Genomic DNA, 51,746 nt, shown 5'->3' with positions numbered 1-51,746 from the left:
ATCTACTTTCGCCAGTAGAGTATGAAAAACGACATCAAGAACGGCTAGGAAGTGTCTAGATTATTGGTGTCGATTCAGATGTCCGTCAGCTCACGAGCTAGAGTGTTTTGGTTATAGAATCCCATCTCTTTCATTTGCTGGATTTTATGGCCAATACGCTTATGTCTCTCCTGCCAACGTAACGCTTCATTCTGATTAATGTTGAGGTTTTCACAATCTCGCCCGACACAGCTTGATGGCTCAAATAAGTGATTCATACTGCACTTAAAACCCGCAAAGCATCGACCAAAGCCCGTTGACTTATTTGCACCTTGGGTATCCTTGGCAAGCTGCTCAAATTGTTCATCGGTAAATACTTTTGGGTCACCCTCAAACGCCTTCATGAACCCACCTGATTGCTCTTCTGGGTGGTCAATCATGTCTCGCAAATAAGCCTTATGACTTTCCATTTCTGCGTCTTCCACGGATTTTTTTATATTGCCAGGGTTCTCTATACCCAATAACGTTAATACCTCGGCATGACTGGCATATATCGCAGTCATGGCTAGACTGATATGCTTAAACTGATGCTTCAATGCAGCGAGTGTAACCAAACCATTACCCACCATAAAGTGGGCAAAGGTACGTCTTAATGAGTGCGTTGAGAAACGCCAATAAAACAAGCCATCTTCTCGTAACTCAATCGGATTGTAATGGGCAGGTACGAAAGGATTAAGTAGCCGGTATGCATCATCCATCTGGTCGGGGAGGTATCTAATATCAAGCTGATTTGAGTAGTAATATAGGAGGTGACGAAGTTTATTGGTGTTTAACACAGAACTGTCAATTTGCTTGGAAATGTTATCAGTCCAACCACCAAAACCATAGAAGCTAAAACGTGGCGTCATTTTTATATCACCTTTTTCAGAGCGATAGTCATCATTTAATGCCGTTAAAACTTCGAGTGCTAGTTTACAGATAGGGGCACAGGCCCACGTGTCTTCTCTTGGCAGCTTTTCTAATTTGCTTGTCCATGAGCGAAGAGTACATAACGTCACGCCATCAAGGTCAACCTCCTTATACGAGGACGAATTAATTTGTGTTAACTCGCTGATACGCATTCCAGTAAAGGCCGCTAAGGTCATAAAACAACCCCCCTGTATTACCCTGAACTCATCGATAGCTTGTCGCTCTGTTATTTTGTGCTTTCTAGCATAAGTCTTTACATTGCTAAGGTCTTTTAACTTATGGTGAGCCGTTTCTATATCTTTCACCAATCGCCCCATTAGTTGTTCATAAATCACGGGAATAATGGTGGGATAATGGCCTGTACCTGCGCTGGAATACTGCTTGGCAATTTGTGGGACGCTTTTTCTTTCGGGTAATCCCAGGCTAAAGCGCCTATTATTTGGGAAGTGTTGGTTGGTTTGCGTAAGTACGCTCAGTGATTCTAATCGCATTCTTACTGTATGTTCACTGAGATTCTTTGATTCATGAAGCAGTTGATTGAATACCAGTTCATTACTTAATAATGCAAAGCTTCCCACAGAGGTGCTTTTATATACTCTCAAAGCAGAGCCTGCCGTCCAAGCAATTACTTGACATTGCCTGAATTTTCGGAAGGTGTCGCCTTCCATACAAAGTAAATTACCCTTTGCACCCCAAATCAAAAAATAGATGCGCTGCTTCAATTCAATGAGCAGTGTAGGTTGATGTTTTTCGGGGGTAAAATTTATCTGATACAGGCTTTTTCTGTCCCTGGTGAGATTAAAAAACGCATTGAAATCCCATATATCTTCACTAAAATAAGAAACGGGATTGCCGTCCTTATCAATACTCACCACGGTATTGTCACCCGGCATGACGAACTTGCTTGATGTGCTTGGCGTAGGTAGAGCGTACTGTTCAAATTTATCTGTATCGAGACTGACGTTATACATTACTTACCCTCTGAATAAATCCATAATTGAGTTTTCATCCCATAACGGGTGACACTCCCGCTCTAACAGCTTCATTGCCGCCTTTAGATGGGATTTCTTGAATCGAGCTTTGAGCGCATTTATATCTGCTTTGACTTCACCAAAATTGGTAATGAAATGCTCAATGTTCTGATGCGCCAACATCGCTTCATTAAGTCGCATCTCGAAGCTCAATAAGCGCCAAATATCATGCGGGTCATCAACTACCCCAAAGTTTGTGCAAGCAAAGCACTTCACAACAAAGCCGCACCCTAAGCCACCCTTATCTTCATCAGAAAGTACGCCGCTTTTCTCTACGCTTTTTTGAAATTCCTTTTTCTGTGGGGTATCTTCACCCTTACAAAACCCACCGTTTAAATTTTTAACAACCGCCTGCTCTGCGTCATGCTCTTTTAATGCTTTCCAACTGGCCTGAGAAATAACTTCTCCTGTTGCTAACTTAGCTCTAGCTACAGCGACAATCGTTCCGCCAGTGGGGTTATTGCCCATATGATGCAGAGCAGTTAAACCAAGCGCTAGTTGACTTCTGGCTTCACCTTTAGAGACTTTGCCATACTTGGAACTGTCATATGTTCCAGGAGCGTTACGAGTATTCGTAGCCGCTTTGTCTCGCCCCAATTTTTGCTCTGCATACTGTTTTATAGAGGACTTCAAAAGATTGGTATTCAGACTAAAATCAGGGTTATCCCTCAACAACTCCTTAATACGCTTAGAGTTTTTCGGTAAATAGTCTTTAGCATAAGTTTGCAGGTTTGCTGCCGATGGCGCATTTCCATTTGCCTTTCTAAACAGGTAGTGCATATCCAATCCCAGTGATAGGGAATGTGATTTTGAGAGCTTGAGGTGCGAGTCAAAAAAGTGCTTACAGGACGCTCTTGGTGTAAATAAGCGTAAATTAACGCTAGTTCCGCGGGTCTTGAATCCTTCGATACTGAGTCGGCCTGCTGTGGTTTTTTTGCACACCCACTCATCGTCCAGAAACATGCTCAGGGTTTCGGTTTGACCTGTCCCTAAGTAGTAAATGGTCAAATACACCGCATTATTAATTAGTCTATCAAACGCGAGATTTCTTTGAGCTGCCGACAGTGATTCATCATTGTAACGCTTTAGCAAGGTTTCTCTGTCAGTCAATAATGCAAAGGCGATCGATCGTAGTTGCTTAGCGGTATAATTGTCCGAGTCCAATGCGGCTGAATTTGTTTTGAGGTTGCGAGCTTGCTTCGGGATACTACCAAAACCAAACTTTTTGCAGATGGAACTAAGATTCGAACCTAAGTGACCTAACGTTGTAGGACTAATGGGGGCGGCGTATAACCCCTCTCTCTTACTTGCCATTGAAAGGTAAGTTGCATGGATGTATGTGGTGCAAGTCTCTGGTGAAAATTCAACCTTAGATTTACCACCTTGTGCATTAAACGCATGTCTTAAAACCTTGCGGACGCACTTAAAATGTGCCACCTTCGATGATTCACGCCACCCAGACTGCTCAAATTTAGAAATAAGTAACCGAATATGATCTTTTGCGGCATACGTTATAAGCTGTTTAAAGTCACAGGTTGAATTGCCACCACAGCTGTTATTCCAAACATATTTCCACTTTGTTATAGTGGTTAGTGTGTTATCCGTAACCATTTCATTTGTGGGTATTGAGCGGTAAGCACGAGCGTTTTGCTTGCTGTCTTCTGGAGTAATGTCTGTCACGATAGTGCTTCATCCTCTAGCAAGTTCATGGTGATTTCAGGCACTTGATTCTTTTCAGGGTTGCCCTCGTAGTGTTTTAAATACAACATTGTTGTATTTAAATCTTTGTGCCCCATTTCGTTCTTAAGCATGGTTAGCGCTTGCATCATCGTCAGTCCGTCAATGTTTGCCAACGACTCGAGTTTGTAGGCCCCAAACGTTGCTCTACAGTCGTGCTCCTTGTGTTTGAAATGTGGATTGCTGCTTTCCTGTATGGCCGCTCTCAGCTTCGCCCACTGAGTATTGATGCTCTGAGTGGTGAACATGTCACCATCTTTATTGATAAATCCAGGAGCATCCACATCTCCGGTATTCATGAAGTACAACCGCTTCCTTTTAAGATAACGAGCGCTTAGATGGTACTCATTCATCTTTTCTATCAACCAGACTGGCATGGATATTTGTCGGTTAATGTCGTACTTAGTCTTGCATTCATGATCAGGCCCAATCCAAATCCCCGTCAGGGTTTTACCTGTAAACCCTTTTGGAATGGCAAAATGCTTTGGTTTTAAATGGGTTATTTCAATAGAACGAAGGCCGGAGCAAAGGGCTACGGATATCATCAAGCGAAACTCTAACGACAAACCATTACTGTGCCAATTATCACGAACGTGTTTAAGGTCTAGGTCGTTTAATGGCTGTAAATTAGTGTCTCTTGACTGACTGCGGATAGAGCAATCAGTAATGACTTGACCATACTTTGTTGTGCCAGTTACAACGAAAGGCAAGTCCGATATGTAACCATGCCTATAACAGAAAAGATAGAATCGCCTAACTACCGACAAGGCTGCGACAGCAACAGAACGTTTTATACTTCCATTTTCTATCTCACTATTCAAAAAGGCTCGATAAAGAAAGATGGGGTAGCGCTTTAACTCTTCGTTTTGGTCATTCCAAGATAAGTTGTTGGCTTGCAAGAATCGGTAATAACGTAACAGGTGAAAACATGTAGGCTTAATGTCTTTAATGTCTTCTACAATGCGACGGTCCATTATGAATGCATTCGGTTCAAAGACTGGCTCACCATCATTGGTGAACAGCATAAGCACACCTTTAAATGGCATTGGCTTATTAACACTGAAAGAGATTGGTTCTTGTTCGGCATCAATTGAAACAGAACCTATGTCGATAGTATCCTCTGTTTCAATGAGGTGGTAGAAATGTTCCATATTTGCCAACTCTACATAATCTAACTTTTAATGTAGATGTTAATCTGAATTCGTCAAATATGGTTTTTTAGATGTCAGTCTAATTATAACTATTGAAGGTGTTAGTTGAATGTAAAAAAGCCCGACCAAATTGGTCGGGCAAGAGGGCTTAGTTAAGCACCTAACGACAGAAACTGTCTAACCAATGATGGCCTTCATGTCAGTCATGTAGCCACGCAGGGTTTTACCAATTATCTCTACACCATGAGAACGTATTTCGTCGTTTACCTCGGCAAGACGACGGTTCTCCACCTGATTGGAAGACACATTCAGGCCTTTTCCTATCACGCTGGTATCGATTTCAGGCATAAACTTTTCTCTCAGCAGCGGCACGGCCGCATTGGCAAACAGGTAGTTTCCGTATTCTGCCGTATCTGAGATAACCACGTTCATTTCGTATAAACGCTTACGTGCAATAGTGTTTGAGATGAGTGGCGTTTCATGCAGCGACTCATAATAAGCCGACTCCGGTAAAATGCCCGCTTCAACCATGACGTCAAACGCCACTTCTACACCGCACTTAATCATGGCAACGAGTAAAATACCGTTGTCGAAAAATTCCTGCTCGCTGATTTCACCGTCATACTGCGGTGCGTTTTCAAAACCGCTTTCGCCGGTCTCTTCACGCCATTTCAGCAAGTTAGCGTCACCGTTTGCCCAGTCTTCCATCATAGTGCGCGAGAATTCGCCGCTGATGATATCGTCCTGGTGTTTTTCAAACAGAGGGCGTAACAGTGATTCCAGCTCTTTAGAAAGCTCATACGCTTTTAGCTTGGCCGGGTTGGATAAGCGATCCATCATGTTCGCCACACCACCAATTTTCAGCGCTTCGGTGATGGTCTCTAATCCATATTGGATAAGTGCGGCAGCGTAGCCCGCATCAATGCCATCATCGACCATTTTCTCGTAAGCCAGGATCGCGGCAGCTTGTTGCATTCCACATAAAATGGTTTGCTCGCCCATCAAGTCCGACTTCACCTCGGCAACAAATGACGATGCAAGTACACCTGCTCTGTCACCACCGGTTGCGCTGGCCAGTGCTTTGGCGATATCCCAGCCTTTGCCTTCCGGATCGTTTTCCGGGTGAACGGCAATCAGTGTCGGAACGCCAAAACCACGTTTGTATTCTTCACGCACTTCCGTACCCGGACACTTCGGTGCACACATCACCACAGTAATATCACTGCGAATTTGCTGCCCTTCTTCCACAATATTGAAACCGTGGGAATAGCCCAGTGTTGCGCCTTGTTTCATCAGCGGCATTACCGCTTCAACCACGCTGGCGTGTTGTTTATCTGGTGTCAGGTTATAAACCAGGTCGGCGTCAGGGATTAACTCCTGATATGTACCTACTGTAAACCCGTTTTCTGAAGCACGTTTAAACGAATCGCGCTTTTCATCGATAGCGGCCTGACGTAACGCATACGCTACGTTCAACCCAGAGTCACGCATGTTCAGGCCCTGATTCAGACCCTGCGCGCCGCATCCTACGATGACAATTTTTTTGCCTTTCAGATACTGACATCCATCAGTAAATTCATCGCGTGCCATAAACCGGCAGCGGCCCAGCTGATCCAACTGCTGGCGTAATGAAAGGGTATTGAAATAATTAGCCATAAATATTTCCGAACAACATTCTTTTCGTCATTATCCACTGCCCCAATGGCGGTGAATGACCTCGTCTATGACGACTTGTTGTGAAGACTAGTTGATTTCTTTTGTTTTGAAAAATGATATATTTGCAAGATAATGTTGCAAAAAGTGAAACGTAATGGATTTTCGAAGCCTGCAGTTGTTTACGCATCTGGCCACCAGTCTGCATTTTGGTGATACCGCGAAGGCAATGTATGTCTCGCCTTCTACGCTGAGCCGCGTTATTCAGCGGCTGGAAGACGAACTGGGTTGTGTCCTGTTCAAGCGGGATAACCGCAAGGTTGCACTCACTCACAGCGGACACAAGCTACTTGGTTTTAGTGCGCAGGCGCTGACCGACTGGCAACAATTAAAAGCGGATCTGCAGGAAGACAGTGACATATTGCAGGGCGAAATCAGTCTGTTTTGCTCGGTGACCGCAAGCCAGAGCCATCTGCCGCGCATTCTTCGGGAGTTTCGACAGCGTTATCCCGGCGTGGACATTCGGCTGGTCACCGGCGATCCGGCACTGGCCATTGATGAGGTAAGGCAACAGGAGTGCGATCTTTCCATCGCTATTCACACTCCCGACTTTGCTACTGACTTACATTTTGCACCGCTAGATGCCGTACCGCTGGTATTGATTGCGCCCAAAGAGTGGCGACTGACTCAGCTCAGTCAGCTGGACTGGAGAAAGCATCAGGTGGTGATGCCCGAGCATGGCCCCACGCGTCGTATTGCCTATCACTGGTTTGCTGAGCACGGCATTCGTCCGAATGTATATGCCTCTGTCGGGGGAAATGAAGCTATTGTGAGTATGGTGGCGCTGGAGTGTGGTGTGGGCTTTGTGCCTAAAGTGGTACTGGATCACTCCACGCTGGTCAGTAGCGTGACCCAAATTCAGGTGGATGATATCGAGCCTTACGAACTGGGCTTGTGCTGTTTACAGTCGCGCCAGCAAGAGCCGTTGATCAGTGCGTTTCTTCATACTCCGCTTAACTGATTAATTAACGTATCCAGCGCCCGGTAACCCAGCGCCTCAGCAAGGTGGGCACGGGTTACCGCGTCATCGTTATCCAAATCTGCCAGCGTCCGGGCGACTTTCAGTGTGCGGTGAAACGTACGCATCGACAGTTTCAGTGATTCTGCCGCGTGTTGCACAAAACTCAGATCACTGGCGGAGAGTTTGCAGTGCTCTGCCAGCTCGCCGCTGCCAAGCGCGGCATTGGTTTTACCCTGTCTTTCCTGTTGTTTTGCTCTGGCCTGCCATACCGCCTCACGGGCTGCAATTTGCGAGTCTTGCCGGGCGTCGGGTTTCGGGCTGTTTAATACAAACGATTTCAGTCTGGGCACTTCAATCTGAATATCAATACGGTCAAGTAAAGGCCCGGACAGGCGGTTAAGGTAGCGAAGTTGTTGTTGCGGTGTACATCGGTTGTCATCGGTATCGCCGGTGGGGCTTGGGTTCATGGCTGCCAGTAACTGAAAGCGTGCGGGAAAACAAACCTGCGCACTGGCGCGTGAGATATGCACATCACCGGTTTCTAATGGCTCACGCAATACGTCCAGTGTACGTCTGCCAAACTCCGGAAGCTCGTCAAGAAACAGTACGCCGCAATGCGCTAATGAGACCTCGCCAGGTGTAGGCTGTGTGCCTCCGCCAATCAGGGCTGCTGTCGATGCCGTATGGTGTGGGCTGCGAAAGGGGCGTTGATAAAACCCTTGCTGGACTACCGGTTCACCTTTCACAGACCGGATTGCCGCCACGGCCATCGCTTCGTCCTGATCCAGTGGTGGCAGTAACCCCAGCAGGCGGCTGGCAAGCAAGCTCTTGCCGGTGCCAGGGGGGCCAAGCATAAGAAGATTATGACCGCCAGCTGCTGCAACCATCAATGCGCGCTTCGCCTGTTCCTGACCTACAATATCGTCCCACTGCAACAGGGTGGCGTCTGCACCAGCCCTACTGCGCCAAATCTGTCCGGTTGCCAGCGGAACATCCCCAGTAAGATGGTGAAATACATCCAGCAGCGTGGTTGCCGGAAAGCGTCGTACTCCCTCTACCAGCTGGGCTTCTGCATCGTTTGCAGCGGGCAAAATAACCTCATTTTGATTCTCGTCGCACGCCAGTAATACCGGAATAATGCCCTTAACCGGTTTGAGCTCACCGTTCAGGCCCAGCTCACCAACAAACGCAAAGCGAGACAGGCTCGTTGGCGGTAGCACGCCGCAAGCGACTAATACGCCAATGGCAATGGGCAGGTCATAGCGGCCTCCAGCTTTGGGGATTTCAGCCGGAGCAAGGTTTACCGTGATGCGTTTAGCCGGAAATTCAAAGCCGCTGTTTATCAGAGCAGACCGGACTCGTTCACGGGCTTCTTTGACACTGGTTTCAGCCATGCCGACTAATTGAAATGCGGGCAACCCGTTAGCAAGATGGATTTCAACCGTTATCTGTGGCGCAGACATACCCTGTCCGGCAAACGTGATAACTGACGCTACACTCATACCTGTCTTCCTGACAAAAATCAGAGTGTAGTTCGGTCTCATAGCGACTGAATACTGTCCACAAGCACAGAATGCGATGATGCTGGCAATTCACCGCGAGCGAGCTTCCCGGACAGGGAACTGGTTAGGATTAGGGCGTTGCCCCTGACTACAAAAAGACGCGCTACGGTGCCGGGAGAAGGTGCGAAACCAGCCTTACTGCGGCGGACTACCGGGCTTGCTGAATCACAACAGACGTATCCGCACAGGATTTAGTGATGAAGTCGAGCTTTCAGTGTGCTCACAGGGCAAAAGTACGCAAAAGCCTTTCTGGCAACATATACCCACACAAACGGAAAGAAAAACAACTGCCAGAATGTAGTAATTAATAAAGCTCTGAGTTTAGGCTGTTGCAGGCGCTCGGCGAGGTAAAGTGCCGCCCACAGAAAAAAAGCATAATGCGCGAGAATGAAAGGGTAGGCATCCCGGATGTTGATAGTCTGTTCCATTAGGCTCCCTGCGTTGTCTTTGCGCTGGCCAGAAGCTGATTATTGATGCAGCGTTGTTGCGCTGCATACCCATAGCCACTGGAGTTGATAAACAAGCTCCGGGTATCAGCATAATCACTATCGGAACTGAAGTCGAATTTATACCAATCCGCATAGGAGTTTACCCTCTCAGAGTGCTCCCTGAGGGCTAGTCGAAAAACGACTTAGATCACGACGCGTTCTCTGAGGCATAGTCATTCTATGTCCAGAGGACGCAACACAGATGTAAGTCGTTCTGGCCACTCCCTTAGGGCAACTCCCTAAGGGCGAGCTGTCAGACTTTCGGGCGTTGTTATGCTTGCTTGATTTGGAACCACCAAACCTGCGCAACCAAGCCTAGCCAGAAAGCCTGACAGTCTTGCTGAGTGGGCAAACTCCTATGCGGATTGGTATTACGTCGTCTCACTTCGAAATACCGGCAATTGCCAGTGCCAGCGCATGGCGCCCAGACGCATCAGCACCGTAACGCTAAGGGAAATGATGCCGCACCACTGAGTCGCCAGGCCAAAGTAATGACACACGGCATACACGAAGCCGCCGACAATGCAGGTCATGGCGTAGAGCTCACCGTTTAATACCAGCGGTACCTCGCGGCAAATCACATCCCGCAATAAGCCACCAAATACACCGGTAATGGTGCCCATCGCAATGGCTACCGCCATGCCGCCATCGTTAGCCAGGGTTTTTTCAATACCAACAACATTAAATAATGCTAAGCCAAAGGCATCAGCAATGAGCAGGTAGTGAAATGGGAAGCGCGGGCTGATGCGAAGCCAGATCACCGGGATAAACGCAGCAATCATGGTGGTGTAAAGGTAGTCGGTGTCGGCAACCCAGAATACCGGTAAGTCGAGCATAACATCGCGCAATGTACCGCCACCAATGGCTGTGACGCTGGCCAGCACAATCACACCAAAGCCATCCATGCGTTTCTGATAGGCCATTAGTGTTCCTGAAATCGCGCAGACCGCAACGCCTGCCAGGTTCAGCCAATGAAACCAATCAATCATAGTTACTCCTTCGCGTGATGATGAGGAAAGCACAAAGCGGCCTTCTTATCTGCAAATTACTTGATTCCGGAAGGAGTTTCATGCTATTTCTTTGCGCAAATACTCGGTAATCGGTCAGCCAGCCAGTTACCGGGCGGGGTTACCCAAAGGGAAAGCCCTCTCCGAACTACATTCTTTCTCAGGCCTTCGCGGCCCGTCATTGCAGCAGCCGTTGCTGCCCTCTTCTGTCGTGCCGACGAGAAGACGAGCGTTTGTGTGCCTTTTTCATCTGATCGATAGCAAAAGTGTACATATAACTGTCCATTTGCCAGATACGCCGCACCGCTAGTTGGGCGCTGCTGTCCGGTCATGTATTATTCGTCTCAGACATTTGTCTTGGTATTTATTTGTCGTGCATCTCGCGCGTCACAAGGGTTATGGCCCGCAATAAGAAGGATTAAAACATGGCTAAGCAACCTGCTGAATTTATCTGGTTTAACGGTGAAATCATTCCGTGGAAAGACGCTACAGTGCACGTGATGACCCACGCTATCCACTACGGCTCTTCCGTATTCGAAGGGGTGCGCGCGTACAACACACCAGATAAAGGCACCTGCGTATTTCGTCTGCAAGAGCACAATCGTCGTCTGTTTGACTCAGCAAAAATCTATCGTATGACCATCCCGTACACGCTGGATCAAATCAACGAGGCAACGCTGGACATCATTCGTAAGAACAACCTGAAGTCAGCGTATATCCGCCCTATCGCCTATTATGGTGATATCGGTATGGGTCTGCAGGTACCGTTTGGCACGGAAACCGAAGTGACTATTGCCGCATTCGAGTGGGGCGCGTATTTGGGCGAAGAGGCGATTAAGAACGGCGTGGACGCCGGTATTTCGTCGTGGAACCGACTTGCCGCTAACACCATGCCAACCGGCGCAAAAGCCGGTGGTAACTACCTGTCTTCACAGCTTATTTCTATGGAAGCCCGTCGTCATGGTTATGGCGAAGGGATCGCGCTGGACCGCAATGGTTACATCAGTGAAGGGGCGGGTGAAAATATCTTTGTTATCCGCAACGGTGTTGTCAGCACTACCCCGAAAACGGCGGCGATTCTGCCAGGCATTACCCGTGATACCTGTATCACACTGTTAAAAGACATGGGCTATGAAATCCGCGAAGAAAATATTCCTCGTGAAGCCATGTATCTGGCAGATGAAATTTTCATGTGTGGTACTGCCGCAGAAGTGACGCCGGTGCGCAGTGTGGATGGCATTGCGGTGGGTAACGGTGGCCGCGGTCCAATCACCGAGCAGGTTCAGGATATGTTCTTCGGCCTGTTCAACGGCAAAACCGAAGATAAATGGAACTGGTTAACCCCGGTTTACAAGTAATTTAAAACATCAGGAGCAATTATGCCCAAGTTACGATCTGCAACCACTACGCAAGGGAGAAATATGGCGGGTGCCCGTGCCCTATGGCGCGCTACCGGCATGAAGGACAACGATTTCGGCAAACCGATTATTGCTGTTGCTAACTCTTTTACGCAGTTCGTGCCCGGGCATGTGCACTTAAAAGACATGGGACAGCTGGTCGCCCGCAGTATTGAAGACGCGGGCGGCGTGGCCAAAGAATTTAATACCATCGCCGTGGACGATGGTATTGCGATGGGCCACAGCGGCATGCTGTACAGCCTGCCGTCCCGTGAAATTATCGCTGACTCTGTCGAGTATATGGCCAATGCACACTGCGCCGATGCATTGGTGTGTATTTCCAACTGCGACAAGATCACGCCGGGAATGCTGATGGCCGCGATGCGCCTGAACATTCCGGTGGTGTTTGTGTCCGGTGGGCCGATGGAGGCAGGAAAAACCAAACTCTCTGACAAACTTATCAAGCTGGACCTGGTAGACGCCATGGTCGCGGCGGCGGATGACAAGGTCAGTGACGACGACTCTAATGAAATTGAACGTTCCGCATGCCCCACCTGCGGTTCCTGTTCCGGCATGTTCACGGCCAACTCGATGAACTGCCTGACCGAGGCGCTTGGCCTGTCGTTACCGGGTAATGGTTCGATGCTGGCTACCCACGCCGATCGGGAAGGCCTGTTTAAACAGGCCGGCAAGTTAGTGGTGGAGCTGTGTAAACGTTGGTACGGCGATGATGATGCCTCTGCGCTGCCGCGTAATATTGCCAACTTTAAAGCGTTTGAGAACGCCATGAGCCTGGACATTGCGATGGGCGGCTCGACTAACACCATACTTCACTTACTGGCTGCGGCGATGGAGGGCGAAGTGCCCTTCTCAATGGCCGATATTGACCGTTTATCCCGCAAGGTGCCCCACTTGTGTAAAGTTGCACCGGCAACACCACAGTACCATATGGAAGACGTGCATCGTGCTGGCGGTGTGATGGGTATTTTGAATGAATTAAACAAAGCCGGGCTGTTACACGATGACGTTCCTCATGTATTAAACGGCACCATTGGTGAGGTGATCAGTCAGTGGGACATCACCAAGCCAGGCAATGAGACTGCGGACACGTTTTATCGTGCTGGCCCGGCAGGTATTCGTACTACCCAGGCATTCAGCCAGGATTGTCGCTGGCCTGATTCCGATACGGACCGTCAAAATGGCTGCATCCGAAGCATCGAGCACGCGTTTAGCCAGGAAGGCGGATTGGCGGTGCTATACGGTAACCTCGCGGTGGATGGCTGTATTGTCAAAACGGCGGGTGTCGATGAGTCGATTTTAAAATTTACCGGCAAGGCGCGTATTTATGAAAGTCAGGATGACGCGGTGGCGGGCATCCTGGGTGATGAAGTGAAAGAAGGCGATGCCGTCATCATCCGCTATGAAGGGCCGCGCGGCGGGCCGGGTATGCAGGAAATGCTGTATCCGACCTCCTACCTGAAATCAAAAGGCTTAGGCAAAGCCTGTGCGCTTATCACCGACGGACGCTTTTCCGGCGGTACCAGCGGACTGTCGATTGGTCACTGTTCACCAGAGGCTGCCAGTGGGGGCGGTATCGGTCTGGTGGAAGATGGCGATCCTATTGAAATTGATATTCCTAATCGCGCTATCAACATTGCCATCAGCGATGCCGAGCTGGCTGCTCGCCGTGAAGCCATGGAGCGCAGCGAACGCCCGTGGCGTCCGAAAGATCGTCAGCGTGAAGTGTCATTGTCGTTAAAAACCTTTGCAATGCTGGCAACCAGTGCGGACAAAGGCGCGGTGAGAGATGCCTCCAAGCTGGAGGACATATGACGGTCAGCGACCACGAGTATTTAAAAAAGATTTTACTGGCGCCGGTTTACGATGTGGCAGTAAACAGCGAGTTGTCGCTGATGTCGCGCTTATCCGGCGAGCTGGGAAACGAGATATTTCTTAAACGTGAAGACCAGCAGCCAGTCAAATCGTTTAAATTGCGCGGCGCATATAACCGGTTGTCTTCGCTTACCGACGCGCAGCAACAAGCCGGAGTGATTGCCGCCTCAGCCGGGAACCATGCACAGGGGCTCGCCTACGGTGCACACATGAAAGGCATTCAGGCTACGATAGTGATGCCCGAAACCACGCCGGATATCAAAATCGACGCAGTGCGTCGCTTTGGCGGTAAGCATGTGAATGTGGTATTGCATGGCACCAGCTTTGATCAGGCCAGCGGCCATGCAAAGGCGCTGTGTGAGGAACACGGCTACACGTTTGTTCCGCCCTTTGACGATCCGGACGTGATTGCCGGTCAGGGCACGGTGGCGCGTGAGCTACTGGAGCAGAATCCCAATCTGGACATTCTGTTTGTTGCCGTAGGTGGTGGTGGACTGGCTGCCGGTATCGCGGTTTATTTAAAGCAGCTTAAACCTTCCATCCGGATTGTTGCCGTGGAGTCGGAAGAATCAGCATGTTTCGCTGCAGCCAAAGCCGCCGGCGAACCTGTGCCACTCTCCAGTGTGGGAATATTTGCCGATGGTGTCGCCGTCAAAGTCATGGGCAGTGAAACGTTCCGGCTGTGCAATAAGCTGGTGGATGAGATCATCACTGTTTCCAACGACGAAATATGCGGGGCAATTAAAGATATCTTCGATGACACCCGCGTGATTGCTGAGCCTGCTGGTGCCCTTTCTGTTGCAGGCATTCGCAAGTATGTGAAGGACAATGAGGTTAAAGGTAAGAAATTAGGTGGCATACTGTGTGGTGCAAACATCAATTTTCACACCTTACGGTATGTGTCAGAGCGCTGTGAGCTTGGCGAGCAGAAAGAAGCGGTGTTTGCGGTTAAGATCCCGGAGCGTCAGGGCGCGTTTAAACGCTTCTGCGAAACTATTGGCGGCAAAGCCATCACGGAATTTAACTACCGGTTTGCCAACGAAAGTGAGGCGCATATCTTTGTTGGCATTAAGCTCAAAGGTGGTCAGCAGGAGTTTGCGGCGTTAAGCGAACAACTCAAAGGTGAAGGGTACGACTGCTTTAACCTGTCAGACAACGAGCTGGCAAAGCTTCATGTCAGACACATGGTAGGCGGCCGTCCGCCGACGATCCTCAACGAAGAAGTGTTTTCATTCGAATTCCCGGAACATCCCGGCGCACTGCTGAATTTCTTGAATACGTTAGGGGAGCGCTGGAATATTACCTTGTTCCACTATCGCAATCACGGTGCTGCAGAAGGGTTAGTGCTGGCCGGCTTCGATATCCCTCCAGAAAGCCGTGAAGACTTTAATCAGCATGTAGCCGAACTGGGTTACCAGTATCAGGATGTATCGGATAATCCGGCCTACCGGTTCTTTTTATCGCACCAGTAGGGCCAGATGCTGCAGCCGGCTCCGCCCGTTTTTGTGCTACGGTGGTGCGACAGGACAGTGAAACGGTAGTCCGTTTCACTGACGTTTAGCCGATATCAAGCGTGCGGGGTTTCGTGATTCCCGTGCAGGAAGCAGTTACCGCGCTTTTTTTATCGCCTGAAAAACGTCCTTGCGGGTGAAAATCTGAATGTTGTCCAGATACTCGGCCGGTGCAGGGGTGCCACCGGTGACGTAGATGGTGTCACCGAGTCGCGTAGCGGCGCTGTGACGCGCAGCGGTGAATCCCAGCTCAATTTCTTTCCACTTATCTGTTGTAAAGTCATACACCAGCGTTTTATTTTGGTTCTCGTAATCCCCGAAGGTAATTACCTTATTCTCCATCACCACCGCGGAATGGGCGCTAACCTGTTCAGGCATCGGCGAAAGCGAAGACCAGGTCTCTTCGCCCGGAAGATACTTGTCCATAGAAGACAGCCCGTTACGGCCATCGTAACCGCCTACCGTGTAAATCGCCTGTTCGTACACCACAGCTTCGGTCTCTTTACCTGCAGGCATGGGCGGGCCAAGAGACCAAGCATCATCGGCGATATCGTAGATGGCGACAATATCGCTGCGCTTCATGCGGTTGGTTTCCCAGTCTTTATAGTTGCCACCGAACACATAGATTTTGCCATCGATGTGCACTGCCGTATTGCTGCGGGTGGGAAATGGCAGCGGAGCGACGGTGGTGACTTCGCGGGTTTGGGTGTTAAATACTTCCACATCGCTTTCCCAGCGCACATTGCCGTCACGTTCGCTCAGTCCGCCAATAAGGTAAATTGCGTGTTTGCCATCCCAGACGGCTGAGAGATGCGCTCTGGGGATCACATGATTGCGCAGCACCTGCACTGAGCGGGTTTTCGGGTCAATAATCTCAATACTGCCACTGGTGCCATTTTTGACCGCGCCGCCAAACACATACAGCTGACGGTCATCTGCGACAAACCCATGCCCCGCGCGTGGAATTTCCAGTGAAAAGGTGTTGGCGGTGTAGGTGCGCGGTGGTGCCGGTTTAGAAGTACACCCGCTGATGATGATCGCGGTAAGTGTAAACGCTACTGCAATAAGACGAGATGGTAAGGTTCGATGTAACTGCATGGGTATCCTTTCTCCTTATGGTGTACCGAAAGTTACGAAAAGGCCTGACTTCCCGGTACCATTACCCGTGGTGCATGAAACGTGCCTTTACGAACGGGCTACTCCTGTTGTACTGAATATGCGCAGCCAAGGCTCACAGCGTAATGATGTTTACCCGCTCTGAGGTTGTCAGGGTCCTGAGTTCTCTGCAGGCAACTACGTAAAAATCGCTGTCAGCATGGGAAGGCTTACCGATGTTGGCTGATGTCAGGTCCCGCTACGCCGACATCAACCAATTTTGCATTGCACAACCCGGCTGGACTGAGGCCAGCCTTCGCGAGGCTGCGTTAATTTACATGCAGGGGTACGTTTTCCAAATGCTGCGCAATCTCAGGCCAGACCAACAGCATCACGTCCTGGCGCAGTGCCGCACACTCTTCAGAATACCGCAGACTGCCATCGGGGGCGCTGTTCAGCCAGTGATTCTCGCGCAAGGCTGAAATGAAACTGGAGAGCACGTTTTTATCATAAAACTCAGGGGAATTAAGCCCGTACAGCGTGGAGAGGCGTTCTGCAACCTGACGGCTGGTACGCTCAAGATCGCTGCGACTGATTTCACGCTCTTTTTCCAGAATGGTAAGCACTACCGCATAACGTTGAAACGTTTCCTGCATACAGCGGCTCAATAGCCAGGCAGAGTGGAATTTCTTACACTGTGCATCCGGAGGCATCACCCTGCTTTCCTGTTCTTGTAGCAGACCAATATCAACCATCTGTGTGATTAATTCGTCAGTGTAAGCGAGAGCCTGATCCTGCGTTTTGTACATAAACAATTCTTTTTGCAGCAGCGGATAAAGCGCCGCCACCAATTGCAAGACCGTACTTCTCTGGGCCCCTTTATGGGCAAAGATCGAAGCCATTATCAGGCCAGGAAGCGCAAACAAATGCAGAATGTTATTGCGGTAATAGGTCAGATAAACCGCTGAATTTGCCTGTGGACGAATGAGTTTCCCGTACTCGTCATGCTCTATCTCAAAGCGCTTGAGGCGGAGTGTTTCCTGCAACATCTCACGCGCGGTCAGGTCAGGCACAGTGGCGTCATTGCTGAACGGCGCCTGACGCATCAGCTTAAGAAAATCGTCCAGAGACTGATACAGTTCGTCTTCACTCATGGTGTAGGTTTTAGACGACAGCATACACAGTGATGTCAGCGCCATACCATTGATAGCGGCGGTGCGGTTAATAGACTCCATCACCTGACCTGCCAGCGTATTTACCGCCGGCGTCAGCCAGGCTGGCTTTTTCTCAGGTTCGGCGTCACGACAATCACGCCAGTGCGGTACGTGCTTTTCCAGAAACTGATTGAGCTGCAGCGGCTCACCGAAGTTGACATAGCCGTGGCCATAATTCTTCAGTTTACGAATGGCGGAGAATACCTGCCAGTTAGATTCTTTCTTCTTGGATGTGCCTTTGAGTTCTTTCAGATAACTCTTCACTTCCATCACGTTTTCGTAACCGATATAAACCGGCACGATGCTTACCGGGCGGTTAATGCCTCTAACCATGGCTTGCAGTGTCATGGCGAGCATGCCGGTTTTCGGAGGGATCAGTCTTCCTGTACGGCTACGGCCGCCTTCCGGATAATATTTTACCGAATACCCTTTGTTGAACAGTAGCTCCAGATATTCGCGGAACACGGCGGTGTAAAGTTTATTACCGCCAAAGCTACGGCGAAGGAAAAACGCGCCGCCGCGACGAAAAATCTTACCTACAGGCCAGAAGTTCAGGTTGATGCCGGCAGCAATGTGGGGAGTGACCATGCCTTCATGGTAAATCACGTAAGTCAGTAGCAGGTAATCCATGTGGCTGCGGTGGCAGGGAACATAGATGATTTCATGGCCGTTACTGGCAAGCTCCCGGATACGCTCGGCATGTCCGACACTGATGCCATTGTATATTTTGTTCCAGATGCGTGTGAGTAGCCGGTCGCCAAAGCGGATGAGCCCTTCGCGATAATCCGCCGCAATTTCCGTGACATACTCTCTGGCGCGGGCCTTGGCTTCTTCGTGGGTGATCTTCTTTGTTCTGATTTCTTCAGCCATCGCACGGCGAACCGCATCAGAGCCCAGCAAGGCGTTATTCAGCTCCTGCCTTTCTAGCAAGGTGGGGCCTGTCATGCCCTGACGCTTTCTGTGAAAGTGAGTGCTTGCTACCCTCAAAAGCTTTTGAGCAATGTGCTTATCGCTGCCATGCTGATTTGACATGGCACGGGCCGATACGGCTTTACTGTAGCTGATGAAGTTATCTCTGCCCAAAAACAACACGATAAACAACTTTCGCAGCCAGCTTGGTGCAGCGCGGTCAGCGATCAGGTCACCCAGTCCAGGCTTGCCTTTGCCAGGTGCTCTTCCCCAGGAGACAAAAACCGGTACTACCTGAAGATCGAGTTCTCCATGATCGCGGTGAACGTGGAATAAATCGGTGAACGTATCTTCGATATCCGTGCCGGACGCTTTAGAGCGAAAGATGGGCTGGGTTTTACGCAGGAAAAGACTTCCCGGGAAATCTTTTTCTGCCATTGTCACTGAGTCGGTCGGGCTGGGCAGCCCCAATGCCTTCGTGGACATGCGTAAGGCCAGCTGATCAGTAACAGAGTTGGTAGGCAGCAAATAGATAATGGGTTTGCTTTTATCAATGCCGAGCTCGGTCTCCACATTGACGGGAATGCTGTGGGCTCGTACCAGCCATTTAACGGGATAATGAAAAACGGACAACAGCGTTTTGCGCATCCACGACATGAAATACAATTTCCTATGAAACTAAAACCGGCGAAGTGTACCACATGTCAGGAACGGATCCTGTAACTCACGAGCCGATGGTTAACGATCAGTAATATCGGGTCAGACGTTTCTCGAATATCGCATCGCGACATCGCACCGGGAATAAGCGCCGCCGTAGGTGTCCATAATGGCGCTATCGTGTCTGAATCCCAGCTTTTCATATAAATGAATAGCCGCTTCACACCGCTTATTGGTTAACAGAAACAACGCATTAAACGCGATAGTCGGTGCCTTGGTTAGTACGTGGCGAAGTAGCGCTTCGCCCACTTTTTTTCCCCGTGCGGAGGCAGAAACGCCCATTTTGGTTAACTCAAATACACCATCTGCTTTCTTCATCAACGCGCAGGTGCCGACTATCTCTCCAGCGTCATCGGCTACAAACCAAATGTAACCGCCCCGGTTAATAATGAAGGTTTGGGGATCACCTATCACCTGCTCATCGATAGGTTCAAGCACGAACATGGCTTCGATCCACTCCCGGTTTATCCGTTCAAAGTCTGTCGCCAGTGAGGGCGAGAAATCTAAAAATTGCATGGCGTTCTTTTTCAGTAGTAAGCAGTAATTTACAAAAAAGCAGCACGCGAGACGGCGGTGCTGCCTTCGAATTTTCTGACTTTTGAAAATATACACCAAAAAAAGCCAACGCTATCAGGCTTTTGTTACGCATTAATACAGGTAAGGCCTCTGAGCGACGTAAACCACTGGCATACTGTCGAACTGCGTTTGTCGGTTAGTTTCCACGGGAGCGCGTCACCACATAGCCTGACAGTGAGAGCAGCGCGGTTGCTACACTTCCCCATATCCAGTCTATCCACGTCATCTGCCACGGCCATTGTCCAATGATCGAGTAGGCGGTGAGGTTATAAGTACCGTATGCCGTGGCCCCAAGCGCAGCGCCGCGGGCAAGTGCGCCGGACATACTGGCAGACGGTGATATCGCCAGAAAAACCACTGCCGCACCGTAGAGCAAATAGAACGTTACCCATGGCCAGGTAATAAACGCATCGCGAAGCAGGGGCGCAAATGCGCTCATGTACCACTCGTTGGCAATGACGCCCAGCCATAAGCCGTCGAGAATGGCAAAAGCCAGCAGTACCGTTATGTAGGCAATTAATGCCGATTTTATCGATTTCATGTCAGTTGATACCGCATTGACACCATACTGGATTCAAATCCTGCAGATTTATAGGCGCTGATAGCAGAATGATTGGCCGCAAAGACATCGAGACGAAGCTCATCCATACCATTCTCTCTGGCCCATTCTCCGAGAAACCCGAGAATAGACTTTGCCACACCATTACGGCGATATTGCGGCAGCGAATACATGAATCCCACATAGCCATGATGCGGATTTTTATAATAGTGACGCGATGCCCGCTGTTGCACGTAGCCTGAGCCCACTACCTTGCCGTCATATTCGGCAACGGCAACCAGCGCAAGCGATGACTCAATCAGTGCTGCAATGTCGTAGTAGGTGTAGTCCTCTTCTTTGCGTCCCGGTATAAAAGGGGCTTCGGTTCGAACAATATCGCGCTGAAACTGGTTCAATACAGTTATATCCTGCTGACTGGCAGGACGGCAGGTAATACTCATCATCAGCCTGTTTTCTCATATGGTGTTATGCACAAAAACGTATGTGCCGGGAAAACCGGTATTGCTTTTCTTTTCATTCCGGCCTTGGTTGCGATTGATGCGTTGCCCCGTCGCGTATCGTTTTGTACAGAATTTTAAGCAAAAGCGATTACAGGGCGCGCAGTACGCAGAGAGTGTATACATTTTTTTAACATCACGCTTATGATATCCACTTGCGCCATTGAGGCCTGATACGCATGGTTTAAGGTACGGATACCTAGCTATTGGTAAATTCCTCTATGAAAAAACGGTATCTCTTTCTGGCCCTGTCGCTGACCTTAGGCGCATGTGGTCAAACCCAGCAATCTGTGCAGAGCGACGACCAGACACAGCCTGATTATCTTAATATGCAACTTAGCATTGATGAGCGCGTAGCCGATCTGGTTGCTCGCATGACCATTGATGAAAAAATCGCGCAAATGTATAACGATGCGCCGGCCATCGAGCGTTTGGGCGTGCCTGCCTATGACTATTGGAACGAGGCGCTTCATGGTGTTGCACGTGCCGGCAAAGCCACGGTGTTCCCTCAGGCTATTGGCATGGCCGCGATGTGGGACGGGCCGTTGCTGCACGATATCGCTACCGCTATTTCCGATGAGGGCCGTGCCAAACACCATTTCTTCGCTGACAACGATGCCCGGTATCGCTACACCGGTCTGACCTTCTGGTCACCGAACATCAACATTTTCCGGGATCCCCGCTGGGGACGTGGACAGGAAACCTACGGTGAGGATCCCTATCTTACCGGCGAGCTGGGCGTACAGTTTATCGAAGGTCTTCAGGGGGATGATCCGAACTATCTGAAAACCGCGGCTACGGCGAAGCACTTTGCTGTGCACAACGGGCCAGAAATTAGCCGTCATTCAGACAACTACGTGGTGTCAGATAAAGATCTCTACGAAACCTACCTGCCGGCATTTGAAAAAGCCGTAGTAGAAGCGGATGTGGAAGCCGTAATGTGTGCGTATAACCGCGTCAACGACCTGCCCGCCTGCGGTAGCGATATGCTGCTGAAAGATATTCTGCGCGGCAAGTATCAGTTCGATGGCCACGTCATGTCAGATTGCGGTGCGATTGCCGACTTTTATGATCCGGACGCTCACGGGGTCGTGAAAGCGCCGGCCGTAGCTGCCGCCTGGGCCGTAACCAGTGGAACTGACTTAAACTGTGGTACCGGACGCCTGAGCACCTTCGCCAATCTGCACTTCGCGCTGCAAAAAGGTCTGATTTCAGAGGCATTAATCGACCAGGCTGTTTCCCGACTGTTTAAAACCCGCTTTAAGCTGGGCATGTTTGACGATCCTGAAAGCGTAAAATATGCGGCGATCCCAATGGATGTGGTGGGCTCGGACGACCATCTCGCTCTGACCCAACGCGCATCAGAAAAATCCTTGGTGTTGCTTAAAAATAATGGTGTTCTGCCGTTAAAGCCAGGCATCAGGGTTGCGGTTATCGGACCGAACGCCAATAACGAAGACGTGTTGCTGGGTAACTACAATGGTTTGCCAATCGCGCCGGTAACACCGCTTCACGCCATTAAGGACTATCTTGGCGAGGACAATGTCAGCTATGCGCCCGGTAGTCCGATCATTGCGGACATTTATGGTCACTATGAACCGCTGGATGCCGCTGTGTTGTCGCACGATAAGGGTGGTGCACAACAGCCCGGTCTTGTAGGGCGTTACTATCGTGTCGAGCGCGAACCTGTCACCGATTTTACCGATGTATCAGCAAGCGGAAAGCGGGTAGGTCAGCCGGTTAAAACCCGCGTTGATGAAACCATCGACTTTTACTGGGAGCGTTCACCCATAGATGACAAGGTGCTGAGCGAGTTCGGCGTGGTCTGGGAAGGAAATCTGACGCCGGAAACCTCGGGTGAATATCGCTTCAGCGATGATGCCACTGTCTATATTGATGACAGTGAAGTCGATGGCACTGTCACACTTGAGGCTGGTAAGAGATATGCGTTCAGGGCTGAGCGCTTGTTTCTCAAAAATCCCTGGGGCAATACCATACCCAATATCCGTTTAAGCTGGCTGAATACGTCTGCAGACCTGCAGCAGGAAGCGCTGGACGTCATTGAAAATGCCGAGGTGATCCTGGTGATGGCGGGTATTTCTCCGCGTATTGAAGGTGAGGAAATGCCGGTGAAGCTGGATGGTTTCAACTATGGTGATCGCACCGACATTGACCTTCCGGATGTACAGCAACAGCTTATTCAGAAACTGGAAGCTACCGGTAAACCGGTGGTGCTGGTGAATTTCAGCGGTAGCGCCATGGCGCTGAACTGGGAAAATGAAAATCTGGATGCCATCGTGCAGGCATTCTACCCCGGAGAAAAGGCCGGTACCGCTATTGCCAGAGTGTTGTGGGGCGAAGCCAATCCATCTGGACGCCTGCCGGTAACGTTTTATCGTAATCTGGACGGGTTTGCTGACTTTGATGATTACGATATGACAAACCGCACATACCGTTATTTCGATGGCGAAGTCCTCTACCCCTTCGGTTATGGCCTGAGCTACAGTGATTTTCGTTACTCTGCGCTAAGCGCGCCTGCGTCTCATAACAGCGCGCAGCCGCTTACGCTGGAAGTGGATATCAGTAACAGCAGCGACACGGATGGGGAAGAAGTTACTCAGGTGTATTTTTCTATGCCTGATGCCCCTGTGAACACGCCGAGAAGAGAGCTTAAAGGCTTTACCCGCACCGCGATCAGCGCCGGAGAAAAGCAAACTGTCGCCATTACGGTAGATGCTGATGAGCTTACTTATATTGACGAGCAGGGTAACAAGCAGCCTTACACAGGGAAGCTGGTGGTCAGTGTGGGTAGCGGGCAGCCGAATTACTTGTCGGAAAATCAGTACCAGCAGGCCGAGGTGGTTCTGCAATAGCTCCTACGCTTAAGAAAATACGTCCCTGTGATCAGGGGATTCCCAGCCACCGCTTTTATCAATATCGCGGTGGCTTTTCTTTTCTGCGCCATTAAGGCTTACATACCCATTTGTAGTTAAAACCATCAGTAACAGCCCACAGACCAATGACCTTGGTGTCTGGTTATACAAGCGCCGCATATGCGTGAGCGCTTTTCTGCCAAAATTAAGCAGGCTACGGCGATGTGAATAACTATGGTTACTGAGGCAGGCCCTCTATACTGGATGAAGGGAATAACGTCAGCAACTATCCAAATGGGTAGTGCTTAATAAAATACATCGCACCAGATGATTTACCGATTTGATGATTTCGTTATAGATACGCGTGCACGTACGTTGTTTCGTCACAACGCGCGCTGTTTTTTGGAGCCACTGGCTTTTGATGTGCTCGTGCATCTTTGCGAGGACGCACAATCCATTATTCCTACAGGAGCGTTATATGAAAGACACTGGCCCAATGTGGTAGTAACCCCCAATTCACTTACCCGCGTAATTGCCCAAATAAGAAAAACGCTGGAAGATGATCACCGCGCTCCCCGCTTTATCGAGACAGTGCCAAAGGCTGGCTACCGGTTTATCGCCGAGGTGACGACAGAAGAATCGACACGTGCGTTGCCAAGCCATAAAAAAACACCTTATTACCTTGTTGTAGCATCACTGTTCATTTGCTTTATTTCACTGCTGGTTTTTCTATTCCCAACGAACAAATCACAACAACCGGTCGCGCTTGTGGTCTTTCCTTTTGAGAGTACCGATAACATCAGTTTTGCGCATTCGTTTTCGCAAGAGCTGATTGAGGAATTCTACGTTGTGCCTGAGATTCAGTTGCGAAGTTTTCTTGCCGCAGAACAGGCGTTAGCAACGTCAGAGGAGCTGCATCGTGCTGCGGTATCACTCGGTGCCACCCACTACATTAATGGCAGGGTGGAAAAATCTGAGACCAGCACGGACCTTATGTTTTACACCGAGCTTGTGAAAACTGAGACAGATCAGGTTGTCTGGAGTGAGCGCATCACCAAGCCTTTTGCGTCGCAGGCTGCCTGGTCTGCACAAACGAAGGCCAGCATTCTGCAAACGTTACTGGGATTACCGGGTAAGCAAGCCTCCGCAGCAAAAGCAAGAGAGCCTCATCCCGAGGCATACCGTCTCTATTTAAAAGCCAAGTACATTTGGCTGCAGCGCGGAAAGCAGCCTATGTCTGACGCGGTATATCTGCTGAAGGAGGCGGTTACCATCGACCCGGAATTTGCCGCCGCGTGGGATAGTCTGGCGGCCGTTCTGGTGAGCTGGCAAACATACGACGCGGTACCGGAAAGTGTATTGGAGGATGCTGCACTTGCCGCCCGCCACGCCATTGCGCTTGACGAGGAGGTATCCTATTCCTATTTCCTGTTGTATCAGGAGGCGCTGGAAGCACAACAATATGGCGAGGCGCTTGAGTTCGTTAAGAAAATGAGAGACAACGCGCCAGGTAACGCGATGGCGGTGTATTGGTATGCTACCTCACTGCGTGAACTCGGCCACATGAATGATGCCCATGAAGCACTTCGACGCGCTATCGCGCTTGATCCGACAATATGGGTAACACAGGCAGACTTTGCTATTACTACAATGCATACCGCGGATGTAGAGGCGGCTTATCAGAAACTGACTGACTTATGGGGTGAGGGTGGCCGTGCACTCTGGCTGTGGAGAGGTATTTTTCAGGCCAAGCTGTTGCTTAATGAGAAGGGGGCGTTGCGCGACTGGCTACAGGAAGTGGAGCTGAATGAGGCTCAGCAAGCACTCATCGATTTGGAGCTGCACTACTTAGAAACCCGGGAGATTGATCATGACGCTGTAAAGGCCTTCCTTAAACGTGACGACCTGGCTGAGGTCGATCACCGAACCATCATTTTCAGCCTTCATTACCTGCAGCAGGCCGATCTGCTGTTTGATTATGTCGCCACGCGGATTAGCAACAATCAGTTTGTGGCGGTGTATGCGCTGGCAGTATTGTCTACTGACTACGTTAATGATCCCAGAATGAAGGCCCTGTTTAATCAGATGGGGTTGTTGGCATACTGGAAAGATAACGCCATCACGGATATCTGTCGTTACACAGACCGTCAATGGCAATGCAGCCAGTTTCGTCGTGAGCTTAACCAACAGGACTTCGCACTCCTCTCCCTCTGAGATGATGGCTCCATCATCACCTTTTCATCACTCATCATCACTCGCACTACCCCCGTGTGTGGCATAGCGTTTACTGCGATGACGCATTGATTACTTTTGGGTTCACAATAAAAGGAATGGGGTTATGTACAGATTCACGACAGGATTGATGGTGGTATTATTTGGGGTGACGTTAATCGGCTTCTGGCCGTCCTTTTTCAGTAAGTTGACAGAGGCATCGTTCACGCATTTGTTTCACGGGTTCACCAGCACAGTATGGATTGGCATTCTTGGCGTGCAGGCGTGGTTAATTAATGCCAGAAAGCCTGTAGCGCACAAAATGCTTGGCATTACGGGATTATTGCTGGCTCCTTTTATGGTGGCAGGGTTTGCGCTGATTAACCTGGACTCAGCCATCAGGACTGCGCAGGGAGCGTCAATGTTTGCACAGCTATTTTCCGCGCCGCTGATGATCTTTGATCTTATCTTTCTGCCACTGACGCTGGGATTGATTTATCTTGGTCTGAAACACCGTAAACAGAGCCGACATCATGCAGCATTCATGGTACTTACTTGCTTTGCTTTGATTGGTCCGTCACTGTCCCGTTTACTGGTGAATTACGTCCCCGGCTTTCAGGTTACGGGGCCGCAAACCATGGGCAATTTTGGGCATGCGTTATGGTTTAGCATGCTGCTAACCATACTCTGTATCGCCGTGATCGCTGTTAAAGTCGCAATAGAGAGAAAAGTGTGGCTGTCTGCGCTAACTATTTATGTTGTTTCCTTTGTTCTTTACCTCACCTTAGGACCCACCGAGATCTGGAAAGCCTTTGTTGTTTCACTTTCTACACTGCATTACGGCGTCGTATTTTGGGTAGTGCTCGCTCTCTCCTTTGCTGTTATCGGGTTGGGGTGGCAGCAAGGGAAATCAAAGGCAAAGCCAGGCGTAACCGCTACCTACTCCCTTAAGCGATCATAAAAAAATGACTGGCCGTAGAGACGCCAAGAAACATACATACAGGAACACAGACCTTTGACCGCGCACTGGGGGAACGGTCAAAGGACATTCGTCAAGCATAGGCCTCTGCCATAGTCGGGCGGGAGGAAGTACTGACCTGACTGTTCAGCGTTAGACGAAACGATAAGGCTGCTGATTTTTTGTGACCATGTCAGTAGCCTGCGGCTGACGTTAGCCGGATTCTAACGTTAACCCTTGCCATTTCAGTTTAGCTGTATATACTTCCACTAACTGTATGGAATAACAGGCTGTTTATGCGTCCACTTACCCCCCGACAAACTGAAGTGCTGGAACTGATTAAAACCACGATGCAGGAGACCGGCATGCCGCCCACGCGTGCGGAAATTGCCAAGCAACTGGGTTTTAAATCAGCAAATGCTGCGGAAGAACATCTGAAAGCGCTGGCGCGTAAAGGTGTCATTGAGATTTTACCTGGTACATCGCGAGGCATCAGGGTAAATATTGATGCAGAAGCTGAAAATGAAGAAGAAGGCCTTCCTCTGATTGGACGGGTTGCCGCCGGTGAACCTATTCTGGCGCAGGAGCATGTTGAGCAGCACTACAAGGTGGATCCGGCATTGTTTCATCCCCATGCAGACTTTCTCTTGCGGGTAAACGGCATGAGTATGAAGAATATCGGGATCCTGGACGGTGATTTGTTGGCAGTGCACCGCACTACCGATGTTCATAATGGGCAGGTGGTTGTCGCGCGCGTCGATGAAGATGTTACCGTGAAGCGCTTAGAGAAGCGTGGCCGGGAAGTGTTATTACACGCTGAAAACGAAGAGTTTTCTCCCATCAAAGTGGATTTAGCCAACGAGCCCTTTGCAATAGAAGGGATTGCCGTAGGCGTCATCAGAAACGCCGACTGGATGTAATAAACACCCACTTGAACTTAAAAACGGCCCGTAGGCCGTTTTTTTCTATATCTAGTCTGGTAAAGATAATCAAACTGTACTTTGTAAGTAGTTCGCCGGTTTAGTTTGTAACCTGGCGATGTCGTCCTGCAAAGAGACGAACTTGTTCGTAACGACGCCTCGCTTCAACACCAATCGATTAAATTTTACTCTTCGCACCAGTTTGGTGCCTCACGCCTTACCTTAAGCCTTGTTGCGCGTTTTTTAAACAGCCCGAAAAGAAGCCACACCGAGCGGCTGCTTCCCTTCTTGCGGTCAGGGCATACTAACTTTTTGCTGTATATGATGTTTTTTAAGTGCGGGCGTGACGACGCGATAATACGAATGGTATGGTTAAAAAATGCACACTCCGTACGTTTTTTCTAAGAAAAGACTAGACGCCTCTGTTTAATTGAGTAATTCTTATACGCTGATTAACAAAAAAATAACACCGACCAGTACAATAATTTACAAAGGTCGGCAGTTAAACCTAACTCATGGACAGGAGCTGGCGTTGGGAAGCCTCGCCAACATTCTTTCCATCACGGAGGTGCTGAGTGAAACGACTGACGAATCCCTTTTCGATAGTTGTGGGAACGCTAATGACATGGTTTTTCAGTGCAGCTGCATTTGCCGAGTCGGTGGCGGCAACGGAAAATTCTTCTCTCAATTTACGTCGCGGTGCTACGGATATCAGCGGTCAGGTATATGACCTGCATATGCTGATGTTTGCGATATGTGTGGTTATCGCGGTGGTCGTTTTCGGTGTGATGTTTACATCGATGTACCTGCACAGAAAATCGCGCGGTGCAAAACCTGCAAATTTTCACGAGAGCGTGAAAGTAGAGATAGCCTGGACGGTGGTTCCTTTCTTAATTCTTATCTTTATGGCCGTGCCAGCCGCCAACACCCTTATTGCGATGGAAGATACAACGGAACCTGACATGACAGTGTTGGTTACCGGCTCACAGTGGAAATGGCACTATAAGTATATGGACAGCGAGGTTGAGTATTATTCGCTACTCGCGACACCCCGAGAGCAAATTGTGAATAAATTTGCTAAGGGCGAGAACTACTTGCTTGAAGTAGACCGCCCGCTGGTCATTCCTACTGGTCAGAAAGTGCGTTTTCTTATTACTTCTGACGACGTCATTCACTCTTGGTGGGTACCAGATTTTGCCGTGAAAAAAGATGCCAACCCTGGTTTTATCAACGAAGCTTGGACGAAGGTGAATGAGCCTGGAGTATATCGCGGGCAGTGTGCGGAGCTTTGCGGTAAAGATCACGGCTACATGCCGGTAGTCGTGATTGCCAAGGAACCTGCTGAATATGAAGCCTGGATGAGCGAGCAGGAAGAAAAGCAAAGAAAAGCGCGCGAAGAAGAGCAGCGTTTGCTGGCGATGAGCATGTCGATGGATGAGCTTATGAAAGAAGGTGAGCGCGTGTACAACGCGACATGCGCAGCGTGTCATATGCCGAACGGTGAAGGGCTGCAGGGCGTGTTCCCGGCACTGAAAGGCAGCAAGATGGTGACAGAAGACCAGGCTGCGCATATCGATATCGTTCTCAATGGTAAAACCGGCACCGCCATGCAGGCTTTCGGCAAAATGTTAAGCCTCAAAGAGATTGCTGCGGTGGTGACTTACGAAAGAAATGCCTGGGGTAACAACACCGGGGACATCGTTCAACCTAAAGACGTTAATGCCGTCGCAACCGGACAATAGGAGCACGTCATGAGTAAAGCTACTGAAGTGATGCACCCTGATGAAGCGGCGCATGGTCATGATGATCATCACGATCATCATATTCCCAAAGGCATAACCCGCTGGTTGTTTACCACCAATCATAAAGACATCGGCACGCTGTACCTCTGGTTTGCGTTCATTATGTTCCTGATTGGCGGTGCGATGGCGATGGTGATCCGCGCCGAACTGTTTCAGCCGGGTCTGCAAATTGTTGAGCCCAATTTCTTCAACCAGATGACCACAGTACATGGTCTCATTATGGTATTTGGCGCCGTCATGCCTGCCTTTACCGGACTGGCAAACTGGCTGGTGCCCATGATGATAGGGGCGCCGGATATGGCGTTGCCGCGGATGAATAACTGGAGTTTCTGGATCCTGCCATTCGCCTTTTTAATTTTACTGTCGTCACTGTTTGTCGAAGGTGGCGGCCCGGCATTCGGCTGGACTTTCTATGCGCCGCTGTCCACCACCTACAGTAGTGACAGTACCGCGTTGTTTGTATTCTCGGTGCACATTATGGGCATTAGCTCCATCATGGGCGCAATCAATGTGATTGTGACTATTTTCAACATGCGTGCCCCTGGCATGACCTGGATGAAGATGCCGCTGTTTGTCTGGACCTGGCTGATAACCGCGTTTCTGTTGATAGCAGTAATGCCGGTGCTGGCTGGTGCAGTAACCATGGTGCTGACAGATAAGTTCTTCGGTACCAGCTTCTTTGACGCCGCCGGTGGTGGTGATCCGGTGATGTTCCAGCATATTTTCTGGTTCTTTGGTCACCCTGAGGTGTACATCATGATCCTGCCCGCATTTGGGATCATTTCACAAATCATCCCCACCTTCTCGCGTAAGCGGTTGTTTGGTTACGCGTCGATGGTGTATGCCACGGCCTCCATCGCCCTGCTTTCGTTTATCGTATGGGCGCACCATATGTTTACGACCGGGATGCCGCTGTTTGCAGAGATGTTCTTTATGTTTGCAACCATGCTGATTTCGGTACCCACGGGGGTAAAAGTCTTTAACTGGGTAGCCACAATGTGGCGTGGCTCGCTAAGTTTCGAAATACCGATGCTGTTTGCCATTGCCTTTATTGTGCTGTTTACCATTGGCGGGTTGTCTGGACTGATGCTGGCCATTACCCCTGTGGACTTCCAATACCATGATACTTATTTTGTGGTAGCCCACTTCCACTATGTACTGGTAACGGGGGCAATATTCTCCATTATGGCGGCAGTGTATTACTGGCTGCCGAAGTGGACGGGTAAAATGTTTGATATCACGCTGGCTAAGTGGCACTTCTGGTGTTCACTGATTTCGGTGAATGTATTGTTCTTCCCTATGCACTTCGTCGGCCTGGCAGGCATGCCTCGTCGTATCCCGGATTATTCCCTGCAGTTTGCTGACTTCAACAAGTGGATCAGCATTGGCGGGTTTGCGTTTGGTTTATCGCAACTGATTTTCCTGGCGCTGCTGATCAAAGCCTGTAAAAAACAGGGTGAGCCAGTATCTGATCAGGTGTGGGAAGGTGCAGAAGGTCTGGAGTGGGAAATTCCCTCACCAGCGCCTTATCATACTTTTGAAACGCCTCCTGTAGTGAAATAAGGCGGAGAAAGCTGATGACAGAGACAAACAACAAAAACCAGAAAATGGTGCTGAAACTGGTTGTCATTGTTATCGGCATGTTTGGTTTCGGCTTTGCGTTGGTGCCGCTTTACGATGTCTTTTGCGACATTACCGGCATCAACGGAAAAACCAATACCACGGCGGCCAGTTATCAGGCGGTCGAGATTGATGAAAGCCGTGAGGTAACGGTGGAGTTTATTACCCGCACCAATACGGGTATGCCGTGGGAGTTTCGTGCTGAAACTAAGCGCATCAAGGTACACCCTGGCGAGCTGAATACCGTGTCGTTTTATGTTCGTAATCCAGCATCCAGTGACATAGTGGCACAGGCTATCCCGTCAGTATCTCCCGGACTGGCCGCACTGTATTTGAATAAAACCGAATGCTTCTGCTTTAACCAGCAACCGCTGGACAGCGGGAAAGAGGCCTACATGCCAATGCAGTTTTATGTCGACCCTCAGATACCTGAGGATATTAGTTACTTCACAGTCCAATACACCTTATACGATGTCACAGCCCGTGCTGATGGCCTTGAGACAAAAACCAATCCCTTTATGACAACGCAGTCTGAGAGCGGTAAATAACAAAGAAGGGAGAAGGAGACGGTTATGCAACAAGAATATCAAAAATATTATGTTCCGGCGCAAAGCCCCTGGCCTATTGTAGGTGCTGTGGCGCTGTTTCTGATTGCTGTGGGCGCGGGTAATTTCGTAATTGAATCAACCCAGGATAAGTCAGGCTACGGAGGATATCTCCTTACCGCTGGTATCCTGACATTGCTGGTGATGTTATTTGGCTGGTTTAAGAACCAGATCGATGAGTCTATGAGTGGGCTGTACAGCGACCAGCTGGGTCGCTCTTATCGGCAAGGAATGAGTTGGTTTATCTTCTCCGAAGTGATGTTCTTTGCCGCGTTTTTTGGTGCGTTGTTCTATGCCCGCTTCATTGCGGTGCCATGGCTCGGCGGAGCATCAAATAACGCTATGACCAACGAGGTGTTGTGGCCTGGTTTTGAAGCCTTATGGCCTTTGGTGAGTACACCTGGCGGTACCACTACACAGGAGATGAGTGCTGGAGGACTACCGACCATAAACACGATTATCTTGTTGATATCGTCGGTGACGCTGCACTTCGCTCACGTTGGCTTGGAGCAGAATAAACGCAAACAACTAACGCTGATGTTAGGAGCTACTATTTTACTGGGTGCTGTGTTTTTATACCTGCAGGTTCAGGAGTACGTACATGCTTATCAGGATCTTGGCCTGACACTGCAATCTGGAATTTACGGTAACACCTTCTTTATGCTCACCGGCTTCCACGGCATGCACGTAACGCTGGGTACAATAATACTGATTGTGCTGTTCCTGCGGGTGCTGAAAGGCCACTTCACGCCGGACAGTCACTTCGCCTTCCAGGCAGGGAGCTGGTACTGGCACTTTGTTGATGTTGTGTGGGTAATGCTCTACTTGTTTGTATACGTACTGTAGCGCTATAGCCGGTGAGTTAACGCCATTCCCCCGTACTAGTAAGGACGGGGGTTGGGAGTGATAAGTCCGGTTGCAAAGGCAATCAGAATAAGGGTGACAATGATCACGGAGGTCAGTACACGTCGGCCGATATATTTGCTCATAGGCTCACCCTTTGGATTTCCTTTCATCATGATTCGCATGGCAAGAAACAAATTAACAATCATGTAAATGAGCAGGGCTATCAGAATTATTTTTATAATCATATTTACCTCATCAGGAGTGTGCTGAAGGCGTGATACTTCATCGTTCCCCGACCCGAATACTGGCTGCAAGCGTTCTCTTGCTTGCCGTCATCATCATGTGCGGCCTGGGATTTTGGCAACTTGATCGGATGGAACAAAAAGAACAACGTTTGGCTAGCATAGCGCAAAAGCAGTCTGGTGGGCTAATGGGTTTGCAGTCAGCCATTCGAAGCGCAGGTGATGCTCGTGATCTGCAGGTGGCTTTTACCGGAACGCCGGACACTTCCCGAATAATGTATCTGGATAACCGAATAGAGAACGGTCAGCCGGGATATGACATTGTGGTGCCGGTGCAGACCGAAGCTGGCTGGACTTTGGTGAACTATGGCTGGGTAAAAGGCTTACCCACCCGCGAGCGCTTACCCCAGATCGAATTAGACGAGAAGATAACCCGTTATCAAGGCGTGATTACCTCGCCAGGCTTTAACCCCATGGTGACAGAAACCGCTGACAGCGCCACATTTCCGCTTCGTATTCAGGCGTTAGATACGGACTATCTTTCGACCTTGTTGAGAACGCCGTTCATTGATTATGTTGTGGTGCTCACGACATCCGACGACAGGTTCATTCGCAACTGGTCACCGGTGGTGATGCCACCGGAGAAACATTTAGGCTATGCCATCCAATGGTTCGGCCTTGCCTTTGCAGCACTGATCATCGGCCTGTTGGCCCTCAGAAAAAAGGAAATATCGCATGAGTAATGCACCGTCAAAAACGTCAAAAAAATTGGTCATCGCCCTCATTGTGGTGTTTGTGTTGCCTGTTGTACTGGCAAAACTGGCGCTGGATAACGACTGGTTTAATCGTGGTGCGACCAATAAAGGGAATTTGCTAAACCCGGTACTCGATGTGTCGGCTGTTCTGGAAACAGAAGCGCCCAAATGGCGACTTGTGTATACGCTCCCGGAAAATTGCGATAAGACATGTGAAAATGCGTTGTTCAGCATAAATCAGGTATGGCTTGCACTGGGTAAGGAATCTGACCGCGCTCAGGCCGTTGTGATTGTTACGGAATCAAGCGATGAGCAGGCAGTGGCGAAAATTTCTGAAATGCCCTCTCTGCATGCGGTTGAGGCAAGTAAAGAAAATGTTAATAAGTCGTTTAAATCTGTCTCGGGCGATGCTATTTTCGTAGTCGATACACTCAATAATGCCATGCTCTACTACCCGGTGGACGGGGATAAAGACGTGGCAGTGATGGAGAGCCGTAACATTCTTGCTGACGTGAGAAAGTTAATGAAGTTGTCTCGCATAGGATAAAGCGCGCTAATGAAGAAGCTTGTATTGTTCAGCCTGGGTCTGGCCCTGGTTGTCATTATTCTTGGGGCTTACACCCGCCTGACGGATGCAGGGTTGGGCTGTCCTGACTGGCCTGGATGCTATGGTCATTTAACTGTGCCATTGTCTGAAGAGAAAGTGGCAGCCGCTAATGCCGCTTATCCGGAGCGCCCGGTGGAAGCGCATAAGGCGTGGAATGAGATGATTCACCGGTATTTCGCCGGCACCCTGGGCTTGTGTATCCTGGCTATCAGCATTCTGGCGTTAGTCCGGCGTGAGCCTTCACAACCCAAAAAACTGCCACTATTTCTGCTGGGGCTCGTGATATTCCAGGGGGCCCTGGGGATGTGGACGGTCACGTTGAATTTGCTGCCTGTGGTGGTGATGGGTCATTTGCTTGGTGGGTTCACGGTGCTCTCGTGTTTGTTTCTTTTGTATTTGCGATTAGGTACTCACAGCGCATCGCATTCGCCGCAGTCTGCCGCCCAGCTTCCTCTGGCAGCACTGGCTGGGATTGCTATTCTCGTTATTCAGATTGCGCTGGGTGGCTGGACATCAGCAAACTACGCTGCGCTGGCCTGTACAGAGTTTCCGGTATGCGAGGGTGACTGGGCATCAAGTCTGGATTTTGCCGGCGCCTACAGTGTGCCTCACGCAGTAAATTATGAATTTGGTGCACATGATTACGCAGAGCGTATGACCATGCACATCGTGCACCGCGCAGGCGCGGTAGTTACCTTTTTATATCTGGCTTGGTTAGCGCTGCATTTGATGAGCGGCTACTCAGGTAAAATGAAAACCGGCGGTACCGTGTTGCTTGCCGTGTTGCTGGTTCAGGTTGGGCTGGGTATCAGCAACGTCGTATTCAGCCTGCCGCTGTTTATCGCGGTGGCGCACAATGCTGTGGCCGCCTGTCTTCTGCTGGTGATGGTATGGGTCACCTATTCTCTTTATCGACCTCAGGGAGCGACTTATGGCTAAATCTGCTTCGATTTCTTCCCCATCAGGCACGGCGACTCGGGCTACTGCGTCGTGGCGTGATTACTACGAAATGACCAAACCGAACGTTGTAATGCTGCTGCTCCTCACGGCGCTGGTGGGCATGTGTCTGGCGACACCGCAATGGGTAGACTGGAAAGTACTGATCGCAGGCCTTGCAGGAATTGGTTTGTTATCCAGTGCCGCCGCGGTGATAAATCACGTTGTGGATCATCGTATCGATAGCCAGATGGCACGAACCTACAATCGTCCGGTGGCGAAAGGGAAGGTGTCAGTCACTCATGCGCTTATTTTTGCTGCTGTCATGGCGGTTGCGGGTTATGGCATCCTGGAGTTTGCGATAAACCGGCTTACGGCATTGCTGACGCTGGCTAGTCTGGTTGGCTACGCTTTTGTCTACACGATGTTTTTAAAGCGCGCGACACCGCAAAATATTGTTATTGGTGGCCTGGCAGGTGCAGCACCTCCGCTGCTGGGCTGGACTGCCGTGACAGGAGAAATTCACGCCCACGCCTTGTTGCTGGTGTTAATCATTTTTACCTGGACACCGCCACATTTCTGGGCGCTGGCAATTCACAGAGAAAAAGAATACGCCAAGGCGAAAGTGCCAATGCTGCCGGTCACTCATGGCGTCGAGTATACCAAAACCTCCGTGTTGCTCTACACCGTATTATTATGTCTGGTTTGCCTGCTTCCCTATCTTACCGGAATGAGCAATCTGATTTATCTGATTGGTTCAACGGCGCTGAACGCCGGTTTTATGATGTATGCGTGGAAACTGAAATTTGCTGCTACGGATAAAACGGCCATGCAAACATTTAAGTACTCCATTATTCATCTCATGATATTGTTTGTGGTATTACTGGTCGATCATTACATACCAATTAGCTTATGAATCAACGTGCAGTAGCCGGTCTGGCGGCCGGCATCGCTCTTATACTGGGCATCATCGGTGCAATCTATATCGCGCCTCCCGCGGCAGATGACGCTCAGCCTCAGTATTTACAGCAGTTCCCACAGCCACGAGTGCTGACCGACTTTACACTGACTGATCACCATGGCAATACTGTGACGCCGCAGTCGTTGAAGGGACAGTGGACGCTCGCGTTTCTGGGCTATACATTTTGTCCGGATATCTGCCCGACAACCATGGCGGCGCTGAGCGGAGCCTATCCGAAAATCCAGCAGCTGGATTCAGATGTGCCGGTAAAAGTGTGGTTTATTTCCGTGGATCCAAACAGGGATAACACTGAACGCCTGAACGAGTACGTCAGCTATTTTAACGACGAGTTTATTGCAGTATCCGGAGAACATGCAGAGATGTTTCCTCTGGTTCGCAGCATGGGAATGATGTACTCCATGGCGGAGAGCACCGATGATCCCAATTATCTGGTCAATCATAGCGCTTCCGTGGTATTAATTAATCCGGATGCTAAAGTAATTGGACGCTTTAAGCCTGTTTCGGAGCCGGGAAAGCTGGCGGTCGCCGATGTAAATCAAATTCTTGCTGATTTGCCGGTTATTGTCGCACCCTAGTAGTATGTATGAACCTGAATATACGTCAGGCCACCGCCGCCGACATGGCAAGTGCGGTTCCACTTCTTCTTGATTCCGGTGAGCAGCTTCTCATTGATATTTTCGGCAATGGTGAGCGAGACTCCGCCTATCAGTACTTATGCTATGCCTGGTCAAACGGGGAGGGCCAGTATGGCTTTAAAAATCACTGGGTCGCCTGCATAGACGATGACGTGGTAGGCCTGATGACCTGCTGGCATGATAAACTGCCTGCCGATTTCGATCGCGATACGCTCTCTTCAATCACAGAACACTTTGGACTGGACCAGTCGATTGATGTGGTAATGCGTAGTCAGCGCTTTAGCGCCGCTCTGCATCCGCCACTGGCGACAGAGCTGGGGATTGGGCACCTGTCAGTCGCTGCAGGCGCCAGGCGTCAGGGCGTTGGCCGCGCATTGCTGCGCGTTGCTGAAAAAACCGCAAGAGAGCATAAAAAATTCGCCATGGTGCTGGACGTGGAAGTCTCCAATGAGACTGCCCGGCGGTTCTATAAGGCGCTGGGATTTGGCGAGCATCAGCATGCCGCTCCCTTTATTCAGATGATAAGAGCTGTGCCGCCTTTGTGAGGCATTCCCACTGAGTATTATTGTCGGTTTACACCCCTCTTTTCTGCGCTGATCACACCTTATTATTGAACGGCATAAAGCCTGTGTTCGGGAGTGTACATCCACCCCCACGTCCTAAACTGCGGACGTGTAAGTGTTTTCAAGCGCATTTTGCACTGCGCAACCCGTCACTCAGTCAGTAAAACTACACCATGTTCCTTGAGACTTGCGCGAAATGCGTTAGGGTTGCACAAAATGGTTCACACCAAAGGTCTCGCAGGCCTTTAGTCACTAATCGGGATAATTACCCTTGCTGTCGGCGACGAAAAATGGCTGCGAGTACCAGTAATAGCGACCACTGTGTTCCATTGACGGCGCAGTACAGTTAATTCTTGAACGCCCAACCGGAAGTGCGCCATCAATAGTGACAGTCGCTGTCATCTTATCTACGCGCGGTGCGATGGTATCGCCACCAAAAAAGCAGTTAGCGCGATTCAAATCGACATCGCTGGAGGTCACGGTGAAGGTGACTTTAGGCGGCTCGCTCCTGTCAGTTACCATCGGATCTTCAGGCGTGTATGAGGATACCGGCATTGCCAGACTTTCCAGCTTGGTTTTCAACGTTTTGAGGTTGGCATAAGGGCCTGCAGCAGGAAAACGGGGGAGAGCGGAAAACTGACTTTCGCTGCTGACGCCACCAGAATGCTGACCGAAACCAACATAGCCGGCTTGTGACACTTTATCTGCCAAAGCACGGTTGTATTCACCAAACGGAAACGCCAGATACTTGAGTGAACGTCCGGTTTTGTCCTCCAGTATATCTTCGGCTTCGGTGACATTTGTCCACACACGTTTTAGCCAGTCCTTTTCAGATTCTCCAGGCGTTCGCTCCAGCATATGCAGGTGATCAAGCGTATGATTCGCGAACACGACACCGTCATCCTGCATTGTTTTTACCTGCTCCCAGCTAAGCTGACTGCGATTACTGCCTATCTCATTGGGGTTGATAAAGATGGTGTAGGGAAACCCGTGACGCTTTAATATCGGGTGGGCATTAGTAAGAATATTTTCATAGCCATCATCAAAGGTGATCACAACAGTGCGGTCAGGGAGAGTTTCACCCTCGCGAAGCGCAGAAACGACCTCTGGTAAGCCCAGCACAGTATGGTTATTTGCTAAGTATTCCATGTGTTCAGCGAAGCTGTCCGGCGAAATGCTGGTGCTTGCAGGTGTATCGTTTGCTACATGGTGATAGAGCAGGATCACAGCGTTATCCAGACCTTTGTCGTCAGTCTGTGCGTAACTCACTCCGGTTGTTAACGATGTCGCAATCAGGCCCAGTACGAACCCGATTTTTTGTCGCAAACCCATGTTATACTTCACGTTTCCTCCTTACTCTGCGGGTGCTACATTTCCATGACAGCGACAGTGCCGCACGGCTGGCAGGCCCACAAAACATTAATCACGCTGGCCTTTCCGATGATTCTGGCCAATATTACCACGCCTTTACTCGGACTGGTTGATACGGCTGTATTGGGGCATATGGATTCCTCGGCTATGCTCGCTGGTGCGTCGATAGCCACGTTAATACTCACACAAATTTACTGGGTATGCGGTTTTTTGCGAATGTCGGCCACCGGCTTAAGTGCTCAGGGCAGAGGAAATCCCCATGATCCGAAAACCCAGTCGGCGAAGGCCCTCTGGCAAACCTGCGCCATTGCACTGGTTTTAGGTATCGGGTTACTGCTTCTGCAGGTGCCTGTATTGCATGCCGGTATCTGGCTTGCATCTCCGGGCTACGAGGTGTTGCAGCATCTTGAAGCCTATTTTGAAGTACGTGTGTGGGGTGCGCCCGCTGCCATGCTCAATCTGGCGCTGGTGGGCTGGCTGGTCGGGCAGCAAAAAACCCGTGCCGTTCTGTTTATTCAGATTGTAGGCAACCTGCTAAACGCCGCGTTGGATGTCTTGTTGGTTTATGGTTTTGATATGTCTGTCGCGGGTGTGGCGCTGGCAAGTATCGCAGCCGAGTATACAATGACTGCATTGTCATTGTGGGTGGCTCTGGCTCACTGCAAAGGCGTATCGCCGAGAGCGGAGTGGTTTAACTCGGCAGCCCGGAAAGTACTGCTGAAACTCAATGGCAACATGCTGATACGTAACCTGGCGTTGCAGGTCTGTCTGGCGTTCCTGACGCTCCAGGGAGCCCGGCTGGGAGAAACGCCAGCGGCGATTAATGCCATTCTTATGCAGTTTTTCGTGCTAATTGCGCTGGGCCTGGATGGTATTGCTTATGCGGTGGAAGCGTTGGTAGGAGAAGCCGCAGGAGCCAAGTCAAAGCGCGCAGTAGTGGCGCAGACGCAACGCGGATTATTCTGGTCATCACTGTTTGCGATTGCCTACGCCTTGCTGTTTTATGTATCTGGCGACGCCATCATTGCATTACTGACCGATTTACCTCACCTTCGCGAGGCGGCTTCAGCGTACCTGTGGCTGATGGTGCTGCTACCACTTCTGGGCCACTGGTGTTTCTTATTTGATGGGGTTTTTGTCGGTATTACGCAGTCTGCGGCAATGCGCGACACTATGATTATCAGCGCTGCAGTGGCTTATTTTCCGGTATGGTGGCTGTTTTCAGACGCGGGAAACGTGGCGTTATGGTATGCCTTACTGAGCTTCCTGCTTGCGCGTGGGCTAACGCTGGGGTGGGTGTTCATTTATCGCGTTCGTCGAGACGCTTTAGTAAGCGTTTAGCGTCGCCAAACGAGGAAATACGCTGCATAAAAATGCCCGCGTAGTAACGCATGGCAATCGCAAACCCGGTGAACAAAATGGCCAGAGACAGCCAGTAAAGCCACACCGCATACTCTGCTGTAAAAACCAGCAACAGCGCGCCCAGTGAAAAAATAACCAGGCCACGAACAAACCCTTGCCAGCGCTGTTGCGGGGTACTCATATTAGTAGTACGAGTGTTCACCAGCCTGGTGTTCGGTGGCGTCGCGAACCCCTTTCAGCTCACCGGCAAACTGCTCTAACATTTGCTTTTCGATACCGTCTTTTAAGGTTACGTCTACCATCGAGCAGCCGTTACAGCCGCCACCGAATTGCAGAACTGCAAAGCCCTCTTCGGTGACTTCAACCAGCATCACCTGGCCGCCATGGCTGGCCAGCTGCGGGTTGATTTCAGATTCGATCATATAGTTAATCCGCTCAACCAGCGGTGCATCGTCTGACACCTTACGCGCTTTTGCGTTCGGTGCTTTCAGCGTGAGTTGCGATCCCATCTGGTCAGTAACAAAATCAATTTCTGCTTCTTCCAGGTAAGGCGCGCTCTCCTGATCAACCACCGCATCGAAACCGTTAAACTCAAGCTTTATGTCGCCTTCTTCGACAGCATCAGGGGGGCAATAGGACACGCCGCACTCTGCCGACGACGTCCCTGGATTTACGACGAATACACGAATATTCGTGCCAGACTCTTGTTTTTCCAGTAATTTCGCGAAGTGAGCTTGTGCTTCTTCTGATATAGTGATCATCAACAAGTCCTACAATTAATTAGATGGGGCTAATGATAACAAATTTACCTGAGTAAAACAGTCAAGTATTGAAGTGTTTTCTCAGATTGTCATAATCATAAAAATTCATGCAACAAGAGATGGGAACACTATGACGTATCAGTTCGTTCACTCGACGCTACGCCTTGCTAAGCGCGCTCGTCACCTCGTCGCGTTCAGTCTGCTGCTGAGCGTCTCCGGTTTTGTATCTGCAGCCAGCCTGGTGCCGGCCGAAACCGGTGGCAAACCTGTCGCTGAGTACCTTCCCGCGGGTGTTACCTATGATCCCGCAATCCCAACACCAGAAAAAATTCTGGGTGCACAGGTGGGCGAATGGCATGTAAGACACGATCAGTTGGTTACCTACATGCGTGCGCTCGCTGAAGCATCAGACCGCATTACCATTCAGGAAACCGGTCGCACTCACGAAAACCGCCCTTTGCTGCTGCTCACGATCACCGCACCAGATAATCAGCCACGTATCGACAGCATCAGAAAAAAGCATCTGGATGCCTGGAAAAGTGGTGAAGCACCGAGTGAAGGTGATCCCCTGATTTTTTACATGGGTTACAGCATTCACGGTAATGAGCCGTCCGGCAGTAATGCCGCTATGGTCATCGGCTACTATCTGGCTGCAGCCCAGTCAGACGATGTGAACCGTTTGCTACGCAACAATGTGGTGTTACTGGATCCGTCTTTCAACCCGGACGGGTTAGGGCGTTTCGCGCAATGGGCGAATATGCACAAAGGAAAGCAGCTGGTCAGCGATCCTGAAACACGTGAACATGTTGAGGGTTGGCCGTCAGGGCGCACCAATCACTACTGGTTCGATCTTAACCGAGACTGGTTACTACTGACACACCCTGAATCCCGCGCCCGTATTGCACAGTTTCATCAGTGGCGTCCACATATCCTGACGGACTTCCATGAGATGGGAACGAACAGCACCTATTTCTTCCAGCCAGGCGTACGCTCTCGCAAAAATCCGATAACGCCTGATGGCAACGTGACGCTGACAGAAGCGCTGGCGGAGTATCATGCGGCAGCATTTGATGCGCAGGGTGAGCTGTATTTCTCTGAAGAAGATTTTGACGACTTTTACGTAGGTAAAGGGTCAACCTACCCCGATGTGCACGGCAGCATAGGTATTCTTTTCGAACAGGGTAGCAGCCGCGGACACGTGCAGGACTCCATCAACGGAAAAGTCCGCTTTGCAGATACGATCCAGAATCAGGTGACAACGTCGCTGAGCACCTTTAAGGGCGCGATGGCCTATAAGCCCGCAATCCTGAATTATCAGTCCAGCTTTGTAAAAGATACCCGCGATGCGGCGAAAAACAGCGACACTGCCGGGTACCTGCTGGCTGTGCCGAATGATACCGGCAGATTTACCGCCATGCTGGACTTACTCAAGCGCCATACTATCGACTATGAAGTGGTAAACCGGGACGTGGACGTAAGCGGGAAAGGGTTTACTGCCAACAAGGCCATTTACATTCCGGTTGAACAACCTCAGTACCGACTGGTTTCCTCTCTGTTTTCAACGCAGCAGAATTTTGAAAACAATACGTTCTATGACGTCTCTAACTGGAATTTACCACTGGCCTTCAACATTGATTATGTTGCTGTTGAGCGCGGTGACCGCCGTAAGGTGAAGACGGCTGCGAACGCCAGCCTTTCGTTGCAAAACGACACTCAGGCGTTGCCCGATAATGCCTACGCTTATGCCTTTGACTGGGAGTATTATCAGGCTCCTGCCATGTTGCAGGCGCTGCTTGAATCAGGCGCCACAGTGCGTACTGCAGGTAAAAGCTTTACCGCGAAAATGGTAGACGACTCAACACGCGACTTCGCTCCGGGAACGATATTAATTCCCACCGGTCTGGCGCAGCCTGACAACCTGGTTAGCCTGTTAACAACCCAGGCAAGTCAGCTGAACATGCCTGTACACGCGATCCGTAGCGGTCTTACGCCAGCGGGGTCTGACCTCGGAAGCCGGGAAATGACACCGGTGACCACACCAAAAGTGCTGATGGTCGGCGGCGAAGGAACCAGTCAGTATGAAGTTGGAGAAATCTGGCATTATCTGGACACGCGTGTAGGGCTTCCTGCTTCACTGGTCGAGCTGTCACGTCTGGCGCGCACGCCATTACATAACTATACGCACATTATCATGGCCAGTGGTCGTTACGGACAACTTGACGAGGACACCGTTGAGGCAATCGCTGACTGGGTAGACAGCGGTGGCGTGTTGATCGGACAAAAGTCTGCGCTGCGTTTGTTTGCTCAGAACGAGTGGCTGGATATTGAAATTGCCAGCCGGGAAACGATTGATGATGCCTTTGATACGGACTCGCTGACGTTCGCTGACAGAAGTGCGCTTTATGCTAAGAAGCTGATTGCAGGCTCAGTATATGAAACACGCATTGACACCTCACATCCGCTATTTTTCGGGTACACCTCATCGACATTGCCGATGTTTAAAACCTCGAACATGATTGTGAAGAGTGACAATTCACCCTTTACCACCGTGGCACGTTACACTGAGTCACCGCTAATGGCCGGTTACAGTGCGCCGCAGCTGGTCGAGTTGATTGGTGGAACCACGGCGGTTATTGCCGAGCGCTATGGCAGCGGCCTGGTGATTGGCTTTACTGATAACCCACACTTCCGGGGTTACTGGTACGGCACCAATAAGCTGATGAGTAACGCCATTTATCAGTCTGCTTTGCTTAAGTAAACGCTAACACCGGCGCTGTCCCGGCGCCGGTGTGATCCCCATCGTCCATACCTCTATCACCATTGATGGCCACTGCGCTTTCAGTGCCGCGGCAAGATTGTTGACCGTCTGACCCGTCGTTACCACATCATCGATAATCGCCACGCGAAGCGGGGGGGAGCCAGTTTGCCAGGATGTCAGTGGCTGTAAACAGTACGCCTGCTGTGCATGTTGCTTTCTCGCTTCACGACCAAGTGTATGCTGGAGTCGGTTGTCAGTGCGCTGCGCCCATTGTGGTTCCCATCTCAGCTGATATTTCGCAGCCAGCGCTTTGCAAATTTCTACCGCCTGATTGTAGTGCCGTTGCCAGTAACGCCGGTACGTCATCGGTACAGGTAAAAGCAAGTCGGGCAAGCTGGTCTGATTTACAGGGTACTGTTGTAAAAAAGCATCACAGAGATAGTCAGCAAGCGTAAACTTGTGTGAAAACTTCAGTGCATGAATCAGTGAATCGAACGGCCACGAATACCAGGCCGCCGCTTTCAGTGCATGAATGTGTGAATGCGCCACGGCCGTTGCTATATCCGGTTTTAGCAGCAAGTTTTCACCCTCACCGGGTGGTGCCAGCCACTGTATGTCATCTGCACACCACTGACAAACTGGCGTGCGACTTGCCTGCTTACAAAGCAGACAAGCCAAATTTGGCAGTACGCGGCGCGGAGTAGTAAACATGTCGGAAACTCTTTCTGGTGTGCTGTATTTTTCCCGTGCTACACTTTTCACAGAATCAGTACCGGGATGTCGAAAGTGATAGATTCGCACGTATCAGACACGGTTTTCAGCCGTACGCATGGCGCAGGAAAAGATCTGGTTTTTCTGCACGGTTGGGGCATGAACAGTGGCGCTTTTTCCTCTTTTGTACCGTATCTGGAAAATGACTGGCGGGTTACCGTCATCGACCTTCCGGGTTTTGGCAACAGTCGTGACCACGTACCTACCCCGTATAATGTCGAAACCATCGCGGCATCGCTGGAAAGCCTCCTGCCTGACGATTGCGTTATTGCTGGCTGGTCGCTTGGCGGGATGGTTGCACAACAACTGGCGCTGTCACTGCCCGAGACGGTTTCCGGCGTTATCACCATTGCCTCCACACCCAGATTTATTGCTGGTGCAGGCTGGCCTGGCATTGCGCCGGAACTGCTTTCGCAGTTTGAAAGTCAACTGGAAACAGACTACCGCAAGACCCTGGACAGATTTTTGGCCATACAGGCGATGGGCAGCGAGACGGCCCGACAAGACATCAAGGCCATTAAAACCCATATTACGGCGCATCCTGATCCGGCGCCTCACGCTTTAAAGGAAGGGCTGAAGCTGCTATCCAGCGAGGATATGCGCGCTCGCATCGGGCGCATCACTCAGCCTACACTCAGGCTCTATGGCAGATTAGACAGCCTGGTCCCTACCAGCGGCGTGGATATGATCTGCCAGCTTCATCCTCAGTCTGATACGGTAGTATTGCCTCACGCCGCACATGCGCCCTTTATCTCTCATCCACAACAGACGGCAGATATTATTACGCAGTTTATGGCGTCGCTATCACGCGAGCGTAAGGCATCCTGACGCGACGAATTAGTGCAAGAACTTCCCTTTTTACGGTTTTTGGTTAATAATTAGCCATGAGAGTAGAGAGGTAGTGATATGTCGAGCATTATTGATAACGGTATCAATTCGGCAATTGTTTCTGGTCAGTTTGGCTTGCAGAAATCCTTTGAGGGGATGACGCAGGCGTCCATGAATATTGCACAACGCAGCGCACAGTCGCAGGTTAGCGAGAATGGCGCAGGCGCGGTTTTGGCGAACGCATCCCTAAATGGGTTGCAAAATATCCGTGACAGTTTGCCGCAAAGTGCAGGTAATATGACGTCCGATTTGGTGTCGTTAAAACTGAACAGCATAAACGCACAGGCCTCTGCAAAAGTACTTGATGTGGCTTTCGATACGGTCGGAACCATTATCGACACCCTGGCTTAACGGCGTTAACCGATACCATGAACATTGTTACCCCCATCCCTACATCGCTGGTGTTTACTACGGCCAACGTGAATACGGAGTCGGCCCGGCGTGACAATGTGCTTCGTGAAACGATTCCACAAGCTTCTGAAAATGAGCAGGGCGCATCCCAGAAGGGGCTCGGCTCTGAAAGCGATCGAGCAAAAAGTCCCGGTCAGGTACCGGCGCCTGTTACCTACGAACGTCCCCAAATCCAAAGCAACGTAGCGCAGAGCTTTTCGCAGGCACAGGGCGATGCAGATATCTCTAAAGACAATGCCAGCGATGAAAGTGCCGGTAAGGAAGATGCTGAGCAGCGCCAGAAAGAACAGCAGGAAATTCAGCAGTTAAAATCCCGCGATCAGGAAGTGCGCACTCATGAAAAAGCGCATGCATCGACCGGCGGTCAATATGCGGGTGCCCCTCAGTATGAGTTTACTACCGGGCCTGACGGCAAGCGCTACGCCACCGATGGTGAGGTCTCTATTGATATATCAAGTGCGCAAAGCCCTGAACAAACACTTCGCAAAATGCAGCAGGTCAGAGCTGCTGCATTGGCGCCAGCTCAACCATCTCCTCAGGATTTAGAAGTTGCGGCAGAAGCGTCCCAGAAAGCGTTTGATGCGCGCAAAGAGATTGCTGAGGCCAACCGCAAAGAGGTTGCCGCAGCAGGCACGTCCTCAGAGCCAACCACCTCCTCTCAGTCAGTGCCTTCACTTGATGACATCATTGACAGCAATAATGTGTCAATTCCCACGCGAACCCTGGATGAGGCGATGCTGGAAGCCCGCGAAAGCATGGGTAAAAGGCGCGATGATTCGGGTAGCCGTTCTCTGGATTTCCCTGCTGACGAAATGTCAGCGCGGATCGGCGTGATTCAGCGCTTTTACTCCGGTGTGTCCGGCAACAGTAATGCCGGCTTCTCTGCCAACGCATAGCCGTTTCCTTTTCGTAATACCTCCAAGTAACTGCTGATGCCGGCTTCGGTATCGCTGAGCTGCGTGTCATGCTGCGCTGGTATTAAGCTGGCAGTCTGTAACGTAAGGTGTTGCTATTGCCAGGTGCGAGAGGTTCGCGCCGAAGGCGCAAAAAGATGTTTAAGAGGTAAGCAACCGATAAGGCAGAAGCGGTTGCCTTGCTCAACAAAAAGCCCCGTATCGACGGGGCTTTTGAGATGGTTATTTTTGCTTCGCCTTGGCAAAAGCATCGGCAAAGGCGTTGCCCATTGCCTGATTTTGCGACGGGCCGCTTTGCCGCTGCCCTGAAGCCTTGCCCCTTGGTTTCTGACCGCCTTTCGGCTTGCCTGCACCAGGCTTGTTAGCAGGAGCCGGGCTGTCATCCAGGCGCATGGTGAAGGAAATGCGCTTGCGCTGCACGTCCACTTCCATCACCTTCACTTTCACAATATCACCGGCTTTAACCACTTCGCGCGGGTCTGAAATGAACTTATTCGTCAGCGCCGAAATATGTACCAGGCCATCCTGATGGACACCCACATCCACAAACGCTCCGAAGTTGGCCACGTTGCTTACGACTCCTTCCAGAATCATCCCGGGCTTAAGATCGTTGAGTGTCTCAACGCCTTCTTTAAATGTCGCGGTTTTAAATTCAGGGCGGGGATCACGACCCGGCTTGTCCAGTTCTTTCAGAATGTCTTTTACTGTCGGCAAGCCAAAGTCATCGTCGGTAAAGGTGTCAGGTGACAAGCTTTTTAGTAACTCGGTATTGCCTATCAGGTCATTTACGGCGACGGCGGTATGGTCGACAATTTTGTCAACGACGGGGTACGCTTCCGGGTGCACCGCAGAGCGGTCCAGCGGGTTGGTTCCGTTCACAATTCGCAGGAAGCCTGCAGCCTGCTCAAAGGCTTTTGGTCCCAGACGTTCAACTTTCAGCAGCGCTTTGCGATCGCCAAACGCGCCATTGGTATCCCGAAACTGAACAATATTGTGCGCCAGCGTGCGGTTAAGACCAGACACATAGCTAAGCAATGCCGGTGATGCGGTATTCAAATCAACGCCGACGGCGTTTACACAGTCTTCGATAACCCGATCCAGCGACTTACCCAACTGACTCTGACTGACATCATGCTGATACTGGCCGACCCCAATGGCTTTAGGTTCGATTTTTACCAGCTCAGCGAGTGGATCCTGCAGACGGCGTGCAATAGATACCGCGCCACGTAACGAGACATCCATCCCTGGCAGCTCTTTTGATGCCAGTTCAGACGCCGAATACACCGAAGCGCCTGCCTCACTAACCATGATTTTCTGAGCTTTCAGTTCGCTGTTAGCCTTCAGCATATCGCCAACCAGTTTATCGGTCTCACGAGAGCCGGTGCCGTTACCGATGCTGATGAGATCCACCTTGTGCTGTTTACACAATGTAGCCAGCGTGCGTAGCGACTTATCCCACTGATTCTGCGGTGCGTGTGGAAAAATGGTGTTGGTGGCAACCACTTTACCGGTGGCATCAACAATGGCCACTTTTACCCCGGTGCGCAGGCCCGGATCCAGTCCCATTGTGGTTTTCGCGCCAGCCGGCGCTGCCATCAACAGGTCGTTAAGGTTTTTCGCAAAGACGTTGATAGCCTCTTCTTCAGCTTGCTCGCGAAGCGCACTGAAAAGTTCGGTTTCCATGTGCAGTGCGATCTTAATCTTCCAGGTCCACTGCACAACCTGAGCCATGAAGTTGTCGCCTGGACGGTTGCGGTGCGTGATCTGATAGTGCTCGGCAATGATATGCTCGCAATGGGATGACTGCGTGTTGTCTTCATTTTGTGGATCGGCGTTGAGCTGGATGTGCAACATGCCCTCATTGCGGCCGCGGAACATAGCCAGCGCCCGGTGAGATGGCACTTTGCTGAGCTTTTCTGAATGCGCAAAGTAATCTTTGTATTTTATGGCTTCGTTTTCTTTGCCAGGGGCCACTGTGCTGGTGACGTGGGCATTCTTTTGCAGATAATCGCGGATCTTCGCCAGCAAACTGGCGTCCTCGGCAAAGCGCTCCATCAGAATATAACGGGCTCCTTCCAGTGCAGCCTTAGTGTCAGCTACACCGTTATCAGCCTTAATATATTGCTGTGCTTCACTTTCCGGCTCCAGCGAGGGATCGTTAAACAGCGCGTCAGCGAGCGGCTCCAGGCCGGCCTCTATGGCTATCTGCCCTTTTGTGCGGCGACGAGGTTTATAAGGCAGATACAGATCTTCCAGCGAGGTTTTGTTGTCCGCACTATCTATCTGATTGCGTAGAGCGTCAGTCAGTTTACCCTGCTCTTCGATAGATTTTAGGATAACGCCGCGTCGGTCTTCCAGTTCGCGAAGATACGTCAGCCGCTGCTCCAGATTGCGCAACTGGGTATCGTCCAGTCCCTGTGTGGCCTCTTTTCGGTAGCGGGCGATAAATGGAACAGTGGCGCCTTCATCCAGCAGCGCGACGGCGGACTGAACCTGCGCGGGATTAACGGCAAGTTCGTCGGCGATTTTGTTTATGATCATATAAGACTCTGAGACCTAACTCGTCAGTAAAAATGGATACCGGCGCAACGCTATCGCGTCCCGGTTCCAGGGTGTGCTTATCGCTGCTATACCGATTGTTGCAAAACGGTACAGCGCTGGTCAGCACTCCCCAGGCACGAAAAAAAGTGGAGCAAGTATATACCACTGCCCCCCGGTGACAGAAGTCCGATTATCCCGGTAACCAAACCGAATTTCGCATTCGCCAAAGTAATGTGTTCGGCCAAGCCCTCTCACGCTTCACATCGATCTGCTCAGAGAGAAAAAACTCTGTCACAGAAGCAGAAAATTATGCAGTCTGCAGTTGTTACGCACCGGCGCAATGTCGTTCGCTACACCGATATTAAATTTTGTCCGTCGGGTCATACCAAATTCGGTTTATCCACCAGGTAAACGTGCCGGCTTCGGTCTTGACGGTAACATCGTCATCCTCGACTTTTCCTACCAGAGCGCGGGCCATTGGCGAGTCGATGGAAATGTAGTCTTTGCGGCCAAAAATTTCATCATAGCCAACCAGTCGTAAGGTCATTACCTTTGCATCATCATTTTCAATTTCCACCCAGGCACCAAAAAAAACTTTGCCTTCTTGCTGGGGGGTGTAGTCGACAACTTTCAGGTTTTCCAAACACTTGCGCAGATAGCGGACCCGACGGTCGATCTCGCGAAGCTTCTTTTTATTATACTGGTAATCTGCGTTCTCACTGCGATCCCCTAAGCTGGCCGCCCAGGTCACTTTGCGCGTAATTTCCGGTCGCTCTTCACGCCACAGCGTTTCCAGCTCGTCTCGTAATTTCTGATAGCCCTTTCGGGTTACAAGTGGTGTTTTCACAATAAGGTCTGTATTTACAATAAAAAATGCTGATTAGATGCCGATAATAGATAACTGTCGCTTCGGCTTATAACACTTTTTGCGTATTTTTCGCAAAGGGAGAATAAAATTTGAACAGATGCCAATAGGTAATGTCTTATTTTTAACTTAGTACAGGACCACAACATTGCGAGCACCTTTAGCCAATGATGAGTCTCAACCTATGAGCAGTCATCATAAGAAAACCAACGCCACAGCAACCAGCGCCACCATCGTCGGCTTTTTGCTATTTCTCACCGGCGTACTACTGGTTATTATTGGCATGATTGACGTTCTGGTTCGCATAGACTCTCTGCGCACCGGCCTGATGCTGCTTGCTGGCATGTTAATGTATAAACTGGGGCATATTATCTTGCACCATTACGCCACGCTCAGAACACGCAAAGAGCGTCGTCGCCAGCCCCGCTAAATCCAGAAGTTATATCAGCATCTTCCTTAGATAAAATCGTTCCATAAAAGGCGGTCGGTTCAGCGGAAATCTGGCCACTTTGCACTATACTTAATAATGAAAATTCGAGATACCAAGCATATTACGAATAGCCTGGCTTACTAGTCAGGTACGCGCTTGAACCCATACAGGCGTCCATGCACGTAGGGATAAGGTGAGCAAGGATTACGCTGTCTTGAAACAAAAAAGCCGACGGATATCGTCGGCTTTTCTCATAAGGGAGTCTGCACTTATTCAGACGCGCCCTCGTTTTCTGTATCAACAACTTCAAGTAGTTCGACATCGAAAATCAGCGTTGAATTAGGCGTGATTGCGCCTTGAGAGCGTTGGCCGTAGGCCAAGTCTGAAGGGATATGGAAGCGGTATTTTGCGCCTTCCTTCATCAGTTGAACGCCTTCGGTCCAGCCCGCGATAACACGGTTCAATGGGAAAACCGCAGGTTCACCACGCTTGTAAGATGAATCAAACTCGGTGCCGTCCAGCAATGTGCCTTTGTAATGTACTTTTACGGTGTCTTCGGCGGCCGGGCTCGCACCTTCTCCTTCTTCAAGAACTTCGTATTGCAGGCCTGACTCGGTGGTCATTACGCCTTCACGCTTCTTGTTTTCCGCAAGATACGCTTCGCCCTCTGCGATATTTTCTTCTGCAGCTTTAGCTGCCATTTCCTGTTGCTTGATGCGGATGGCTTCTTCACCAGCCTGTGCAAACTGCTGAATTTCCTGAGGAGTAAACTTCAGAGCATCTTTCAGTGCATCATCAAAGCCCTGCTTCAGTGACTCTTTGTCCATTGGCTCGCCTAGTTGCTCTTGCTGCTGCGCACGTTGCTGAACAAACAGCCCCATGCTGGCACCCATTGCATAGGCTTGTTTCTGCGCATCGGTCATCTCTTCCGCCGCAACGGATGGTGCTGCAGTTTCCTGCGCCTCTGCCACGTCTTTAGTTTCAGCTGCTTTTTCGGTTTGCGGCTGACAGGCAAACAGGCCCAGTGCAGCGATAGTTGATAAGGCGACAAGCGACTTTTGCATAAAACATCTCCAAAAAGTTATAGGTCTTATCGTGCCTCTTTCTCAATAAAACTGCGCCTTGTAGCGCGTTAAACACGATGTCAAAAGTA

General features: G+C 50.3%; 44 protein-coding genes. 24 read left to right on the top strand and 20 right to left on the bottom strand.

The features are described 5' to 3' along the window. Window positions 1-74: 74 nt before the first annotated feature. From JKP77_RS07410 to ilvC, 4 genes are all read right to left on the bottom strand, one after another. The gene (locus JKP77_RS07410; RefSeq protein WP_246601118.1) at window positions 75-1,919 is read right to left on the bottom strand and encodes a site-specific integrase; all 1,845 of its coding nucleotides are present in this window, start codon (window positions 1,917-1,919) and stop codon (window positions 75-77) included. 3 nt (window positions 1,920-1,922) lie between these two features. Further along, on the bottom strand, window positions 1,923-3,659 hold the full coding sequence (locus JKP77_RS07405; protein ID WP_218310537.1) for a hypothetical protein: 1,737 nt from the start codon (window positions 3,657-3,659) through the stop codon (window positions 1,923-1,925). Continuing rightward, window positions 3,656-4,867 carry a site-specific integrase gene (locus JKP77_RS07400; protein WP_218310536.1) on the bottom strand — a complete coding sequence of 404 codons (1,212 nt, stop codon included), beginning with the start codon at window positions 4,865-4,867 and terminating at the stop codon, window positions 3,656-3,658. Before JKP77_RS07400 ends, JKP77_RS07405 begins: the two co-directional genes overlap by 4 nt. Before the next feature lie 177 nt (window positions 4,868-5,044). Then, window positions 5,045-6,523, bottom strand: coding sequence for a ketol-acid reductoisomerase (gene ilvC / locus JKP77_RS07395; protein WP_218310535.1), 1,479 nt, complete (start codon window positions 6,521-6,523; stop codon window positions 5,045-5,047). 154 nt (window positions 6,524-6,677) lie between these two features. Here ilvC and ilvY point away from each other — a divergent pair, with 154 nt between their 5' ends. Continuing rightward, entirely contained in the window at window positions 6,678-7,541 is an 864-nt protein-coding gene (gene ilvY / locus JKP77_RS07390) for an HTH-type transcriptional activator IlvY (RefSeq protein ID WP_218310534.1), read from the top strand. On the opposite strand, the gene JKP77_RS07385 is transcribed toward ilvY, so the two are convergent. From JKP77_RS07385 to JKP77_RS07375, 3 genes are all read right to left on the bottom strand, one after another. Beyond that, the gene (locus tag JKP77_RS07385; RefSeq protein ID WP_218310533.1) at window positions 7,523-9,043 is read right to left on the bottom strand and encodes a YifB family Mg chelatase-like AAA ATPase; all 1,521 of its coding nucleotides are present in this window, start codon (window positions 9,041-9,043) and stop codon (window positions 7,523-7,525) included. The two genes, ilvY and JKP77_RS07385, sit on opposite strands and share 19 nt — an antisense overlap. Before the next feature lie 251 nt (window positions 9,044-9,294). Then, window positions 9,295-9,531, bottom strand: coding sequence for a hypothetical protein (locus tag JKP77_RS07380; protein WP_218310532.1), 237 nt, complete (start codon window positions 9,529-9,531; stop codon window positions 9,295-9,297). Window positions 9,532-9,962: 431 nt separating this feature from the next. Then, the gene (locus JKP77_RS07375) at window positions 9,963-10,580 is read right to left on the bottom strand and encodes a trimeric intracellular cation channel family protein (RefSeq protein WP_218310531.1); all 618 of its coding nucleotides are present in this window, start codon (window positions 10,578-10,580) and stop codon (window positions 9,963-9,965) included. Window positions 10,581-11,023: 443 nt separating this feature from the next. On the opposite strand from JKP77_RS07375, the gene JKP77_RS07370 reads away from it, so the two are divergent. From JKP77_RS07370 to ilvA, 3 genes are read left to right on the top strand one after another with little or no spacing between them, the layout of a single operon-like run. Next, complete coding sequence (locus JKP77_RS07370) at window positions 11,024-11,956, top strand: branched-chain amino acid transaminase (RefSeq protein ID WP_218310530.1); 933 nt, start codon at window positions 11,024-11,026, stop codon at window positions 11,954-11,956. Between the two features lie 21 nt (window positions 11,957-11,977). Continuing rightward, on the top strand, window positions 11,978-13,828 hold the full coding sequence (ilvD, locus tag JKP77_RS07365; protein ID WP_218310529.1) for a dihydroxy-acid dehydratase: 1,851 nt from the start codon (window positions 11,978-11,980) through the stop codon (window positions 13,826-13,828). Then, window positions 13,825-15,360, top strand: a complete 1,536-nt coding sequence (gene ilvA / locus JKP77_RS07360; protein WP_218310528.1) for a threonine ammonia-lyase, biosynthetic — start codon at window positions 13,825-13,827, stop codon at window positions 15,358-15,360. The genes ilvD and ilvA overlap by 4 nt, the downstream gene beginning before the upstream one ends. A gap of 135 nt (window positions 15,361-15,495) precedes the next feature. Here ilvA and JKP77_RS07355 read toward each other — a convergent pair whose 3' ends face one another. The 5 genes from JKP77_RS07355 to JKP77_RS07335 all read right to left on the bottom strand — a co-directional run bounded on the left by JKP77_RS07355 (window position 15,496) and on the right by JKP77_RS07335 (window position 20,912). Next, window positions 15,496-16,497: a Kelch repeat-containing protein gene (locus JKP77_RS07355; protein WP_218310527.1), complete on the bottom strand. Its 1,002-nt coding sequence runs from the start codon at window positions 16,495-16,497 to the stop codon at window positions 15,496-15,498. Window positions 16,498-16,823: 326 nt separating this feature from the next. Further along, the gene (gene plsB / locus JKP77_RS07350; RefSeq protein ID WP_218310526.1) at window positions 16,824-19,274 is read right to left on the bottom strand and encodes a glycerol-3-phosphate 1-O-acyltransferase PlsB; all 2,451 of its coding nucleotides are present in this window, start codon (window positions 19,272-19,274) and stop codon (window positions 16,824-16,826) included. Window positions 19,275-19,376: 102 nt separating this feature from the next. Next, window positions 19,377-19,850: a GNAT family N-acetyltransferase gene (locus JKP77_RS07345; protein WP_246601117.1), complete on the bottom strand. Its 474-nt coding sequence runs from the start codon at window positions 19,848-19,850 to the stop codon at window positions 19,377-19,379. A gap of 196 nt (window positions 19,851-20,046) precedes the next feature. Continuing rightward, window positions 20,047-20,451 carry a DUF2177 family protein gene (locus JKP77_RS07340; protein ID WP_218310525.1) on the bottom strand — a complete coding sequence of 135 codons (405 nt, stop codon included), beginning with the start codon at window positions 20,449-20,451 and terminating at the stop codon, window positions 20,047-20,049. Beyond that, a complete protein-coding gene (locus JKP77_RS07335) occupies window positions 20,448-20,912 on the bottom strand; it encodes a GNAT family N-acetyltransferase (protein WP_218310524.1) in 465 nt (154 codons plus the stop codon). Before JKP77_RS07335 ends, JKP77_RS07340 begins: the two co-directional genes overlap by 4 nt. Window positions 20,913-21,187: 275 nt before the next feature. On the opposite strand from JKP77_RS07335, the gene JKP77_RS07330 reads away from it, so the two are divergent. From JKP77_RS07330 to JKP77_RS07295, 8 genes are all read left to right on the top strand, one after another. Continuing rightward, window positions 21,188-23,839, top strand: coding sequence for a glycoside hydrolase family 3 C-terminal domain-containing protein (locus JKP77_RS07330; protein WP_218310523.1), 2,652 nt, complete (start codon window positions 21,188-21,190; stop codon window positions 23,837-23,839). A gap of 327 nt (window positions 23,840-24,166) precedes the next feature. Next, window positions 24,167-26,053: a winged helix-turn-helix domain-containing protein gene (locus JKP77_RS07325; RefSeq protein ID WP_218310522.1), complete on the top strand. Its 1,887-nt coding sequence runs from the start codon at window positions 24,167-24,169 to the stop codon at window positions 26,051-26,053. A gap of 124 nt (window positions 26,054-26,177) precedes the next feature. Further along, complete coding sequence (locus JKP77_RS07320; RefSeq protein ID WP_218310521.1) at window positions 26,178-27,011, top strand: hypothetical protein; 834 nt, start codon at window positions 26,178-26,180, stop codon at window positions 27,009-27,011. Between the two features lie 293 nt (window positions 27,012-27,304). After that, on the top strand, window positions 27,305-27,928 hold the full coding sequence (gene lexA, locus JKP77_RS07315) for a transcriptional repressor LexA (RefSeq protein ID WP_218310520.1): 624 nt from the start codon (window positions 27,305-27,307) through the stop codon (window positions 27,926-27,928). 620 nt (window positions 27,929-28,548) lie between these two features. Further along, complete coding sequence (gene coxB, locus JKP77_RS07310; protein WP_218310552.1) at window positions 28,549-29,670, top strand: cytochrome c oxidase subunit II; 1,122 nt, start codon at window positions 28,549-28,551, stop codon at window positions 29,668-29,670. A gap of 9 nt (window positions 29,671-29,679) precedes the next feature. After that, window positions 29,680-31,293, top strand: a complete 1,614-nt coding sequence (ctaD, locus tag JKP77_RS07305; RefSeq protein WP_218310519.1) for a cytochrome c oxidase subunit I — start codon at window positions 29,680-29,682, stop codon at window positions 31,291-31,293. Window positions 31,294-31,307: 14 nt separating this feature from the next. Beyond that, window positions 31,308-31,898, top strand: a complete 591-nt coding sequence (locus tag JKP77_RS07300; protein ID WP_218310518.1) for a cytochrome c oxidase assembly protein — start codon at window positions 31,308-31,310, stop codon at window positions 31,896-31,898. Between the two features lie 24 nt (window positions 31,899-31,922). Beyond that, entirely contained in the window at window positions 31,923-32,801 is an 879-nt protein-coding gene (locus tag JKP77_RS07295) for a cytochrome c oxidase subunit 3 (RefSeq protein WP_218310517.1), read from the top strand. Between the two features lie 35 nt (window positions 32,802-32,836). Here the strand turns inward: JKP77_RS07295 and JKP77_RS07290 are convergent, their stop codons facing one another. After that, a complete protein-coding gene (locus JKP77_RS07290) occupies window positions 32,837-33,046 on the bottom strand; it encodes a DUF2909 domain-containing protein (RefSeq protein ID WP_218310516.1) in 210 nt (69 codons plus the stop codon). A 29-nt stretch (window positions 33,047-33,075) separates the two neighbouring features. Here JKP77_RS07290 and JKP77_RS07285 point away from each other — a divergent pair, with 29 nt between their 5' ends. From JKP77_RS07285 to JKP77_RS07260, 6 genes are read left to right on the top strand one after another with little or no spacing between them, the layout of a single operon-like run. Next, on the top strand, window positions 33,076-33,786 hold the full coding sequence (locus JKP77_RS07285; RefSeq protein ID WP_218310515.1) for an SURF1 family protein: 711 nt from the start codon (window positions 33,076-33,078) through the stop codon (window positions 33,784-33,786). After that, entirely contained in the window at window positions 33,779-34,345 is a 567-nt protein-coding gene (locus JKP77_RS07280; protein ID WP_218310514.1) for a hypothetical protein, read from the top strand. The genes JKP77_RS07285 and JKP77_RS07280 overlap by 8 nt, the downstream gene beginning before the upstream one ends. A gap of 9 nt (window positions 34,346-34,354) precedes the next feature. Beyond that, window positions 34,355-35,344 (top strand): COX15/CtaA family protein, encoded by a 990-nt coding sequence (locus tag JKP77_RS07275; protein WP_218310513.1) that lies wholly within the window; start codon window positions 34,355-34,357, stop codon window positions 35,342-35,344. Then, entirely contained in the window at window positions 35,337-36,257 is a 921-nt protein-coding gene (gene cyoE, locus JKP77_RS07270) for a heme o synthase (RefSeq protein ID WP_218310512.1), read from the top strand. Before JKP77_RS07275 ends, cyoE begins: the two co-directional genes overlap by 8 nt. Next, window positions 36,254-36,898 (top strand): SCO family protein, encoded by a 645-nt coding sequence (locus tag JKP77_RS07265; protein WP_218310511.1) that lies wholly within the window; start codon window positions 36,254-36,256, stop codon window positions 36,896-36,898. Before cyoE ends, JKP77_RS07265 begins: the two co-directional genes overlap by 4 nt. Before the next feature lie 8 nt (window positions 36,899-36,906). Continuing rightward, window positions 36,907-37,503, top strand: coding sequence for a GNAT family N-acetyltransferase (locus tag JKP77_RS07260; protein ID WP_218310510.1), 597 nt, complete (start codon window positions 36,907-36,909; stop codon window positions 37,501-37,503). 270 nt (window positions 37,504-37,773) lie between these two features. Here JKP77_RS07260 and JKP77_RS07255 read toward each other — a convergent pair whose 3' ends face one another. Next, complete coding sequence (locus JKP77_RS07255) at window positions 37,774-38,865, bottom strand: polysaccharide deacetylase family protein (protein WP_338024846.1); 1,092 nt, start codon at window positions 38,863-38,865, stop codon at window positions 37,774-37,776. Window positions 38,866-38,898: 33 nt separating this feature from the next. On the opposite strand from JKP77_RS07255, the gene JKP77_RS07250 reads away from it, so the two are divergent. Further along, entirely contained in the window at window positions 38,899-40,233 is a 1,335-nt protein-coding gene (locus tag JKP77_RS07250) for an MATE family efflux transporter (protein ID WP_246601116.1), read from the top strand. Here the strand turns inward: JKP77_RS07250 and JKP77_RS07245 are convergent. Continuing rightward, window positions 40,193-40,435 (bottom strand): hypothetical protein, encoded by a 243-nt coding sequence (locus JKP77_RS07245; RefSeq protein WP_218310509.1) that lies wholly within the window; start codon window positions 40,433-40,435, stop codon window positions 40,193-40,195. The two genes, JKP77_RS07250 and JKP77_RS07245, sit on opposite strands and share 41 nt — an antisense overlap. A gap of 1 nt (window position 40,436) precedes the next feature. Continuing rightward, window positions 40,437-41,015, bottom strand: coding sequence for a Fe-S biogenesis protein NfuA (gene nfuA / locus JKP77_RS07240; protein WP_218310508.1), 579 nt, complete (start codon window positions 41,013-41,015; stop codon window positions 40,437-40,439). A gap of 130 nt (window positions 41,016-41,145) precedes the next feature. Between nfuA and JKP77_RS07235 the strand changes: the two genes are divergently transcribed. Continuing rightward, a complete protein-coding gene (locus tag JKP77_RS07235; protein WP_218310507.1) occupies window positions 41,146-43,773 on the top strand; it encodes a M14 metallopeptidase family protein in 2,628 nt (875 codons plus the stop codon). 3 nt (window positions 43,774-43,776) lie between these two features. On the opposite strand, the gene JKP77_RS07230 is transcribed toward JKP77_RS07235, so the two are convergent. After that, window positions 43,777-44,484 carry a ComF family protein gene (locus JKP77_RS07230; RefSeq protein ID WP_218310506.1) on the bottom strand — a complete coding sequence of 236 codons (708 nt, stop codon included), beginning with the start codon at window positions 44,482-44,484 and terminating at the stop codon, window positions 43,777-43,779. Between the two features lie 75 nt (window positions 44,485-44,559). Here JKP77_RS07230 and bioH point away from each other — a divergent pair, with 75 nt between their 5' ends. The 3 genes from bioH to JKP77_RS07215 all read left to right on the top strand — a co-directional run bounded on the left by bioH (window position 44,560) and on the right by JKP77_RS07215 (window position 46,739). Further along, window positions 44,560-45,372 carry a pimeloyl-ACP methyl ester esterase BioH gene (bioH, locus tag JKP77_RS07225; RefSeq protein ID WP_338024845.1) on the top strand — a complete coding sequence of 271 codons (813 nt, stop codon included), beginning with the start codon at window positions 44,560-44,562 and terminating at the stop codon, window positions 45,370-45,372. 78 nt (window positions 45,373-45,450) lie between these two features. Continuing rightward, window positions 45,451-45,783 carry a hypothetical protein gene (locus JKP77_RS07220; RefSeq protein ID WP_218310504.1) on the top strand — a complete coding sequence of 111 codons (333 nt, stop codon included), beginning with the start codon at window positions 45,451-45,453 and terminating at the stop codon, window positions 45,781-45,783. Between the two features lie 17 nt (window positions 45,784-45,800). Further along, entirely contained in the window at window positions 45,801-46,739 is a 939-nt protein-coding gene (locus JKP77_RS07215; RefSeq protein ID WP_218310503.1) for a putative metalloprotease CJM1_0395 family protein, read from the top strand. Window positions 46,740-46,979: 240 nt separating this feature from the next. Here the strand turns inward: JKP77_RS07215 and JKP77_RS07210 are convergent, their stop codons facing one another. Both JKP77_RS07210 and greB read right to left on the bottom strand, forming a co-directional pair. After that, complete coding sequence (locus tag JKP77_RS07210; protein WP_218310502.1) at window positions 46,980-49,298, bottom strand: Tex family protein; 2,319 nt, start codon at window positions 49,296-49,298, stop codon at window positions 46,980-46,982. A 361-nt stretch (window positions 49,299-49,659) separates the two neighbouring features. Then, window positions 49,660-50,145 carry a transcription elongation factor GreB gene (greB, locus tag JKP77_RS07205; RefSeq protein ID WP_218310501.1) on the bottom strand — a complete coding sequence of 162 codons (486 nt, stop codon included), beginning with the start codon at window positions 50,143-50,145 and terminating at the stop codon, window positions 49,660-49,662. Between the two features lie 166 nt (window positions 50,146-50,311). On the opposite strand from greB, the gene JKP77_RS07200 reads away from it, so the two are divergent. After that, the gene (locus JKP77_RS07200; RefSeq protein ID WP_218310500.1) at window positions 50,312-50,593 is read left to right on the top strand and encodes a hypothetical protein; all 282 of its coding nucleotides are present in this window, start codon (window positions 50,312-50,314) and stop codon (window positions 50,591-50,593) included. Between the two features lie 269 nt (window positions 50,594-50,862). Here the strand turns inward: JKP77_RS07200 and fkpA are convergent, their stop codons facing one another. After that, window positions 50,863-51,657: an FKBP-type peptidyl-prolyl cis-trans isomerase gene (gene fkpA, locus JKP77_RS07195; RefSeq protein ID WP_218310499.1), complete on the bottom strand. Its 795-nt coding sequence runs from the start codon at window positions 51,655-51,657 to the stop codon at window positions 50,863-50,865. Window positions 51,658-51,746: the final 89 nt, after the last annotated feature.

Source organism: Alteromonas antoniana (assembly GCF_019249295.1).
GTDB lineage: Bacteria > Pseudomonadota > Gammaproteobacteria > Enterobacterales > Alteromonadaceae > Alteromonas > Alteromonas antoniana.
Note: the sequence above shows the minus strand (reverse complement) of the source record. Positions and strands in the feature narration are given on the sequence as shown.

What these genes read in the sequence shown, in the direction of transcription:
- JKP77_RS07220 (WP_218310504.1), top strand. Translation starts at nt 45,451, where the DNA reads ATGTCGAGCATTATTGATAACGGTATCAATTCGGCAATTGTTTCTGGT.
- JKP77_RS07290 (WP_218310516.1), bottom strand. Translation starts at nt 33,046, where the DNA reads ATGATTATAAAAATAATTCTGATAGCCCTGCTCATTTACATGATTGTT.
- JKP77_RS07380 (WP_218310532.1), bottom strand. Translation starts at nt 9,531, where the DNA reads ATGGAACAGACTATCAACATCCGGGATGCCTACCCTTTCATTCTCGCG.
- JKP77_RS07230 (WP_218310506.1), bottom strand. Translation starts at nt 44,484, where the DNA reads ATGTTTACTACTCCGCGCCGCGTACTGCCAAATTTGGCTTGTCTGCTT.
- cyoE (WP_218310512.1), top strand. Translation starts at nt 35,337, where the DNA reads ATGGCTAAATCTGCTTCGATTTCTTCCCCATCAGGCACGGCGACTCGG.
- JKP77_RS07410 (WP_246601118.1), bottom strand. Translation starts at nt 1,919, where the DNA reads ATGTATAACGTCAGTCTCGATACAGATAAATTTGAACAGTACGCTCTA.
- JKP77_RS07325 (WP_218310522.1), top strand. Translation starts at nt 24,167, where the DNA reads ATGATTTACCGATTTGATGATTTCGTTATAGATACGCGTGCACGTACG.
- JKP77_RS07260 (WP_218310510.1), top strand. Translation starts at nt 36,907, where the DNA reads ATGAACCTGAATATACGTCAGGCCACCGCCGCCGACATGGCAAGTGCG.
- JKP77_RS07320 (WP_218310521.1), top strand. Translation starts at nt 26,178, where the DNA reads ATGTACAGATTCACGACAGGATTGATGGTGGTATTATTTGGGGTGACG.
- ctaD (WP_218310519.1), top strand. Translation starts at nt 29,680, where the DNA reads ATGAGTAAAGCTACTGAAGTGATGCACCCTGATGAAGCGGCGCATGGT.
- JKP77_RS07245 (WP_218310509.1), bottom strand. Translation starts at nt 40,435, where the DNA reads ATGAGTACCCCGCAACAGCGCTGGCAAGGGTTTGTTCGTGGCCTGGTT.
- JKP77_RS07300 (WP_218310518.1), top strand. Translation starts at nt 31,308, where the DNA reads ATGACAGAGACAAACAACAAAAACCAGAAAATGGTGCTGAAACTGGTT.
- JKP77_RS07210 (WP_218310502.1), bottom strand. Translation starts at nt 49,298, where the DNA reads ATGATCATAAACAAAATCGCCGACGAACTTGCCGTTAATCCCGCGCAG.
- plsB (WP_218310526.1), bottom strand. Translation starts at nt 19,274, where the DNA reads ATGTCGTGGATGCGCAAAACGCTGTTGTCCGTTTTTCATTATCCCGTT.
- JKP77_RS07295 (WP_218310517.1), top strand. Translation starts at nt 31,923, where the DNA reads ATGCAACAAGAATATCAAAAATATTATGTTCCGGCGCAAAGCCCCTGG.
- JKP77_RS07370 (WP_218310530.1), top strand. Translation starts at nt 11,024, where the DNA reads ATGGCTAAGCAACCTGCTGAATTTATCTGGTTTAACGGTGAAATCATT.
- JKP77_RS07375 (WP_218310531.1), bottom strand. Translation starts at nt 10,580, where the DNA reads ATGATTGATTGGTTTCATTGGCTGAACCTGGCAGGCGTTGCGGTCTGC.
- JKP77_RS07330 (WP_218310523.1), top strand. Translation starts at nt 21,188, where the DNA reads ATGAAAAAACGGTATCTCTTTCTGGCCCTGTCGCTGACCTTAGGCGCA.
- JKP77_RS07340 (WP_218310525.1), bottom strand. Translation starts at nt 20,451, where the DNA reads ATGAAATCGATAAAATCGGCATTAATTGCCTACATAACGGTACTGCTG.
- JKP77_RS07400 (WP_218310536.1), bottom strand. Translation starts at nt 4,867, where the DNA reads ATGGAACATTTCTACCACCTCATTGAAACAGAGGATACTATCGACATA.
- fkpA (WP_218310499.1), bottom strand. Translation starts at nt 51,657, where the DNA reads ATGCAAAAGTCGCTTGTCGCCTTATCAACTATCGCTGCACTGGGCCTG.
- ilvY (WP_218310534.1), top strand. Translation starts at nt 6,678, where the DNA reads ATGGATTTTCGAAGCCTGCAGTTGTTTACGCATCTGGCCACCAGTCTG.
- JKP77_RS07335 (WP_218310524.1), bottom strand. Translation starts at nt 20,912, where the DNA reads ATGATGAGTATTACCTGCCGTCCTGCCAGTCAGCAGGATATAACTGTA.
- JKP77_RS07280 (WP_218310514.1), top strand. Translation starts at nt 33,779, where the DNA reads ATGAGTAATGCACCGTCAAAAACGTCAAAAAAATTGGTCATCGCCCTC.
- coxB (WP_218310552.1), top strand. Translation starts at nt 28,549, where the DNA reads ATGACATGGTTTTTCAGTGCAGCTGCATTTGCCGAGTCGGTGGCGGCA.
- nfuA (WP_218310508.1), bottom strand. Translation starts at nt 41,015, where the DNA reads ATGATCACTATATCAGAAGAAGCACAAGCTCACTTCGCGAAATTACTG.
- JKP77_RS07215 (WP_218310503.1), top strand. Translation starts at nt 45,801, where the DNA reads ATGAACATTGTTACCCCCATCCCTACATCGCTGGTGTTTACTACGGCC.
- JKP77_RS07250 (WP_246601116.1), top strand. Translation starts at nt 38,899, where the DNA reads ATGACAGCGACAGTGCCGCACGGCTGGCAGGCCCACAAAACATTAATC.
- ilvC (WP_218310535.1), bottom strand. Translation starts at nt 6,523, where the DNA reads ATGGCTAATTATTTCAATACCCTTTCATTACGCCAGCAGTTGGATCAG.
- ilvD (WP_218310529.1), top strand. Translation starts at nt 11,978, where the DNA reads ATGCCCAAGTTACGATCTGCAACCACTACGCAAGGGAGAAATATGGCG.
- ilvA (WP_218310528.1), top strand. Translation starts at nt 13,825, where the DNA reads ATGACGGTCAGCGACCACGAGTATTTAAAAAAGATTTTACTGGCGCCG.
- JKP77_RS07265 (WP_218310511.1), top strand. Translation starts at nt 36,254, where the DNA reads ATGAATCAACGTGCAGTAGCCGGTCTGGCGGCCGGCATCGCTCTTATA.
- lexA (WP_218310520.1), top strand. Translation starts at nt 27,305, where the DNA reads ATGCGTCCACTTACCCCCCGACAAACTGAAGTGCTGGAACTGATTAAA.
- JKP77_RS07345 (WP_246601117.1), bottom strand. Translation starts at nt 19,850, where the DNA reads ATGCAATTTTTAGATTTCTCGCCCTCACTGGCGACAGACTTTGAACGG.
- JKP77_RS07385 (WP_218310533.1), bottom strand. Translation starts at nt 9,043, where the DNA reads ATGAGTGTAGCGTCAGTTATCACGTTTGCCGGACAGGGTATGTCTGCG.
- JKP77_RS07275 (WP_218310513.1), top strand. Translation starts at nt 34,355, where the DNA reads ATGAAGAAGCTTGTATTGTTCAGCCTGGGTCTGGCCCTGGTTGTCATT.
- JKP77_RS07355 (WP_218310527.1), bottom strand. Translation starts at nt 16,497, where the DNA reads ATGCAGTTACATCGAACCTTACCATCTCGTCTTATTGCAGTAGCGTTT.
- JKP77_RS07235 (WP_218310507.1), top strand. Translation starts at nt 41,146, where the DNA reads ATGACGTATCAGTTCGTTCACTCGACGCTACGCCTTGCTAAGCGCGCT.